The organism is Pseudomonas sp. Irchel 3H7, assembly GCF_900187605.1.
Lineage (GTDB): Bacteria > Pseudomonadota > Gammaproteobacteria > Pseudomonadales > Pseudomonadaceae > Aquipseudomonas.
The window spans coordinates 55,574-112,600 of record NZ_FYEA01000007.1; the positions used below are offsets into that span (position 1 = coordinate 55,574).

At 59.8% G+C, this 57,027-nt stretch carries 54 protein-coding genes (2 of these 54 only partly in view); 28 read left to right on the top strand and 26 right to left on the bottom strand.

Annotated elements, in window-relative coordinates; all coding sequences use genetic code 11:
• Together CKW38_RS14595 and CKW38_RS14600 are read right to left on the bottom strand one after the other, a co-directional pair.
• A protein-coding gene (locus CKW38_RS14595) for a homoserine kinase (RefSeq protein WP_095113106.1) crosses the window boundary here: on the bottom strand, positions 1-108 show its 5' portion. It extends 846 nt beyond the left edge of the window; 108 of the gene's 954 nt are visible here — the first part of the coding sequence; the start codon lies at positions 106-108; the stop codon falls past the left edge of the window.
• Positions 109-169: 61 nt separating this feature from the next.
• Positions 170-466 (bottom strand): DUF2782 domain-containing protein, encoded by a 297-nt coding sequence (locus tag CKW38_RS14600; RefSeq protein ID WP_008081231.1) that lies wholly within the window; start codon positions 464-466, stop codon positions 170-172.
• 74 nt (positions 467-540) lie between these two features.
• Here CKW38_RS14600 and polA point away from each other — a divergent pair, with 74 nt between their 5' ends.
• Positions 541-3,345 carry a DNA polymerase I gene (gene polA / locus CKW38_RS14605; protein WP_007911765.1) on the top strand — a complete coding sequence of 935 codons (2,805 nt, stop codon included), beginning with the start codon at positions 541-543 and terminating at the stop codon, positions 3,343-3,345.
• Between the two features lie 425 nt (positions 3,346-3,770).
• On the opposite strand, the gene yihA is transcribed toward polA, so the two are convergent.
• A complete protein-coding gene (gene yihA, locus CKW38_RS14610) occupies positions 3,771-4,412 on the bottom strand; it encodes a ribosome biogenesis GTP-binding protein YihA/YsxC (RefSeq protein WP_007911767.1) in 642 nt (213 codons plus the stop codon).
• 191 nt (positions 4,413-4,603) lie between these two features.
• Between yihA and CKW38_RS14615 the strand changes: the two genes are divergently transcribed.
• From CKW38_RS14615 to CKW38_RS14645, 7 genes are all read left to right on the top strand, one after another.
• A complete protein-coding gene (locus tag CKW38_RS14615) occupies positions 4,604-4,894 on the top strand; it encodes a cytochrome c5 family protein (protein WP_038365005.1) in 291 nt (96 codons plus the stop codon).
• Between the two features lie 43 nt (positions 4,895-4,937).
• On the top strand, positions 4,938-5,549 hold the full coding sequence (locus tag CKW38_RS14620; RefSeq protein WP_095113107.1) for a cytochrome c: 612 nt from the start codon (positions 4,938-4,940) through the stop codon (positions 5,547-5,549).
• Positions 5,550-5,749: 200 nt separating this feature from the next.
• The gene (locus CKW38_RS14625) at positions 5,750-6,391 is read left to right on the top strand and encodes a thiol:disulfide interchange protein DsbA/DsbL (protein ID WP_007911777.1); all 642 of its coding nucleotides are present in this window, start codon (positions 5,750-5,752) and stop codon (positions 6,389-6,391) included.
• Positions 6,392-6,405: 14 nt separating this feature from the next.
• On the top strand, positions 6,406-7,284 hold the full coding sequence (locus tag CKW38_RS14630; protein WP_007911779.1) for an endonuclease/exonuclease/phosphatase family protein: 879 nt from the start codon (positions 6,406-6,408) through the stop codon (positions 7,282-7,284).
• Positions 7,281-9,350: a GGDEF domain-containing protein gene (locus CKW38_RS14635; protein ID WP_095113108.1), complete on the top strand. Its 2,070-nt coding sequence runs from the start codon at positions 7,281-7,283 to the stop codon at positions 9,348-9,350. Before CKW38_RS14630 ends, CKW38_RS14635 begins: the two co-directional genes overlap by 4 nt.
• Before the next feature lie 101 nt (positions 9,351-9,451).
• Positions 9,452-10,234, top strand: a complete 783-nt coding sequence (locus CKW38_RS14640; RefSeq protein WP_007911785.1) for an N-acetylmuramoyl-L-alanine amidase — start codon at positions 9,452-9,454, stop codon at positions 10,232-10,234.
• Between the two features lie 76 nt (positions 10,235-10,310).
• Positions 10,311-11,924 (top strand): EAL domain-containing protein, encoded by a 1,614-nt coding sequence (locus CKW38_RS14645; RefSeq protein ID WP_095113109.1) that lies wholly within the window; start codon positions 10,311-10,313, stop codon positions 11,922-11,924.
• Here CKW38_RS14645 and CKW38_RS14650 read toward each other — a convergent pair.
• The gene (locus tag CKW38_RS14650) at positions 11,921-13,711 is read right to left on the bottom strand and encodes an ATP-binding protein (RefSeq protein WP_007911788.1); all 1,791 of its coding nucleotides are present in this window, start codon (positions 13,709-13,711) and stop codon (positions 11,921-11,923) included. The genes CKW38_RS14645 and CKW38_RS14650 overlap by 4 nt on opposite strands.
• A 10-nt stretch (positions 13,712-13,721) precedes the next feature.
• Positions 13,722-15,068 (bottom strand): sigma-54-dependent response regulator transcription factor AlgB, encoded by a 1,347-nt coding sequence (gene algB / locus CKW38_RS14655; RefSeq protein WP_007911789.1) that lies wholly within the window; start codon positions 15,066-15,068, stop codon positions 13,722-13,724.
• A 428-nt stretch (positions 15,069-15,496) separates the two neighbouring features.
• Here algB and CKW38_RS14660 point away from each other — a divergent pair, with 428 nt between their 5' ends.
• The 5 genes from CKW38_RS14660 (at position 15,497) to CKW38_RS14685 (ending at position 19,885) form a co-directional block, all read left to right on the top strand.
• Positions 15,497-15,781 (top strand): hypothetical protein, encoded by a 285-nt coding sequence (locus tag CKW38_RS14660; protein WP_007911790.1) that lies wholly within the window; start codon positions 15,497-15,499, stop codon positions 15,779-15,781.
• A gap of 72 nt (positions 15,782-15,853) precedes the next feature.
• On the top strand, positions 15,854-16,018 hold the full coding sequence (locus CKW38_RS14665) for a DUF1328 domain-containing protein (RefSeq protein WP_003177151.1): 165 nt from the start codon (positions 15,854-15,856) through the stop codon (positions 16,016-16,018).
• Positions 16,019-16,020: 2 nt separating this feature from the next.
• Positions 16,021-16,485, top strand: coding sequence for an inhibitor of vertebrate lysozyme family protein (locus tag CKW38_RS14670; RefSeq protein WP_095113110.1), 465 nt, complete (start codon positions 16,021-16,023; stop codon positions 16,483-16,485).
• A gap of 702 nt (positions 16,486-17,187) precedes the next feature.
• A complete protein-coding gene (gene gltP, locus CKW38_RS14680) occupies positions 17,188-18,519 on the top strand; it encodes a glutamate/aspartate:proton symporter GltP (protein WP_007911792.1) in 1,332 nt (443 codons plus the stop codon).
• A 136-nt stretch (positions 18,520-18,655) separates the two neighbouring features.
• Positions 18,656-19,885: a nucleoside recognition domain-containing protein gene (locus tag CKW38_RS14685; protein WP_007911793.1), complete on the top strand. Its 1,230-nt coding sequence runs from the start codon at positions 18,656-18,658 to the stop codon at positions 19,883-19,885.
• 118 nt (positions 19,886-20,003) lie between these two features.
• On the opposite strand, the gene CKW38_RS14690 is transcribed toward CKW38_RS14685, so the two are convergent.
• The 9 genes from CKW38_RS14690 to CKW38_RS14730 all read right to left on the bottom strand — a co-directional run bounded on the left by CKW38_RS14690 (position 20,004) and on the right by CKW38_RS14730 (position 30,457).
• Positions 20,004-20,630, bottom strand: coding sequence for an ABC-type transport auxiliary lipoprotein family protein (locus tag CKW38_RS14690; protein WP_095113111.1), 627 nt, complete (start codon positions 20,628-20,630; stop codon positions 20,004-20,006).
• Positions 20,627-21,565 (bottom strand): MlaD family protein, encoded by a 939-nt coding sequence (locus CKW38_RS14695; RefSeq protein WP_016986431.1) that lies wholly within the window; start codon positions 21,563-21,565, stop codon positions 20,627-20,629. The genes CKW38_RS14690 and CKW38_RS14695 overlap by 4 nt, the downstream gene beginning before the upstream one ends.
• Before the next feature lies 1 nt (position 21,566).
• On the bottom strand, positions 21,567-22,370 hold the full coding sequence (locus tag CKW38_RS14700; protein WP_095113112.1) for an ABC transporter ATP-binding protein: 804 nt from the start codon (positions 22,368-22,370) through the stop codon (positions 21,567-21,569).
• Positions 22,367-23,515 (bottom strand): ABC transporter permease, encoded by a 1,149-nt coding sequence (locus CKW38_RS14705; RefSeq protein ID WP_095113113.1) that lies wholly within the window; start codon positions 23,513-23,515, stop codon positions 22,367-22,369. The genes CKW38_RS14700 and CKW38_RS14705 overlap by 4 nt, the downstream gene beginning before the upstream one ends.
• 54 nt (positions 23,516-23,569) lie before the next feature.
• Positions 23,570-24,598, bottom strand: coding sequence for a DUF5924 family protein (locus CKW38_RS14710; RefSeq protein ID WP_007911799.1), 1,029 nt, complete (start codon positions 24,596-24,598; stop codon positions 23,570-23,572).
• A 185-nt stretch (positions 24,599-24,783) separates the two neighbouring features.
• On the bottom strand, positions 24,784-26,163 hold the full coding sequence (locus tag CKW38_RS14715; RefSeq protein WP_095113114.1) for a pitrilysin family protein: 1,380 nt from the start codon (positions 26,161-26,163) through the stop codon (positions 24,784-24,786).
• A gap of 169 nt (positions 26,164-26,332) precedes the next feature.
• On the bottom strand, positions 26,333-27,991 hold the full coding sequence (locus CKW38_RS14720; protein ID WP_007911815.1) for a Na/Pi cotransporter family protein: 1,659 nt from the start codon (positions 27,989-27,991) through the stop codon (positions 26,333-26,335).
• A gap of 305 nt (positions 27,992-28,296) precedes the next feature.
• Positions 28,297-29,064 carry a TerC family protein gene (locus tag CKW38_RS14725; RefSeq protein ID WP_007911817.1) on the bottom strand — a complete coding sequence of 256 codons (768 nt, stop codon included), beginning with the start codon at positions 29,062-29,064 and terminating at the stop codon, positions 28,297-28,299.
• An 85-nt stretch (positions 29,065-29,149) separates the two neighbouring features.
• Positions 29,150-30,457, bottom strand: a complete 1,308-nt coding sequence (locus CKW38_RS14730; RefSeq protein ID WP_007911819.1) for a CitMHS family transporter — start codon at positions 30,455-30,457, stop codon at positions 29,150-29,152.
• A gap of 323 nt (positions 30,458-30,780) precedes the next feature.
• Here CKW38_RS14730 and CKW38_RS14735 point away from each other — a divergent pair, with 323 nt between their 5' ends.
• Entirely contained in the window at positions 30,781-31,182 is a 402-nt protein-coding gene (locus tag CKW38_RS14735) for a GFA family protein (RefSeq protein WP_095113115.1), read from the top strand.
• Here CKW38_RS14735 and CKW38_RS14740 read toward each other — a convergent pair whose 3' ends face one another.
• Entirely contained in the window at positions 31,183-31,509 is a 327-nt protein-coding gene (locus CKW38_RS14740; protein WP_007911836.1) for a DOPA 4,5-dioxygenase family protein, read from the bottom strand.
• 83 nt (positions 31,510-31,592) lie between these two features.
• On the opposite strand from CKW38_RS14740, the gene CKW38_RS14745 reads away from it, so the two are divergent.
• Positions 31,593-32,258 carry an NAD(P)-dependent oxidoreductase gene (locus CKW38_RS14745; RefSeq protein ID WP_095113116.1) on the top strand — a complete coding sequence of 222 codons (666 nt, stop codon included), beginning with the start codon at positions 31,593-31,595 and terminating at the stop codon, positions 32,256-32,258.
• Between the two features lie 80 nt (positions 32,259-32,338).
• Here CKW38_RS14745 and CKW38_RS14750 read toward each other — a convergent pair whose 3' ends face one another.
• On the bottom strand, positions 32,339-33,289 hold the full coding sequence (locus CKW38_RS14750; protein ID WP_007911840.1) for a LysR family transcriptional regulator: 951 nt from the start codon (positions 33,287-33,289) through the stop codon (positions 32,339-32,341).
• 114 nt (positions 33,290-33,403) lie between these two features.
• On the opposite strand from CKW38_RS14750, the gene betC reads away from it, so the two are divergent.
• From betC to CKW38_RS14765, 3 genes are all read left to right on the top strand, one after another.
• Positions 33,404-34,918: a choline-sulfatase gene (gene betC, locus CKW38_RS14755; RefSeq protein WP_095113117.1), complete on the top strand. Its 1,515-nt coding sequence runs from the start codon at positions 33,404-33,406 to the stop codon at positions 34,916-34,918.
• Between the two features lie 16 nt (positions 34,919-34,934).
• Positions 34,935-35,855, top strand: coding sequence for a choline ABC transporter substrate-binding protein (gene choX, locus CKW38_RS14760; RefSeq protein WP_095113118.1), 921 nt, complete (start codon positions 34,935-34,937; stop codon positions 35,853-35,855).
• A 257-nt stretch (positions 35,856-36,112) separates the two neighbouring features.
• Positions 36,113-37,681 (top strand): SulP family inorganic anion transporter, encoded by a 1,569-nt coding sequence (locus CKW38_RS14765; protein ID WP_095113119.1) that lies wholly within the window; start codon positions 36,113-36,115, stop codon positions 37,679-37,681.
• A 116-nt stretch (positions 37,682-37,797) separates the two neighbouring features.
• On the opposite strand, the gene aroE is transcribed toward CKW38_RS14765, so the two are convergent.
• Both aroE and hemF read right to left on the bottom strand, forming a co-directional pair.
• Positions 37,798-38,619 (bottom strand): shikimate dehydrogenase, encoded by an 822-nt coding sequence (aroE, locus tag CKW38_RS14770; protein WP_095113120.1) that lies wholly within the window; start codon positions 38,617-38,619, stop codon positions 37,798-37,800.
• A gap of 9 nt (positions 38,620-38,628) precedes the next feature.
• Positions 38,629-39,543 carry an oxygen-dependent coproporphyrinogen oxidase gene (hemF, locus tag CKW38_RS14775; RefSeq protein WP_095113121.1) on the bottom strand — a complete coding sequence of 305 codons (915 nt, stop codon included), beginning with the start codon at positions 39,541-39,543 and terminating at the stop codon, positions 38,629-38,631.
• 149 nt (positions 39,544-39,692) lie between these two features.
• Between hemF and CKW38_RS14780 the strand changes: the two genes are divergently transcribed.
• Positions 39,693-40,670 (top strand): quinone oxidoreductase, encoded by a 978-nt coding sequence (locus CKW38_RS14780; protein WP_007911852.1) that lies wholly within the window; start codon positions 39,693-39,695, stop codon positions 40,668-40,670.
• Positions 40,671-40,734: 64 nt separating this feature from the next.
• Here CKW38_RS14780 and CKW38_RS14785 read toward each other — a convergent pair whose 3' ends face one another.
• The 4 genes from CKW38_RS14785 to CKW38_RS14800 all read right to left on the bottom strand — a co-directional run bounded on the left by CKW38_RS14785 (position 40,735) and on the right by CKW38_RS14800 (position 44,469).
• On the bottom strand, positions 40,735-41,409 hold the full coding sequence (locus tag CKW38_RS14785; protein WP_007911853.1) for a hypothetical protein: 675 nt from the start codon (positions 41,407-41,409) through the stop codon (positions 40,735-40,737).
• Positions 41,410-41,649: 240 nt separating this feature from the next.
• Positions 41,650-42,207: an L-threonylcarbamoyladenylate synthase gene (locus CKW38_RS14790; RefSeq protein WP_007911854.1), complete on the bottom strand. Its 558-nt coding sequence runs from the start codon at positions 42,205-42,207 to the stop codon at positions 41,650-41,652.
• Between the two features lie 55 nt (positions 42,208-42,262).
• On the bottom strand, positions 42,263-43,363 hold the full coding sequence (gene dprA / locus CKW38_RS14795; protein ID WP_007911856.1) for a DNA-processing protein DprA: 1,101 nt from the start codon (positions 43,361-43,363) through the stop codon (positions 42,263-42,265).
• 80 nt (positions 43,364-43,443) lie between these two features.
• The gene (locus tag CKW38_RS14800; protein ID WP_095113122.1) at positions 43,444-44,469 is read right to left on the bottom strand and encodes a LysM peptidoglycan-binding domain-containing protein; all 1,026 of its coding nucleotides are present in this window, start codon (positions 44,467-44,469) and stop codon (positions 43,444-43,446) included.
• A 160-nt stretch (positions 44,470-44,629) separates the two neighbouring features.
• On the opposite strand from CKW38_RS14800, the gene def reads away from it, so the two are divergent.
• The 5 genes from def (at position 44,630) to CKW38_RS14825 (ending at position 49,343) form a co-directional block, all read left to right on the top strand.
• Entirely contained in the window at positions 44,630-45,136 is a 507-nt protein-coding gene (gene def, locus CKW38_RS14805) for a peptide deformylase (RefSeq protein WP_007911858.1), read from the top strand.
• A gap of 58 nt (positions 45,137-45,194) precedes the next feature.
• Complete coding sequence (fmt, locus tag CKW38_RS14810) at positions 45,195-46,154, top strand: methionyl-tRNA formyltransferase (protein WP_095113123.1); 960 nt, start codon at positions 45,195-45,197, stop codon at positions 46,152-46,154.
• Positions 46,151-47,461: a 16S rRNA (cytosine(967)-C(5))-methyltransferase RsmB gene (rsmB, locus tag CKW38_RS14815; protein WP_095113124.1), complete on the top strand. Its 1,311-nt coding sequence runs from the start codon at positions 46,151-46,153 to the stop codon at positions 47,459-47,461. The genes fmt and rsmB overlap by 4 nt, the downstream gene beginning before the upstream one ends.
• Positions 47,462-47,483: 22 nt before the next feature.
• On the top strand, positions 47,484-48,860 hold the full coding sequence (trkA, locus tag CKW38_RS14820) for a Trk system potassium transporter TrkA (RefSeq protein ID WP_007911861.1): 1,377 nt from the start codon (positions 47,484-47,486) through the stop codon (positions 48,858-48,860).
• Between the two features lie 168 nt (positions 48,861-49,028).
• The gene (locus tag CKW38_RS14825) at positions 49,029-49,343 is read left to right on the top strand and encodes a tetratricopeptide repeat protein (RefSeq protein ID WP_095113125.1); all 315 of its coding nucleotides are present in this window, start codon (positions 49,029-49,031) and stop codon (positions 49,341-49,343) included.
• 1 nt (position 49,344) lies between these two features.
• Here the strand turns inward: CKW38_RS14825 and CKW38_RS14830 are convergent, their stop codons facing one another.
• The 3 genes from CKW38_RS14830 to CKW38_RS14840 form a co-directional block, all read right to left on the bottom strand.
• Positions 49,345-49,584 (bottom strand): PilZ domain-containing protein, encoded by a 240-nt coding sequence (locus tag CKW38_RS14830; protein WP_007911864.1) that lies wholly within the window; start codon positions 49,582-49,584, stop codon positions 49,345-49,347.
• A 73-nt stretch (positions 49,585-49,657) separates the two neighbouring features.
• On the bottom strand, positions 49,658-50,545 hold the full coding sequence (locus tag CKW38_RS14835; protein WP_008084359.1) for a lysophospholipid acyltransferase: 888 nt from the start codon (positions 50,543-50,545) through the stop codon (positions 49,658-49,660).
• Between the two features lie 40 nt (positions 50,546-50,585).
• Positions 50,586-51,143 carry a DNA-3-methyladenine glycosylase I gene (locus tag CKW38_RS14840; RefSeq protein ID WP_095113126.1) on the bottom strand — a complete coding sequence of 186 codons (558 nt, stop codon included), beginning with the start codon at positions 51,141-51,143 and terminating at the stop codon, positions 50,586-50,588.
• A gap of 81 nt (positions 51,144-51,224) precedes the next feature.
• Between CKW38_RS14840 and glyQ the strand changes: the two genes are divergently transcribed.
• The 4 genes from glyQ to CKW38_RS14860 all read left to right on the top strand — a co-directional run bounded on the left by glyQ (position 51,225) and on the right by CKW38_RS14860 (position 55,636).
• Positions 51,225-52,178: a glycine--tRNA ligase subunit alpha gene (glyQ, locus tag CKW38_RS14845; RefSeq protein WP_025112261.1), complete on the top strand. Its 954-nt coding sequence runs from the start codon at positions 51,225-51,227 to the stop codon at positions 52,176-52,178.
• Positions 52,175-54,229 (top strand): glycine--tRNA ligase subunit beta, encoded by a 2,055-nt coding sequence (gene glyS, locus CKW38_RS14850; RefSeq protein WP_095113127.1) that lies wholly within the window; start codon positions 52,175-52,177, stop codon positions 54,227-54,229. Before glyQ ends, glyS begins: the two co-directional genes overlap by 4 nt.
• Positions 54,230-54,233: 4 nt before the next feature.
• Positions 54,234-54,773, top strand: coding sequence for a D-glycero-beta-D-manno-heptose 1,7-bisphosphate 7-phosphatase (gene gmhB, locus CKW38_RS14855; RefSeq protein WP_176472334.1), 540 nt, complete (start codon positions 54,234-54,236; stop codon positions 54,771-54,773).
• A gap of 83 nt (positions 54,774-54,856) precedes the next feature.
• A complete protein-coding gene (locus CKW38_RS14860) occupies positions 54,857-55,636 on the top strand; it encodes a 1-acyl-sn-glycerol-3-phosphate acyltransferase (RefSeq protein WP_095113128.1) in 780 nt (259 codons plus the stop codon).
• A 167-nt stretch (positions 55,637-55,803) separates the two neighbouring features.
• Here CKW38_RS14860 and CKW38_RS14865 read toward each other — a convergent pair whose 3' ends face one another.
• Positions 55,804-57,027: the 3' portion of a HAMP domain-containing sensor histidine kinase gene (locus CKW38_RS14865; protein ID WP_095113129.1), read on the bottom strand. The gene runs 309 nt beyond the window's last position; the window shows 1,224 of its 1,533 coding nt (coding positions 310-1,533); its start codon lies beyond the right edge, outside the window; its stop codon occupies positions 55,804-55,806.

Below are 57,027 nucleotides of genomic sequence, written 5' to 3' on the forward strand. Positions count from 1 at the left end.
GTTTTCGCTGCCGGCGGCGATCCCCTGGAAATCAAGCAGACGGCCAAGCCCGTAAGGGGCGAGAAAGGTTTCCAGCTCGGGCCGAGCCAGGGGAGTGAACACAGACATGGTTAAAAACTGCTCAGTTCAGGCGTCGCGGTCAGGCGACGCCGATTAAAAGTCGGGAATCTTACTTCCAGGTAAAGATTTCCCACGACGGAATCAGCATATCCGGCTGGTCGGAGCGGATGTAATTCGCGTCCGTGCCATCGGCGCGCACCAGGAAATAAGGTTTGCCACCCTTTGGCGTGACCTTGATCGCATAGACGAAGCCACTGCGACTGTATTCCTGGATGACCTTGTCACCTTCAGTGTGCGTGTTGATCGTAACTTCCGGCTCCGAAGCGGGCGCATCATCCGCCGCCATCGCGGCCAACGGTGAGGCAGCAATCAGACCGACCAGCAGCAAGCGATTTAACGTACGCATGATAACCTTGTCCCTTTGTCGTCAACGGTCCCGCTATTCTAGCGCCGGACCCGCCGAAAAGGTTGATCCTGCTCATGAGCCAAGCCCCCCTCGTCCTGGTGGACGGTTCGTCTTACCTGTATCGCGCGTTTCACGCGCTGCCACCACTGACCACCTCCAAAGGCCTGCCGACCGGTGCGGTCAAAGGCGTGTTGAACATGCTCAAGAGTCTGCGCAAGCAGTACCCGGACAGCCCGTTCGCCGTGGTGTTCGACGCCAAGGGTGGGACATTTCGCGATGAGATGTACGCCGAATACAAAGCCAACCGCCCAAGCATGCCCGATGATATGCGCGTGCAGATCGAGCCGCTGCACCAGAGCGTGATCGCCCTCGGTTTCCCGCTGCTGTGCGTGGAAGGCGTCGAGGCCGACGACGTGATCGGCACCCTTGCCCGCAGCAGCGCGGCGGCGGATCGTCCGGTGATCATCTCCACCGGCGACAAGGACATGGCGCAATTGGTCGACGGCCACATTACCTTGGTCAACACCATGTCCGGTAGTTCGATGGACGTGGAAGGCGTGAAGGAGAAATTCGGCGTCGCACCGGAGCAGATCATCGATTATCTGGCGCTGATGGGCGATTCGTCCGACAACATTCCGGGTGTGCCGGGCATTGGCCCGAAGACCGCTTCCGGCTTGCTGGTCGGGGTCAACGGCGGCCTTACCGAGCTGTACGCCAATCTCGACATCGTTCCGAGCCTGCCGATTCGCGGCGCGAAAACCCTGCCGGCCAAGCTCGAAGAGCACAAGGAGATGGCGTTCCTCTCCTATCAACTGGCGACCATCAAGGTCGACGTGCCGCTGGACGTCGAACTCGACGATCTGCAAATGGGCGCGGAAGACCCGGCCAAGCTCTACGAGCTGTACTCGCTGCTGGAATTCAAGAGCTGGATCAACGATCTGGATCGCGACGCCAAGCGTCTGGAGCTGAGCGCGGCCAGCGAGCCTGCACCGGCCGGCGATCTGTTCAGCGCGCCAGCAGCAGAAGCGCCTGCTGCTCCGACCGAAGCCGCGTATGAAACCATCCTCGATCAGGCGCGTTTCGACGTCTGGCTGGAAAAACTGAAGAACGCCAAACTGTTCGCCTTCGATACTGAAACCACCGGCATCGACGCGCAACAAGCGCAACTGGTCGGCCTGTCGTTCGCCGTGCAGGCCAACGAAGCCGCGTACATTCCGCTGACCCACTCCTACATCGGCGTGCCGGAGCAACTGGATCGCGACACCGTACTGCGCGCACTCAAGCCGATTCTGGAAGATCCGAGCAAGCTGAAGGTCGGCCAGCACGCCAAGTTCGATATGAATATTCTGGCCAACTGCGCCATCGGTGGTGATCAGAGCCAAGGCATCACCGTGCGCGGCATCGCCTTCGACACGATGCTTGAGTCCTACGTGCTCAATTCCACCGCGACCCGCCACGACATGGACAGCCTCGCGCAGAAGTACCTCGATCACACCACCGTAAGCTTCCAGGACATCGCCGGCAAAGGCGCCAAGCAGCTGACCTTCGACCAGATCGCCCTGGAGCAGGCCGGCCCTTACGCCGCCGAAGACGCCGACATCACCTTGCGTCTGCACCAGACGTTGTTCGAAAAACTCAGCGCGATCCCGAGTCTGGCCAGCGTCCTGACCGACATCGAAATTCCGCTGGTGCCGGTGCTGGCGCGCATCGAACGCCAAGGCGCGTTCGTTGACGCTGAGCTGCTCGGCATCCAGAGCATCGAGCTGGGCAACAAAATGGTTGCGCTGGAGCGCGAAGCGTTCGAAATCGCCGGGGAAGAATTCAACCTTGGCTCGCCGAAACAACTGGGCGTGATTCTCTACGAGAAACTTGGTCTTCCGGTGCTGAAGAAGACCGCCAAGGGTCAGCCGTCCACTGCTGAAGAAGTGTTGGCGAAGCTCGCTGAAGACGATCACCGCTTGCCGAAGGTGCTGATGGAGCACCGCTCGATGAGCAAGCTGAAAAGCACTTACACCGATCGCTTGCCGGAGCAGATCAACCCGCGCACCGGCCGTATTCACACCTCATATCATCAGGCTGTGGCGTCGACCGGGCGCTTGTCCTCCAGCGATCCGAACCTGCAGAACATTCCGGTGCGTACGGCTGAAGGTCGACGCATTCGTCAGGCGTTCGTCGCGCCGAAAGGCTACAAACTGCTGGCGGCAGACTATTCGCAGATCGAGCTGCGAATCATGGCGCACCTGTCCAAGGACGAAGGCCTGATGAATGCCTTCCGCAACAACCTGGACGTGCACACCGCCACCGCTGCCGAAGTGTTCAAGGTCGAACTCAACGAGGTGACCTCCGACCAGCGCCGTGGCGCCAAGGCGATCAACTTCGGTCTGATCTACGGCATGGGCGCACAGAAGCTCGGCAAGGACATCGGCGTCGACACCAAGACTGCCAAGGCTTACATCGACACCTACTTCGCCCGTTATCCGGGGGTTCGCGAGTACATGGAGCGCACCCGCGCGCAGGCGGCGGATCAGGGTTATGTCGAAACCTTCTTCGGTCGTCGCCTGTATCTGCCGGAAATCAACTCGAACAAGCCGCAGGAACGCGCTGCCGCCGAGCGCACGGCGATCAACGCGCCGATGCAGGGCACGGCCGCCGACATCATCAAGAAAGCCATGGTGGCAGTGGATAACTGGCTGGCGACGTCCGGGCTGGACGCCAGAGTCATTCTGCAGGTGCACGATGAACTGGTACTGGAGGTTCGCGAGGATCTGGTCGAACAAGTCAGTGCCGAGATCCGCGTACACATGAGCGAAGCGGCGAAACTGGATGTACCGCTGCTGGTCGAAGTGGGTGTGGGCAACAATTGGGATGAGGCTCACTGAGCCTTTTGAACACGGTTTGCCGCGACCTGTTGTCGCGGCAATGCCAGTAAAACCTGCTTATTTCAAAAAGCGCTTGGGATTATTCCAAAGCTTTTTGAAAAAAATCTGAACTAATCTGGAAGGTCACTACTCAGAGTTACTGAATGGCTGGTGAAGCCCTTCGATGCTCCTATGTTGTGTTAAGTGTTGGCAGATATCTGAACCCCGCCCTAGCGGTTCGGAACTTAAACCCCGGAACTTCTCCCTCCCCAATGAAGTCCGGGGCTTTTTTTGCCCGAAAATTGGCTGTGGCACGCTCAGACTGCGTTGAAAGCACAGCTAAAAATGCTCATTTAGGTACCCTAAAGTCGAGCGCGACCCCGGCCGCTTTTCAGTGTGCTTTCGCCTTGCCTGAGCGCACCACAGCCAGTTTTCTAATCCCTGTTTTACTCAGCCGCCTCGGCGCCTTTGTCTGCCAGTTCCATCCAGCCGGCCAGTACAGTGTAGGCCTCTTCCAGGCCCATGCGTTTTGGCGCGGAGAAAAGCTGGATGGTGACCAGATCGCCCCAACCCTTGCGAATTTCCGACTGCACTTTGAGCAGGGTGTTCTTGGCTGCGCCGTAGGTCAGCTTGTCGGCCTTGGTCAGCAGGATGTGCATCGGCATGCCGGCGGCAACGGCCCAGTCGAGCATCAGCAGGTCGAAGTCGGTCATTGGATGACGGATATCCATCATCAGAATCAAACCCTTCAAACTCTCGCGGCCACCGAGGTAAGCCTCAAGGTGACGCTGCCAGTGCATCTTCAGCGGGATCGGTACTTTTGCGTAACCGTAGCCCGGCAGGTCGACCAGACGGCGATCTTCGTCTAGCTTGAAGAAGTTCAACAGCTGTGTGCGACCCGGAGTTTTCGAGGTGCGCGCCAGGCTGGCGTGAGTCAGGGTGTTCAGTGCGCTGGATTTGCCGGCGTTGGAACGACCGGCGAACGCCACTTCGAAGCCTTCGTCGTCAGGGCATTGATCGACTTTGGCGGCACTGAGCATGAACGTGGACTGTTGGCACAGGCCGAGGATGGGATTCTTGAGTTGCATGGGATTTCCGATGTGGGCGGCGCCGGGATTGGGCGCGGAACGCGGTGTCGCTTCCGTTTCAGTGACGCCAGTATATAATGCCGCAGATTTTGTGTGTGCTTTGTCCCAGCGTAGGATGAAGTTCACGAGAGCGACAGACCTTGATTGCGCATTAGAACGCAGAACGCTCTCAACCCTGAAAAGGTCGTTTTATGACGAAATGGCTGCTGGCTGCCGGAGTCTTGATGCCGCTTTACAGCGCACAGGCTACACAGGATCCGGAAGCTGTGTACAACCGTGTTTGTGGTGCCTGTCATTCCGGCCAACTACCCATGGCGCCCAAAAGAGGCGATCAGGAAGCTTGGACGCCGAGGTTGGCGAAAGGTATGGGGACGCTGGTGCAACACGTGACCCAGGGTTTCAAGGCGATGCCGCCGCGTGGTTTGTGCATGGACTGCAGTGCCGAGGATTACCAAGCCATCATCCTGTGGATGAGCGAGTAAACCCGGTCCATAACTTAACCCTTAGCCGTAGTTGGATTAGCTGATGAACAAATTGATCGTGAGTCTGCTGTTGACCGTGGGAATTTCAGGCTTCGCCCATGCTGCCGGTGATGCCGCAGCGGGCCAGGCAAAAGCCGCTGTATGTGGAGCCTGCCATGGCCCGGACGGTAACAGCATGGCGCCAAACTTTCCGAAACTGGCCGGTCAAGGTGAACGCTACCTGACCAAGCAGCTGCACGACATCAAGTCGGGCAAGCGCACCGTTCTGGAAATGACCGGCCTGCTGACCAATCTGAGTGATCAGGACCTGGCGGACATCGCCGCCTACTTCGCCAGCCAGAAAGGCAGCGTCGGCGCCGCCGATCCGAAGATCGTCGCGCGCGGTGAAGCGCTGTTCCGTGGCGGCAACCTGGCCAAGGGCCTGCCAGCCTGCACCGGCTGCCACTCGCCGAACGGCGCCGGCAACGCCGCTGCCGGCTTCCCGCATCTGGGTGGCCAACACGCTCAATACATCACCAAGCAGCTCACCGACTTCCGCAAGGAAGAAGGCGGCCGCACCAACGACGGCGACACCATGACCATGCAGACCATCGCCAAACGCCTGAGCGACGAAGACATCGCTGCGGTCTCCAGCTACATTCAAGGTCTGCACTAAGGCCTACGGATCGAGCGCTGCAGGCGATGGACATCTCCTGCAACGTTAACGCTCGATTAATCCGTCGCAGCAAGTATAAAAAGGGTGGCTTTGGCCGCCCTTTTTTGTGGCCGCTGCCGTTACACTACAGAACTCATGCCCGCCAGGATCTGTCTGAAAACAGGTCGCGCGAGGCGACCCAAATTGTCCAGGAGTAAAGCATGCGTAATCTGATCATCAGCGCCGCTCTCGTCGCTGCCAGCCTGTTCGGCGTGACCGCTCAAGCCGCCGAAGCCCCAGCCGCCCCTTACGTGGAACTGGCCAACCCGGTACCGGTTGCAGAGCCTGGCAAGATCGAAGTGGTCGAGCTGTTCTGGTACGGCTGCCCGCATTGCTACGCCTTTGAGCCCGTGATCAACCCTTGGGTTGAGAAACTGCCGTCCGACGTCAACTTCGTGCGTATTCCTGCCATGTTCGGCGGCCCATGGGACGCTCACGGCCAGATGTTCCTGACCCTGGAAGCCATGGGTGTCGAGCACAAGGTTCACGCTGCGGTATTCAACGCAATTCAGAAAGAACACAAGAAGCTGACCGATCCACAGGATATGGCTGACTTCCTTGCGACCCAGGGTGTCGACAAGGACAAGTTCCTGGCCACCTTCAACTCGTTCGCTATCAAGGGTCAGATCGTCAAAGCTCGCGAACTGGCCAAGAAGTATGAGATCACTGGCGTACCTACCATGATCGTCAACGGCAAGTACCGTTTCGACATCGGCTCTGCCGGTGGTGCCGAGCAAGCGCTGAAACTGGCTGACCAACTGGTCGCCAAAGAGCGAGCGGCAACCAAGGCTGCTGCCAACTAAGCGCGGCAACCGCCATGCGCCGCTGGAAGTCCGAACGCATCGTTGGCCTGCATGATCCGCAGGTCAATGAGCATCACCTGGAGTCAACGGGCCTGCCCGCAGACCAGCGTCTGCGCCTGCTCAGTTTCAATATCCAGGTGGGCATCAGCACCGAGCGCTATCGGCATTACCTGACCCGTAGCTGGCAGCACCTGCTGCCGCACAACGGCCGCTCAGGCAATCTGCAAAAGATCGGCGACCTGCTGGGCGACTTCGATCTGGTCGCCCTGCAGGAAGCCGATGGCGGCAGCCTGCGTTCGGGCTACGTCAATCAGGTCGAACACCTGGCCCAACTCGGCGCTTTCCCCTACTGGTATCAACAGCTCAATCGCAACCTCGGCCGACTCGCTCAGCACAGCAATGGCGTGCTCAGTCGTCTGAAACCGTCGGCGATTGAAGATCACCCGCTGCCCGGCCCGAAAGGTCGCGGGGCGATTCTGCTGCGTTTCGGCGAAGGCCCGGAAGCGCTGGTGGTAGTGATGATGCACCTGGCTCTTGGCGCGCGAACGCGCAGCCTGCAACTGGCCTATATTCGTGAGCTGATCGGTGGCTACAAACACCAGGTGTTGATGGGTGACATGAACACCCATGCCAGCGATCTGCTACAACATTCTCCGTTACGCGATCTCGGCCTGCTGGCCCCGCAGGTGGAAGCGACATTCCCCAGCTGGCGTCCTCAGCGTTGCCTTGATCATATTTTGCTCAGCCCGACCCTGACCCTGGAAAAGGTCGAAGTGCTGGCACAACCGATTTCCGATCACCTGCCGGTCGCGGTAGAGATTCGTCTGCCGGGTTCGCTCACGGCTGATGCATTGCCCGCGTTGAGTCCTGCCCCTCGCGGAACCCCTGAATGAGCGACGACGCCCAGCGCTGGAAAGAAAAGTACCTCAAAAGCATCGAACAACAGGACAAACTCGAACGCCGTTGGGCCGCGAGGCTCGACTTGCTGCGTCGCGGCCTGGTGCGCAGCACGCTGGCGGCCGAAGGTACCGATAAAGTCGTTGATCAGTGCATGAAAGAGATGCGCGACGTGGTGCGCACTGACGACATGGACGCCGGCCTCGCCGCCCTCCTGCCGCGCCTGGAAAAAGCCGTGCTCGATTCCGAGCAGCGCCGCGAAACCCGTATCGATCAGGTCAGCACCGCCCTGACATCGCTGGTCACCCAGTTGCAGGCGTTGCCGCTGCCGCGTGAAGTCGCTCAGCCCTTGAAGAAGTTCGCCAAACAACTGGATAGCCGCGTCGGTTCGGCGCGGGAAATGCCATTGCTGCTGAGTGAACTCAGCGGCCTGCAGGGCAAGGCACTGAGTCAGTTGGACACCCCGCCAGAGCCGGGGCGACCAGGTCTGCTGCAGCGTTTGTTCGGAAGCCGCGACAGCGAAGAAGCCCCAGCGACAGAATCACCCGCGCCGCTTCAAGCCGCGCCGCCGCTGCAACCGCTTGCCGCACCGTCACCCGCACCAGAAACCGCACAGCCCGCCCCTGTCGCATCGATTGAACCTGTGATGGCAACTGCTGCCATCGAAGCAATTGCGCCTGTCGAAACAACAATGACGGACGCCCAGAATCAACCGGAATCGGCAGAAGTGGTTACCTTCGTGCCACCCTCGGTCGGCAGCGAAGGCAGCAGTGACCCGAGCGAACCTCAAGCAGAGCGCTTTGAACCCGAGCCTGTTTTCACCCAGGCTGCCGCTCAGACTCCAATCACGCCTGCCGCCATCAATCCTGATGAGCTGATTCACCCCGGTGATCCATCGCCACTGATCCTCGACAGCCTGCCGCTGCCCGAACCCATCGCGCAGGCGTTGGCCGCCATTGATCCGGAGCAATCCGAACACGACATCCTGTTCGCCCTGCCTGATACCCCGGAGCCGTCTTACAGCTCCGTGGCCAAGCACATCGAAGACACCCTGATCGGCCTCCTCGACGACCTGACCCTGCCGGAGCGCCACCGCCCGCAAGCCGAAGCCATGCGTGAAAGGCTGAAACATGGCTTGAACTGGTACGAACTGATACCGATCCTCGACGATCTCGCGACGTTGATGCTGGCGATCACCGACAGCGGCCAGCACGAATTCGAAGCCTACCTGCAGCAACTCAACGAACGCCTCGAAGCGTTCCAGAGCAATCTGCAAGCTGCCAGTGAAGGCCATGCCGACAACAGCTCAGCGGCGCGGGCCATGGATACGCAGATCCGCGAGCAAGTCGACGGCTTGCAGACCAGCGTTCAGGAAGCCGCCGATCTGGATGACCTCAAGCAAGTGTTGGAGAACCATCTCGAAGGCTTGATCGGCACCATGGATCAGCACCAGAAGCAGCGCGACGCCCGCGAGCAGGAAGTGGCTGCGCGGCTCAAAGGTCTGTCCGAGCGCGTGGCGCATATGGAGCAGGAAGCCCAGGGATTCCGTGAGCACCTCGAAGAACAGCGCCAGAAAGCCTTGATCGACCCACTCACCGGCTTGCCCAATCGCGCTGCGTGGAGCGAGCGCCTCGAGCATGAAATCAAGCAGTGGCAGCAGCACGGCAACACCCTGAGCCTGGCCATGCTCGACCTTGATCACTTCAAACGGATCAATGACAACTACGGCCATCTGGCCGGCGACAAGGTGCTGAAGATTATTGCCACGGTGCTGCGCAAACGCCTGCGCGGATCTGATTTCATTGCCCGATTCGGTGGTGAGGAGTTCGTCTTGCTGCTGCCGGCCACCCCGCCTGCGGTCGGCGCCAAGCTTCTGGAAACGTTGCGCGCAGCGATCGAAGCCTGCCCTTTCCACTTCAAGGGCGAGCGAGTGACGATCACCATTTCCATGGGGCTGGCAACATTTCGTGCTGGAGAACACAGCGATCTGGTGCTGAAAAGAGCCGATCAGGCGCTTTATCGCGCTAAAAATGCAGGCCGTAATCGGGTCGAGCTGGGCTGAGCAAATTGTTCCATTTTGTTTAAATCCGCCCACTGACCGTCGAGACGCAAGGCAGTACGTTACACTGTTGCATTACTGTCTTGCGTGTACTGCCTTCTGCCATGAAATTCTTTGCCCTCCTCGCTTCGTTGCTCGTTCTGGCCGGTTGTGCCAGTGGCCCGCGCTACAACACCAGCCACCCTTCGGCCAATTACGACAGCCGCATTCAGTTTGTGGTCGTGCATTACACGTCGGCCTCGCTGGAGCGCTCGCTGCAGTTGCTGACCCACGGCGAAGTCAGCAGCCATTACCTGATCGGCGACGACAATAGCGGTACGGTCTACAAACTCATGGATGAGAATCAACGCGCCTGGCACGCCGGCGAAAGCCAATGGCAGGGGCGTACCTGGCTCAACTCCAGCTCGATCGGCATTGAAATCGTCAACCCGGGTTTCAAGGACACGCCGAGCGGGCGTCTGTGGTATCCGTACAGCGAGGCGCAGATCCAATCGTTGATCGCCCTGCTCAAAGACATCAGCAAACGCAACGGCATCAGCCCGCGACACATTATCGGTCACAGCGACATCGCACCCTTGCGCAAACTTGATCCGGGGCCACTGTTCCCGTGGAAACGCCTCGCTGCTGAAGGCTTGGGCGTCTGGCCGAACGAACAGGCGGTAGCGCGCCAGCAAATGCTGTTCAACAGCAGTGAACTGCCGAGTATCAGTTGGTTCCAGGCACAACTGGCGCACCTGGGTTATGACACGCCGCAGACTGGTGAACTGGACGTCGCCACGCGCCACGTCCTTGCAGCGTTCCAGATGCACTTCCGCCCTTCGCGCTTCGACGGCACGCCGGATGCGCAAACGGCGGCACTATTGCTGGTGCTCAATCAGACAAAATAATGACGCCCGCCCGACGGTCAGGGCGAAATTGCAACCAGCAGCTATAACTCATTGGTAATTCTTCGGATATTCCTTGATGGCTGCTACCCGAGAGACGTTGCGTAGCTGGTTTTATCGCCCCTGGTTTTTGGCGATGATCGCGGCTGTCCTCAGTGCCAGCCTGCTGATCGCCGGCGGAATGTTCGTGGCGATGCGTCAGGTCGAGCAAAGCGAAAGCCAGCAAATGAACGCACAAGGCGAGCGGTTCCTCGCCCGCCTCGAACAATTGTTCGGCCAGTTGCGTGAAAGTCTCGATGATCTTGAAGCGCAGCCATTGCGCAGTTGTGACGATGAAATGATCGCCACCCTGCAGCAGGTCACCTTCAACTATCGCTTCGTGTATGAAGCAGCTTATATGGACGCTTCGCGGACCTGCTCGAACCGTCCGCGCCAGGAAGGCCTGTCAGTGGTTCGCGCGCCGGATATCAAAGGCCCGACTTACAGTTATTGGTTGAACACCACCACCGAACCCGATGAAAACCGTGCAGCGCTGATGCTCGGACGCGGCAATTTCCGCGTGGCCACCTCGCGCGGGCATCTGACCGACATGGTCGATCTGTCGCCCGGCAGCAGCCTGCTAGTGGTGCTCGATCACGGCACCCGGGCCATCCCGGTGCTCGGCATGGCGCAAGACTGGCCACCCACGGAACACTGGCCACCAAAGAGTCGCGATGCCCTGCAAGTCACGCAGACCCGGCTGATCTACCGCATGCCCACGGATAATCCGGAGTATCAGTTGGTGCTGATCACACCCAGAACCAGCATGCACATCCCGGCTATCTGGTGGTGGATGATTCCGGCGTGCGTGCTGCTTGGCGCCTTTTCGGGTTTCTTCGTTTTCCTGCTGGTGCGCCAGCGTCAGTCACTGGACGCCGAACTGCACGGCGCGATCCGGCGCGGCGAGTTGCAGGTGCTCTATCAGCCGATCTTCGATCTCGACAGCCGCAACTGCGTCGGCGCCGAGGCGCTGCTACGCTGGCGTCGCCCGGACGGCACGCTGACCAGTCCCGACCTGTTTATCCCCATGGCGGAAAACACCGGACAAATCCGCCAGATGACCGACTTTGTTCTGCAGCGCTTGCTGGAGCAACTGGGCCAGTTGCTGCGCGCCAATCCGCAGCTGTATATCTCGGTCAACCTTGCAGCCTGTGACGTGATGGTGCCGCGCATTGGCCAGGTCATGGCGCGGCTGCTCACGCTCCATCGCGTCGCCGCGCGGCAGATTGCCTTCGAAGTTACCGAGCGCGGTTTGATTGATGTGGTGGTGGCGCGGGAAAACCTGCAAGCCTTGCGCGATGTCGGCCATCAAGTATTGATCGATGACTTCGGCACCGGCTACTGCAGCCTCGCCTATCTGCAGACCTTGCCGGTCGATTGCCTGAAAATCGACAAAGCATTTATCGATGCACTGGGCCATGACGCAGCGAGCAGCGGCGTCGCCCCGCACATCATTCACATGGCCCAGGCGCTGGATCTGAAGGTGATTGCCGAAGGCATCGAGCTGGAATCGCAGGCTGAGTTGCTCAGCAGCGAAGGCGTGAAATTCGGCCAGGGCTGGTTGTTCGCCCATGCGCTCAGCGCGGTGCAGTTCATCGAACTGATCACCCGTGGCCGACGCCTTGCCGGACGGCGAATGGACGATGAAGCCTAGACCGTCAGCGCCATATAAAACTGCGTACCTTGCCCCGGTCGCGAGTAAACGCCCATGCGTCCGCCATGCAGCTGGACGATTTCCTTGCACAGCGCCAAGCCCAGACCGGCACCACCCTTCTTGCGCCCTACCTGTACGAACGGTTCGAAGATCCGTCCTTGCTGACCGTAGGCAATGCCTTCGCCGTTGTCTTCAACACTGATGATCACTCGCTCGCCGTGCCGGCGTGCCTGCAAGCGGATCTGACCGTTGCGGGCGGTATGGCGCAGGGCGTTGTCGATCAGGTTATCCAGCACGCGATCGAGTTGCGCCTGATCGGCCTGCAAACGTGGCAACGGCCCCTGCACCTCGACATTCAGGGCGATGCCCTTGGCCGCCGCCGAATCGGCAAAGCGTAGTTGCGCCTGCTCCAGCAAGTCTTCGATGGAGCATGGTGCCAGGGTGAGTTTCTGCAGGCCATTCTGATAACGCGAGAAGTTGAGCAAGTCATTGATCAACTGCATCAGGCGCTGCATTTCCTCATTCACGGTGTCGAGCAGATCGGCCTCTCGCGACTCCGCGGGATACTTCGCCCGTTCGCGGAACAGGCCGAACGCCATGTGCATGCCGGTGACGGGGGTGCGCAGCTCATGGGAAGCGCGCAAGACGAACTCGCTGCGCACCCGTTCGAAGGCGCGTTGCTCGGTGACATCGTGCAGCACCATCACCGCGCCGAGGATATGTCCCTGGGTGTGGCTGACCGGGGTCAGGCTGTAGGTCAGCAGGCGGGATTCGCCGTCGACCTCGATGCTCAAGTCTTCCGGCGCGCGCTCCAGGGAGCCGCCGCGCAGCACCAGTTGCAGCTGCGCATCCAGCTCTGGTCGCTCCAGCGCCGTGCCCAACCCTTGGCCGAGACGATCATCTTCCCAGCCCAATTGTCGCTGGGCCACTGGGTTGAGGTGCTCCAGATGCCCTTGGCGGTCGATCATCAGCAAGCCGTCATCGATGCTGTCGAGCACCGCTTGCAAGCGTTGCTGACCGGCGAGCAGTTCATCAACGTTGGTCGCCTGGTGCTCGCGAAGCGCCTCGGCCATCAGGCCAAAGCGTTTGGTCAGCAGGTTCATTTCCATCGCCGAGGAAATCGGCAGGGTCACTTCAAAATTGCCCTGGCCGATATTGTCTGCGGCTTTCGCCAGCGCCTCGATCGGCGCGCCGAAACGCCGAGCAATGCCGTGGGCCGTGATAAAACCGATGATCAGCACCGCCAGCCCGACAAAGCCAAGCAGACCCGCAATCAACAAGGCACGGTCGCGCGCCTCACGCTGTACCGCGTTGATGTTGTCCAGTGCATGCTTGTGTTCGGTGATCAGTCCGTTGCGCAGTGTGTTGAAGCGCTCTCGAAAGTCGGCGCTGCTGCTCATCGAGCTGGCCGGGTCACGCGACAAATCGAACGCTTCCAGAAAGCTCAGATAATCCGCTTTTGCCCGACTGAAGCCATATAGCCGGCCATCGCCCTCTTGCTCTTGGGCGATGCCTTGGTCCAGTAACTCGAAGTAATGCTGTTTCGACGCTTCGAACGCCACCGGATCAGGCTTTTCCGCCAGCATGATGATCAGTTGATCACCCAGCGTCTGGCGCAGCTTGAGACCCAGATCGAGGGTGACGAAGTTGCTGCGCACCAACGCCTCTTGCGTTCCCGCCATCTGCATCACGCTGACCAGCCCGAGCAGCAGCCCGAGCAAGGCCACGGTGATGAGCGCGGAAATACTCAAGAACAAACGGGTCCGCAACTTCATCGCCAGTTTCATCGCCGGGCGCTCACAGGTTGTACTGCTTGCGCTTGCGATACAGGGTCGAAGCGTCGATGCCGAGGGTTTTTGCCGCTTGATCCAGCGTGCCGGCGGTGGCGAGGACCGCGCCGATGTGGGCTTTCTCCAATTCGTCGAGGCTCAATGCCGCACCGACTCGAGGGGCGTTGTTGACCGGTTGTTCGGCCATGCCGAGGTGGCTGATTTCCACACGCTCCTGCGGGCAGATGATGCTTGCCCGCTCAACCACGTTACGCAGCTCGCGAATGTTGCCCGGCCAACGGTAGCCCAACAGTGCCTCGCGAGCCTCGTCGCTGAAGCCCCGTGCCGGGCGCGCATACTCTTTGACGAAACGCGCGAGAAAGCGATCGGCCAGGGTCAGAATGTCCTCGGCGCGCTCGCGCAAGGGCGGCAGATGCAGGGTGATGACATTCAGACGATAGAGCAGGTCTTCGCGGAAACGCCCGTCTCGGACCATGTCTTCGAGGTTGAGGTTGGTTGCCGCCAGAATACGCACATCGGCGCGACGGGTGACCGGATCGCCCACCCGCTCATATTCCTTGTCCTGAATGAAACGCAGCAACTTGGGTTGCAAAGTGAGCGGAAAATCGCCGATCTCATCGAGAAACAGCGTACCGCCGTCGGCCTGATTGACTCGACCCAAGGTGCTCTCGCTAGCACCGGTAAACGCGCCGCGACTGTGACCGAACAGCTCGCTTTCCATCAATTCCGCCGTCAGCGACGGGCAGTTGATGGTCACGCAGGATTTCTTCTCGCGCTTGCTCCAGCCATGAATCGCTCGGGCCAGTTCACCTTTACCGGTGCCGGACTCGCCGAGGATAAGAATGTTGGCGTCGGTGCCGGCGACCTGGCGTGCTGTTTCCAGTACCACTTTCATTGCCGGGCTGTGGGAGTCGAGACCGTCCTTCGGTTTGCGAATCTCGCCTTCGAGAGCTTCGAGGCGCGCTGACAGTTGGCGCACTTCCAGCTGTTTGGCGGTGGCCAGACGCAACTGATCCGGGCTGCACGGTTTCACCAGATAGTCGGCCGCGCCTGCCTGGATCGCATCGACGGCGGTATCGACAGCCGAATGCGCGGTGACGATGACCACACGCATCCACGGCGCCTGAATGCGCATCTGCGCCAGTACGTCGAGACCGTTGTCTTCGCCCAGACGTAAATCAAGGAAGCACAGGTCGAAGACCTGGCGTTGCAGCAGCGCGTCGGCCTGAGCCGCGCTGTTGGCTGTGGCAACCGTATAGCCTTCGTCTTCGAGGCAATAACGGAAGGTACGCAGGATGGCAGATTCGTCGTCCACCAGCAGAATGCGGCCTTGATGCTCAGTGGCAGATTCCATTTTTCCTACGCTCCATAGTGATTGGTCTTGGGTTAGTCCCGGAAAAATCGGGCAAGTTGCATGGTTGATTCTGAACGATGCCAGCCATAGGAGGGTAGCTCTCTCCTGCCATTACGGCCAAGTTGTTGGTTTTGCTGGTTTTTTAAACAATCACCGATTTGCAGGGCATTCCCTGCGTACTTTTCTGACATCTGCGCCCTGCTCTCAATTCCATAAGAATGAAATCTCCTACGAAAAAATCGTGCATTGCGCACGATCTCAGATGCCCCATCGTGCAGGATGCGTCGCAAACGTTTTTTATCACGTGCATAACTCATTGATTTTATTGAATATTTTTCAATTAAAAAACTGGCATGCAGGCTGCAATACCTCACTTAGCCCGGGCAGAACATGAACTGCCCTAACCGAATAAGAGTGAGGAACCCAGGATGACTCGCCAACGTGCCGCCCAAGTGCGTATCTCGCCACTGCACATCCAGCAAGGTCTGTTTGGCGTATTGGCGCTGTTGATCACCCTGATCGCTTGCCAGCAATACCTGAGCTGGGAAAACAGCCAGAAAGTTGAGCCGCTGATCTCGATCCAGCACAGCACGCAAACGCACTTCAGCGCCGTCAGCAGCAGTCAGGCCGAAAGCGCCTCGATGCGCATGATGGACGTCGATCAGGCGCAGCCGCTGGATCAACTGCCACGTGAAGAGCGTTGGGTTTTCTAAAGAGCAAACGAATTCGGGCGCACAGCGCCGGGACATGCAACACCCCTAAATAGAGAAGTAAGGAGAATCACCATGTTGAGCTGGGCAATTACATTCTTGATCATTGCCATCATCGCTGCAGTACTGGGCTTCGGTGGTATCGCGGGCACCGCCACGGGTATCGCCAAGATTCTCTTTGTCGTGTTCCTGGTGATGTTCATCGCTTCCTTCTTCTTTGGCCGTCGCGGCCGAGGTTAACGATGAGTGCGTTAAAGACACTGGCAGCCGCCCTGCTTCTGGGCGGTAGTGCCATGGCGATGGCGGCCAATGACGGCCAGGCGCGGGTCAACGAACTGTTCGCCTCTGACGAGCAGTACCGTGAGACCTGGGAAGGCGTGATAAAGAAAGAAGAGCGCGTACCGGAATGGGTGATCAACCTGTCCGGGGCCTCCGAACAACAGATGAACGCGGTTACTGAAGACGGCAACAAGTACTTGGTGGGCCCGCTCTGCGAGAATCAGGACAAGTGCCTGAACCACCGTTTGATCGTCGCATTCAGTTTCGACAAGGATGACGCCTACGCCATGCTGGTTGATGTGCCTGAAGGCCTGCCGCAAGACAAGTCGCCGACGCGACATGCGACCTATCGCTTCTTCGGCAAACCCGATCAAGGCATGCAGGATCTACTGATGGAAACCCTGAAGAAAGATCCGAAGTGGTACTGACTTGAACATGAAGGCAGCAGCCCTGCTGCCTTCCATTGCGCCCACCTGAGGAAGGCAGGCGCATGACCAAGGGGCCGGGACGTTCTGACTGTTGCAGGGTCGGAGTGACCTACGGGTACAGGGAGTGCCTGCGAGAGGGCCGGGTCAGGGTAAAAGCTGCGCCGCAGGTTCGCCGACCCACAGTGGCTCGACGGACTTGCGCTGAGCTTTCAAAAAGACAAAACATTGATCCAGAGCGTCCAGCTCGCTGTTTTTATCGCTGACACTGCGCGCGAAAACATTACGCGGTGTTTCCTGGCGACCGTATATCGACAAAAAAACCGCTTAAACAGTAGGACTTCTAGTCTTGCCACGTAGGCATTTTCCCAAAATTTTTGTCGATTTTTCTCGTTCAAAAAATAATCAACCTGCTCTGTGATGGCCGGTTCACGGCACTTATGCCGGCCGAAATGTCACAATCGAACCGGTTGGGACGCCAGTTTCAATTAAAAAAGCTCATGCCGATTCGGCATAGGGTAGGCGTTTACGGCATTAGACGGCGCAACCTTGCATCGGAATAGTTGCGCCTTTTTTCGCCTGCCGAAGAGCCGTAAATACGCGCTTCGGGGCACCTTATACGGAGGCAGATGCACAGACTTTTCCGCTAAAGAGCGTTCCAGTTCCTGCATGTGCCTGAGTCAAACGCAAGTAAGGGTAAAGATAATGAAGAAGGCAAAACTTAGCCTCGCCTGGCAGATCCTCATCGGTCTGGTATTGGGTATTGCAATTGGTGCGTTGCTCAACCACTTCAGTGCCGAGAAAGCCTGGTGGATCAGCAACGTCCTGCAACCGGCAGGCGATATCTTTATCCGTCTGATCAAGATGATCGTGATCCCGATCGTCATCTCTTCCCTGATTGTCGGTATCGCCGGCGTGGGTGACGCCAAGAAACTCGGGCGCATCGGCCTGAAGACGATCATCTATTTCGAAATCGTCACCACCATTGCCATCCTCGTTGGTCTGGTATTGGCAAACGTGTTCCATCCGGGTGCCGGCATCGACATGAGCACCCTGGGCACGGTGGATATCTCCAAGTACCAGGCGACCGCCGCCGAAGTGCAGCATGAACACGCGTTCATCGAGACCATCCTCAACCTGATCCCGTCGAACATCTTCGCGGCCATGGCTCGCGGCGAAATGCTGCCGATCATCTTCTTCTCCGTGCTGTTCGGTCTCGGTCTGTCGAGCCTGCAGTCGGACCTGCGCGAGCCGCTGGTGAAGATGTTCCAGGGCGTCTCGGAAAGCATGTTCAAAGTCACCCACATGATCATGAACTATGCGCCGATCGGCGTATTCGCACTGATCGCGGTGACGGTGGCCAACTTCGGCTTCGCCTCGCTGGTGCCGCTGGCCAAACTGGTCATCCTGGTTTACTTCGCCATCGCCTTCTTCGCTTTCGTGGTGTTGGGCCTGATCGCCAAGATGTTCGGTTTCTCGGTGTTCAAGCTGATGCGCATCTTCAAGGATGAGCTGGTGCTGGCCTACTCCACCGCTTCTTCGGAAACCGTGCTGCCACGCGTGATCGAGAAGATGGAAGCCTACGGCGCGCCGAAAGCCATCTGCAGCTTCGTCGTGCCGACCGGTTACTCGTTCAACCTCGACGGTTCGACCCTGTACCAGTCGATCGCGGCAATCTTCATTGCGCAGCTGTACGGCATCGACCTGTCGATCAGCCAGCAACTGCTGCTGGTCCTGACCCTGATGGTCACCTCCAAAGGCATCGCCGGTGTACCGGGCGTGTCCTTCGTGGTGCTGCTGGCAACTCTGGGCAGCGTCGGTATTCCGCTGGAAGGCCTGGCGTTTATCGCCGGTGTCGACCGCGTCATGGACATGGCCCGTACCGCACTGAACGTGATTGGTAACGCGCTGGCCGTGCTGGTTATCGCACGCTGGGAAGGCATGTACGACGACGCCAAGGGCGAGCGCTACTGGAACTCCCTGCCGCACTGGCGCAGCAAGGAAAAACTGCCAGCAGGCGAAATCTCCAAGAACTGACACACCCCTGCAGGAGATTGAGGTCAACCCGGTAAATGGGGTGGCAGCAGGTACACACTAACCCCGGAGAAATCCGGGGTTTGTCGTTTCTGGCGACCCCGCTATCATTCGCCGCATTCTTCGGGGGATTTGACTGATGCTTAATGGCCTGTGGCTTGGCTTCTTCATCGTGGCAGCCGTATCGGCGCTGGCGCAGTGGCTGATCGGCGGTAACGCCGGGATCTTTGCGGCGATGGTGGAAAGCATTTTCGCCATGGCCAAGCTCTCGGTCGAAGTCATGGTGCTGCTGTTCGGCACCCTCACCCTGTGGCTGGGCTTCCTGCGCATTGCCGAGAAGGCCGGGATCGTCGAGTGGCTGGCGAAAGTGCTCGGCCCGCTGTTTCTGCGGCTGATGCCGGAAGTCCCGGCCGGTCACCCTGCCCTTGGCCTGATCACCCTGAACTTCGCCGCCAACGGTCTCGGCCTCGACAACGCGGCCACGCCGATAGGCCTGAAAGCCATGAAGGCGCTGCAGGAGCTCAATCCCAGTGCCACCATCGCCAGTAACGCGCAAATCCTCTTCCTGGTGCTCAACGCCTCTTCCCTGACCCTGCTGCCGGTAACGATCTTCATGTACCGCGCCCAGCAAGGCGCACCCGACCCGACGCTGGTGTTCCTGCCAATTCTGCTGGCGACCAGCTGCTCGACGATTGTCGGCTTCCTCTCGGTGGCGTTCATGCAGCGTTTGCGGATCTGGGATCCGGTGGTGTTGGCTTATCTAATTCCGGGCGCGCTGATTCTCGGTGGATTCATGGCGCTGTTGGGTACTCTTTCAGCAACGGCCTTGGCGGGATTGTCGTCGATCCTCGGCAATCTCACGCTGTTTGGGTTGATCATGCTGTTTTTGCTGATCGGCGCGTTGAAGAAGGTCAAGGTCTACGAGGCGTTTGTTGAGGGCGCCAAAGAAGGCTTCGACGTAGCGAAGAACCTGCTGCCGTATCTGGTCGCGATGCTCTGTGCGGTCGGCGTGCTGCGCGCCTCCGGGGCACTGGACTTTGGTCTGGACGGCATTCGGCATCTCGTCGAGTGGGCCGGTTGGGACACGCGGTTTGTCGATGCGCTGCCGACGGCGATGGTCAAACCGTTCTCCGGCAGTGCGGCGCGTGCGATGTTGATCGAGACGATGAAAACGTCCGGTGTCGACAGCTTCCCGGCGCTGGTCGCGGCGACGATTCAGGGCAGTACCGAAACCACGTTCTATGTGCTGGCGGTGTATTTCGGTGCGGTGGGGATTCAACGCGCGCGGCATGCGGTGGGGTGTGCGTTGTTGGCGGAGTTTGCTGGTGTGGTCGGGGCTATCTTCGTCTGCTACTGGTTCTTCGGCTGAACAAAAATCCAAACTGTAGGAGTGAGCCTGCTCGCGATAGCTGGGTGACAATCACCGATGATGGTGGCTCATAGACCGCTATCGCGAGCAGGCTCACTCCTACATGGATTGTGGTGAATCAGGGCTTTGGGGGAGCGAGTTTCTGGCCTTGCTCTACGGCCCAGGCGACTACTTTGGCGGTGAGACGATCACTGGCCTGACCAAACCCGGCGACCACTGCCGGCACCTGCACATCGTTCAATGGCTGACGCTCCTCAAACCGCCGACTGGCCAGAATCCGCTGGTCATAACCGCGCACCAGCAACGCATCAACCCGCACCACGACGCTGGCCTGCGTGCCCTGATACTCGGTCTGAAACGCCTGCAAATTCCCGCCCAATTCCAGATCCGCCGCAAAGTTGCTGTCATCGGTACTCAGCAGCGTCACCCGGCCATCACGCGCAAAACCGTCGAGCAAGCGATTACGCACCAGCACCGGCGCCGGATCGCTCCAGCGCGAGCCTTTGTAGCTGCTGATCACGTCACCCTGCGGAATCACCGCAATCGTCGGCCGGTTCAACGCTTCACTGGCTTGCAGCTTGTTCAACCGCAGCGACCACGACTGAGTCGCCGCCGAACGGGCCGAGGCGGGCGCCTGGGCAGTCGGCAGGCGATAGACATCCGACGGCTCGGACTCGGGCAGAATCGAACAGGCGCTGATCAAGGAAAAACCGGCAGCGAAGAGGGCGAGGCGAGTCAGCTTCATGGCGTGAATTCCTTGTTCTTGTCACGGCCCAGCAGGTAACCGCTGGGGTTGGCCTCAAGGCGTTGGGAAATAGCTCGCAGCGAGGTCAGCGTCTCACGCAGTTCGCGGATCGCCGGCGCCAGGCCATTGAGGCCCTGCATGCCGTTGTCGAGGGAGTTTTCGTTTTTGCTGAGCAAGGTGCTGATGGTGGTGGTGCTTTGTTCCAGCGACTTCATCGCCTGCTCGGCGCTGCCCAGTGCCTGTTTGCCCTGATCGTTGATCAAACCATTGGCGTTGCGCATCAGCAGCGAGGTCTGTTCAAGCATGCTGCCGGCCTGTTTGCCGACGGTCGCCAGTTGCTGCATGGCTTGTTTGATGTCGCCGCGCTGATCGTTGATGGTGCCGGTGGTTTGCTCCAGATGGGCGAGGGTTTTGCTCACGCGTTCGACGTTCTCGGCGGAGAACATCTGGTTGGCGTTCTGCAGCAGCGCGGTAATCCCGGTCATCAAATCGTTGGAGTCATTGAGCAGGCGTGAAATAGGCGAGGGCGATGCAACGATGGTCGGCAGATTACCGTCATGCCCACGCAGTTTCGGGCTCTCGGGCGTGCCGCCGCTGAGCTGGATGATCGACGTCCCCGTAATCCCGGCCAGCGCCAGTTTGGCCTGGGTGTCTTCCTTGACCGGTGTGTCACCGGCCAGGCGAATCCGCGCCAGCACCCGCCGCGGATCCTTTGGATCAAGGCGCAGGTTGATCACATCACCGACCTTGATCCCGCTGTACTGCACCGGGCTGCCCTTGGACAAACCGCTGACCGCTTCGCTGAAGACAATCTCGTAGTCCTTGAACTCGGTATCGACACTGGACTTGGCCAGGAACAGACCGAAGAGCAGGGCGCCTGCCACCACAATCACGGTGAACAGGCCGATCAACACATGATGCGCTCGGGTTTCCATGTCAGACCTCGTTGAGCAATTTGGCGGCGTCCAGCGCCGAGCGGCCGCGCGGGCCGTGGAAGTATTCGTGAATCCACGCGTCGTCGGTTTCCGAGACCACGTCGATGGGACCGGCGACCAGTACTTTCTTCTGCGCCAGCACCGCCACGCGGTCGGTAATGGTGTAGAGCGTGTCGAGGTCGTGGGTCACCAGAAACACACTGAGGCCGAGCGCATCGCGCAGGGTCAGGATCAATTGATCGAACTGCGCTGCGCCAATCGGATCGAGGCCGGCAGTGGGTTCATCGAGAAACAGAATGTCCGGATCCAGCGCCAGCGCCCGCGCCAATGCCGCGCGTTTGATCATGCCGCCGGACAGCGACGCCGGGTATTTGTCCGCCGCCGACAACGGCAACCCGGCCAGCGCCAGCTTCACCGCCGCCAAGTGCTCGGCGTCGTTGCGGCTAAGGCCGGCGTGTTCGATAAGGGGCAGGGCGACGTTCTCGGTGACGGTCAGCGAGGAGAACAACGCGCCTTTCTGAAACAGCACGCCAAAACGCCGTTCGACCAGCGAACGCTCATGCTCGGACAGGCTCGGCAGGTTCTTGCCGAACACGGTGACCATGCCTTCGCTGGGCCGGCGCAGACCGACAATGCTGCGCAACAGCACCGATTTGCCGCTGCCGGAACCACCGACCACGGCGAGGATTTCGCCCTTGTACAAATCCAGATCGAGGTTCTCGTGCACGCTCTGGCTGCCAAAGCGATTGCACAGGCCGCGGACTTCGATCACCGCCTCCGAGGGCGCGCGGGGTAGACGACTCACCAGCCCATCTCCATGAAGAACAGCGCGGCCACCGCATCGAGCACGATCACCACGAAAATCGATTGCACCACAGCGGAGGTGGTGTGGGCGCCGACCGACTCGGCGCTGCCGCTGACCTTGAAGCCTTCCAGACAACCAATCGCGGCAATGATGAAGGCAAAGATCGGCGCCTTCACCAAGCCTACGAGAAAGTGCTGAACGCCGATGTCCGACTGCAACAGCGTCAGGAACATCGCTGGCGAAATATCCAGCGACACCGCGCAAACCACGCCGCCACCGATGATCCCGCAAAGCATCGCCAGAAACGTCAGCATCGGCAGCGCCACCAGCATCGCCAGCACCCGCGGCACGACCAGCAACTCCATCGGGTCGAGGCCGAGGGTGCGGATCGCGTCGATTTCTTCGTTGGCCTTCATCGAGCCGATCTGCGCGGTGAAGGCACTGGCGGTGCGCCCGGCCATCAGGATCGCCGTGAGCAGCACGCCGAATTCACGCAGGAACGAGAACCCGACCAGGTCCACGGTAAAAATCGTCGCGCCGAAACTGGCCAGTACTGTGGCGCCGAGAAACGCCACCACCGCGCCGACCAGAAAGGTCAGCAACGCCACGATCGGCGCGGCGTCGAGGCCGGTCTGTTCGATGTGCGCGATCATCGGCGTGATCCGCCAGCGCTTGGGCCGGAACAGGCTGCGCGCGATGGTTTCCATGATCAGGCCGACGAAGCCGAGCAATTGCAGGGTGTCTTGCCAGACGGTATCGACGGCGCGACCGATGCGCGTGAGCAATTGCACGCTGACGCTGATTTCCGGCTCTTTGATCGGCACGCAGAAATCGGTCATCGAGCAATACACGGTTTGCAGCAACGCGCGGTCGGCGGAGGTCAGGGTGCAATCGGGGTGTTCGGCGGATTGGCCGAGGCGTTCGGAGCCGAGCAGTTCGACCAGCAACGAAGCGCCAGCGGTGTCGAGGGCGCCGAGGCTGTTGAGGTCGATCGGGGTGTTGACGTCGTATTGGCCGTGGAGCTTTTCGCTCAGTTGCTTGAGCTCGGCGTAATGGGCAAGCGTCCAGTCCCCCGTGACCCGCAGGCGGGCAGGGGTTATCGACGTGTCCAGTTGGGCATTTCCGCTGATCGAGCTGCTGGTCATAAGCTCCGTGCTTGTTCGGCCTTTATGCGAACTAACGTAATAGCACGAACCGGATTACTTTTCTTTGATCGCTGTGCTGTCCGTGACTTCGAAGCGCAGCACGCCGATCACCTGGCCATCCTCGGTCAGCACGCGCACCTGCCATTTGCCCGCCGGGTTGCCGGGGAAGTTCTGCTTGTGCGTCCACGCCCGGTAGCCTTCCTTGCGCCCGCCGTGGATGTCGAGGGCGATACGGTCGACCTCTTTGCCGTTGAATTGCCAGACGTGATAAATCCGCTCATCCAGCCCGCGCGGTGCATTGATCGCGGTGTAGGCGTAGAGGCCATCGCCACGAATCTGCTCGGCGCTGACCGTGTCGAGGCTGGCACCTGGGGTGCGGTCCTGCATTTGCGTGCTGATCGCCACATCCGTCATCCATAGCGTCGCCGGCGGCACCCACGAACGCAGCGCCCAACCCACGCCACCAATGCCGACGGTGATGCACAGGATCGCCAGCGCGTTGCGCAACGTGCGGATCGGGAAGATCGACGCCAGACTCGGGAACGACAACAGCACGGCAATGCCCAGCGCCCACTTGAAACTCTGCGCCGTGGTCAGGTGCATGATCACCGGCAACGCAGTGAGCAGGGCGGCGAACAGGGTCAGCGTGTGCAGTGCGAGAAACGCCCAGCGCCGGGGCGCCAGCCATTTGTAATAGAGCGGGTCGACGATCGAGATCAACGCGGCGACGCTGAGCAGGCCGGTGAAAAACAGCTGGCCACTGTTCCAGGTCGTGGTGATAAAGAAGAACGGCAGGACGAAAAACAGGCTTTCCTGATGGATCATCTGCGTCGCGTAACGCAGCAGCGGCTGGGGAATCTCGCGTTTGAAGATCCGAGTGAAAAGGCCGGTAAGGGTGTTTTCCAGCATCAGCCAGATCCAGCTGAGCAGCATGATCACGGTGATCCAGCTCGCCAGCCCTTGCTGACGATCGACCATGATGAAACTGCCGACACCGGAGATGAACCCGCCAAGCGCAATGACCCCGGGATAGCGCTTCATCAGTTCGAGAATGCGCTGGATCAGGAGCTGTATTTTTGGCATTTGGGCGGTTCACGACTTGAGGGGAAAAAACCTCGACAGAGTAGCGCCCGCCGGGCGTTGTGGCGAGGCTGCCGGTCACTTATTCGGTGCATTTCAGGGCCTCAAAAGATCGCAGCCTTCGGCAACTCCTACATTTGGAACGCAATCCCCTGTAGGAGCTGCCGCAGGCTGCGATCTTTTGATCTTCAACCCCGCTTGCGGTGCAAACGCCAGCCGATCAGGATCAACAACACCAGGCCCAAGCCACCCGCACTCAACCACAACACCTGATCATCACTGAGCAACGGCTTCTCGATCCGCAGATACCCCGGTTGCAGCAACAACTCGCGCATCGCCTTGTTCGCCGCTTCCAGCGTCACCCCTTGCAGCTCGCGCGCCGGATTGGCAAAGCGTCCGTCCTGGTAATCAGCGAGCGCGCTCCAGTAGTAATCCGCCATCGCGCTGTTGCCCTGCACCGCCCACGCCTGATGGGCGATCGAGGCCTGTTTGATCCGCGCAAAGGTGTCCGGGTCGAGACCGTTTTTCAGTAGGTCGGCCTTGAGGTCTTCCAGCACTTGAATGGCCTCGTCGACATCATCGCGATCGAGATCGGCATTCAGGCTCATAAAGCCGACACCGCCAAACACTTCACGCTCGGCCCATGGCCCGTAAGACAAGCCGTGGTTGAGGCGGATCTGTCGGTACAGCGCCCAGTCGAGGTAATCCTTCAGAATGTCGAACGTCTGGTCGTACTGATCATCGATCACCGGCTCCGGCACCAGCCAGTGCAGTTTGGCGCTGTCACCGATAAAGCCAAGGGTGAGGGTGCGTTCATGGGCGGCACTGGTACGGATGTCCGGTAGCGGGCGGTGTTCGCTCGGCTCGACCGCTTCGAGTGCGCCCCAGGTGCGTTCCAGATAGGCCGGCAGCAGCTTGTCGAGTTCGCCGACGACGATCAGGGTCATGTTGTTCGGTGCGTACCAGGCCTTGCGAACCTTCTCCAGTTGTTCCTGAGTCAGGTGACCGACCTCGGCGCGCTGCGGGCATTTCAAGCCCAGTTCGACGGCGAGCTGATTGCTCGCGGTGTGGCCGAGATCCTGCCGATCGAGAAAGCGTTGCAGACGCGTGTAATGGCCGCCGTCCTCGCGCTCGACCACACGTTTGGCGGCGTTGATGGCGTTGTCGTCGATGCGCGTTTGCGTAAGCAGAGCGAGCAGCAGGTCGAGCACTTTGCGTTGGTTTTTCGCCGGGGCCTCGATGACAAACGTGGTGTCGGCATTGCTGGTGAACGCGTTCCAGTCACCGCCCAGCGCCTGCATGCGTTCCTCTAAACCACCTTCGCCGGTCGCATCGATGCCGCTGAAGAGCAGGTGTTCGAGCAGGTGCGGCAACTCCTTTTCGTCACAGTCGAAATCATCGAGGCCGACACCGACCACCAGCCGGATCGCCACGTGCCCACGCTCGGTGCCGGGTTTGAGCATCAGTTGCAAACCGTTGGGCAGCGCATAGCCTTCGACCTGAAAACGATCCAGGGCAAAGGCGGGCAGGGAACCGAGCAACAGACAGGCGAACAACAGGCAACGCATAACAGGCTTCCGTACGGCTGATTTGGAGATCCGTGTCGTCAGTCAGGCCCCCATCGCGAGCAGGCTCACTCCTGCATTTGGAATGCATCCCCCCTGTAGGAGTGAGCCTGCTCGCGATAGCGGCCTGAAGGCTGAATCAATGTAACTGACTAAACCCAGCCCCAGTCGTTCAAGGCGAATGCGTAATGTCGGCAATATCATCCGCCGCCAGCGCCCCGGTATCCGCCGTTTCCAGCACCACATACGCACTGCCGCAAAACAGCGAATTCAAGCGTTTCATGTCGGCAATCAACTCCAGGTGCAGCGAACTGGTCTCGATACTCTGCACGATCTTGCGTTGCAAACGGCTGACATGCGCATGGGCCAAACGCCGCTCCTGGGCGCGGAAACGGCGTTTCTCGCGCAGCAATTGCCGGGCACTTTCGCGGTCACCACTGAGGAACACCGAAAGGCCCAAACGCAGGTTGGAAATCAGTTGCTGCTGCAATCCGGCCAGATCCTCCAGACCTTCTTCGGAAAACGAACGCCGCTGCGAGGTCTTCTGCTGCTGGATCTTGCGCAGCATGCGTTCGATCAGGTCGGCGGCCAGTTTCAGGTTGATCGAAAGCTCAATGATCTCGGCCCAGCGCCGACTGTCCTGCTCGCCGAGGTCTTCGCGGGGCATCTGCGCCAGGTATAACTTGATCGCGCTGTAGAGCGCTTCGACGTCGTCGGTCAATCGGCGCATTTCCTGGGTGACGGCGGTCTGCTTGCCGCGCAGCACATCGAGGGTCGCGTCGAGCATGTTGTCGAGCAGATCGCCCATGCGCAGGGTTTCCCGCGCGGCGTTGGCCAGCGCCAGGCTCGGTGTAACCAGCGCCGTCGCGTCGAGATGGCGCGGTTTGGCGGTGCCGTTGACCTCCGGCCGCTCTGGCAGCAGCCAGGCGCAGAGGCGTGCCATCGGCCCGACGCTTGGCAGCAGAATCAGGCAACGCGCGGTGTTGTAGAGCAGGTGGAAGCCGATGACCATTTCCTGCGGGCTGAAATCGAGGCTGTCGATCCAGTGCACCAGCGGATCGAGCACCGGGATGATCAGCAGCAGGCCAATGAGTTTGTACAACAGACTGCCCAACGCCACTTGCCGCCCGGCGGCGTTCTGCATGCTGGTGCTCATGAACGCGAGAATGCCGCTGCCGATGTTGGCGCCGATCACCAGACCGATCGCCACTGGCAGGCTGATCACACTGGCCCCGGCCAAGGTCGCCGTGAGCAGTACGGCGGCGAGACTGGAGTAGGAAATCATCGCGAACAACGCGCCGACCAGGGCGTCGAGGAGAATGTCACCGGTCAACGAGGCGAAAATCACCTTCACCCCTTGCGCGTGGGTGATTGGCGCAGCAGCCTCAACGATCAATTGCAGCGCGAGAATGATCAGCCCGAGGCCGATCGACACCCGGCCCATTTGCCCGAGCCGCGTCTGTTTGCGCGACAGAAAGAAAATCACCCCGAGAAAGATCAGCAGCGGCGACAGCCATGACAGGTCAAACGTCAGCACCCGCGCCATCAGCGCGGTACCGACGTCGGCGCCGAGCATGGTCGCCAGCGCCGGGGTCAGCGCCATCAGACCCTGACCCACGAAGGAGGTGACGAGCATGGCCGTGGCATTGCTGCTCTGCACCATGGCGGTAACGACAATGCCGGCAACGAACGCGAGCCAGCGCTTGGACATGTTCTGGCCAATCACATGGCGCAGGTTGGTGCCATACACCCGCAGGATGCCGGTTCTGACGATGTGCGTGCCCCAGATCAGCAGGGCGACGGCGGAAAGCAGATTGAGCAGGGTGAGCATGCAGACCCCCTGTAATAGCAGTGCCTCAGAGAGGCAAGTTGACGGTACCGCGCGGTTTCTACGTTTTTGATACTTAAGCTGTAGTTGGCTAACGGTCTGGGCGCCAGCATTGCACAGCTAAAGTGTCGATTGAAACAAAAGTGTCATGAAAAGCGCTTCATACACTCACCTGAATCCACCACAAACAAATGTAGGAGTGAGCCTGCTCGCGATAGGGCCATCAGCCTCAACATTGATGTTGACTGAAAGACCGCTATCGCGAGCAGGCTCACTCCTACAAGGGGTGTTGCCTGAAGACTACCGGGTTACTGGCCCGGGATGTCCTTGCGCAGTTTCACCGGATCTTGCTGCTGTCGCTTCTTGGCCATTGCGCCGCGCAGCTTGATGTTGATCGCCTCAACCGCCAGCGAGAACGCCATGGCGAAGTAGACGTAGCCTTTCGGCACATGCACGTCGAACGACTCGGCAATCAGCACGGTACCGACCACCAACAGGAACGACAGCGCCAGCATCTTCAGCGACGGGTGCTTGTCGATGAACTCGCTGATCTTGCCCGAGGCCAGCATCATCACCAGTACCGCCACAACGATCGCCGCGACCATCACCGGCACGTGGGAAACCATACCCACTGCGGTGATCACCGAATCCAGCGAGAAGACGATGTCGATGATCGCGATCTGGATGATGGTGTAAAGGAAGTTGCCACCCTTGCCACCCGGGGTTTCGTCGCTTTCGTCTTCGCCTTCCAGCGCGTGATACATCTCTTGCGAGCTCTTCCACAGCAGGAACAGACCACCGAAGAACAGAATCAGGTCTCGGCCGGAAATGCCCTGACCGAACACTTCGAACAGGTCGGCGGTGAGGCGCATGACCCAGGTGATCGACAGCAGCAACAGGATGCGGGTGATCATGGCCAGGCCAAGACCGAAGATCCGGGTGCGCTGCTGCATGTGTTTCGGCATGCGGCTGACCAGGATCGAAATCATGATGATGTTATCGATGCCGAGGACGATTTCCAGGGCGGTCAGGGTGAAGAAGGCAACCCAGATTTCGGGGTTGGTCAGCCATTCCATGTGTATTCCTTTGAGCGATTGTTAAACCGAAAAAGGTCCGGGCTTCAAACCGCGAAGCCAGGACCCGAAACGGTGAGTCTTGGGCTTATAGAGTGCTGAACACCGGGAAAGTCCCCAACAGCAGTGCAGCAATCAGGATGCAGATACAAACCAGGATCGCCCATTTCAGGGTGAAACGCTGGTGGTCACCGAAATCAATGCCGGCCAGGGCTACCAACAGATACGTCGATGGCACCAACGGGCTCAGCAAGTGGACGGGCTGACCGACGATCGAGGCACGGGCCATTTCCACTGCGGTGATCCCGTAGTGGCTGGCGGCTTCGGCCAACACCGGCAACACGCCATAGTAAAACGCATCGTTGGACATGAAGAAGGTGAACGGCATGCTCACCAGCGCCGTGATCACCGCCAGGTACGGGCCGAGGAAATCCGGAATCACCGCCAACAGGCTCTTCGACATCGCATCGACCATGCCGGTGCCGCTCAGGATACCGGTGAAGATACCCGCCGCAAAGATCAGACCGACCACTGCCAGCACGCTACCGGCGTGAGCGGCGACACGATCCTTCTGCATCTGCAGGCAAGGGTAGTTGACGATCATGGCAATACTGAACGCAACCATGAACAGCACCGGCAATGGCAGCAGGCCGGCGATCAGGGTGCACATCAGGCCGAAAGTCAGGGCGCCGTTGAACCAGATCAGTTTTGGACGGCGGGCATCCGGGAACTGCGACACGCTGATTTCGCTGTGATCGATATCATCGCCAACCAGATGCAGCTCACCCAGACGCGCACGCTCACGTTTACCGTAGAAATAAGCGATAACCAGAATCGCCACTACACCAGCGGCCATGGCCGGAATCATCGGCACGAAAATGTCCGACGGATCGACATGCAGCGCACTCGCCGCACGCGCGGTCGGGCCGCCCCACGGCGTCATGTTCATCACGCCACCGGCGAGGATGATCAGACCGGCCATGATCCGCGGGCTCATGCCGATGCGGCTGTACAGCGGCAGCATGGCGGCCACGCAGATCATATAAGTGGTCGCGCCGTCACCATCGAGGGAAACGACGAGCGCCAGTACGGCGGTGCCGACCGAAACCTTCAGCGGGTCACCCTTGACCAGTTTGAGAATCTTGCGCACGGCCGGGTCAAACAGGCCGGAGTCGATCATCAGGGCGAAATAGAGAATCGCGAACATCAGCATCACGCCAGTCGGCGCGAGCTTGGTGATGCCTTCGAGCATCATCGGGCCGATCTTCGGTGCAAAACCGCCGAACAGGGCGAAGACGATCGGGATGATGATCAGAGCGATCAGCGCGGACAGGCGCTTGGTCATGATCAGGAACATGAACGTGATGACCATGGCGAAGCCAAGGAAAGTCAGCATGGGAATACTCCAGGCGTAGCGCGGCTAGTTAAATGAGCAGATCGGACGGGATCAGCGCAGAACGGGAAGCACGAGACGTACGGGCGGAGTGACAGCGAAAAGGCGGGCTACAGAGGACATCAGAATCACCATTGTTGTTGTTAATTGGGCCGTTCGTGCGAGGTATCACACGCGTTGGCCAACCGGTCTGTTGCCGGAAGTGGAGGCGATCCTAATCGGGGAAGCTTTCAGCTACCTTTCGCTTGAGAAAGCTTTGAATGAACGGTCAACCGGCCGTCGGATGCGAACTAGAGTCAATAAACACGGGAAGGGGAGCTTTCGAGATGAGCGAATTGCACAGCGGCGGCTGCCATTGCGGACACATTCGTTATCAGTTCAGCGGGGCCTTGCAGGATATCGCCCATTGCCATTGTTCGATTTGCCGCCGAGTCAGCGGCGGAATCGTCACGACCTGGATCACCGTGCCGGCAGCGAATTTTCAATGGCTGGCCGGCGTGCCTTCGCGATATGACTCGTCGGCCAGTTGCGCGCGGTTCTTCTGCCCGCACTGCGGCGCGCAACTGGCGCTGGTGACATTACTCAGCCCCGAGAGCATCGACGTGACCATCGCCACCCTTGATCACCCAGAGCAGGCACCCGCCGAGCGACACATCTGGACGAACAGCCAATTGCCCTGGCTGCATCTGGACGAGCATCTGCCAGGCGAGGCAGCAGAAACGATTTGATCAAAAAATAGACAGATCCAGCGTTCGGATCGCGCCCATCCAGATCGCGTGCTCCGTATGGTCGAGCAAGTCATCGCCAGTGTCCGGGTGCAGAAACACCACCAAGCCTTTACGGTTCAGCGCCAGCCATGGCAGCACATCGCCAATCAGCTCGGGGCCGAAGGCCAATTGGCAACTCCAGTCCGGATGCGGCCCGACCGGGCGCTCGTGGACGCGGCCCATCTTCAATGAAAACAATTGCGCGGCCTGCTCGCACAAGGCCCGCGCCTGTTCAATGGTGTCGGCGTCAAAATAGACGTGGGCGTGGTAGCCCTTGATCGCTTGCATCGCAAACCCTCGGAAATCGGTTCGAACCCTCGGCGTTGCCCGTATGTCACACGCCATACAAGGGATAAGAAAAGGGATCAGCCATGAAAAATGCCGAAACCCCGGCGGTAAAAGTGGTGCTCTATGGTGCCATGAGTAGCCTGGGCAGCGCGTTGATGGCTGAATTGCTGCGTCGTCAGCACGAAGTCATCGCCATCCTCGACGATTTGACCGCACTCGCGCCGCGTCCTGGATTGCGCACCAAAACGGGCGATTTGTTCGACTCGGAACGGGTCAATCAGAGTGTGGCCGGCAGTTCGGCGGTCATCTGTCTACTGGATGCGCCGGGGTTACCGTTCAGCAGCGATCAGGTTGAACGCTCCGTAGTGCTCGGACCGGTCGAGCAAGTCTTGGCCGTCGACGCACTGGTTGATGGCCTGCAAGCGGCCAATGTGTCGCGGCTGTTTCTGGTGGGCGACTTTGCCGTACTTGATGAGCCGGATGTTGATGATCGCCTGCAACGTCATGCTGCCGAAGAAATTCGCGAAGCCGTGCAAAGCAGCCCGCTGCACTGGACGCTGGTCAATGCACCGCACGGCGTGGCCGGGCTGACCATCGAACATTTCAGTCAAGTCGGCGGCAACCTGGAACCGGGTCTGGCCGAACCGCTGGAGCGGCTGAATCGCGTGGCGGTGGGCATAGCCGATGAGCTAAGGCTGAATTTGCATGTGGGTGAACATGTGAATTTTGTGGCGGCTTCAGATTCGTAAAAGATCGCAGCCTTCGGCAGCTCCTACAGGGGACCGCGTTCCAGATGCAGGAGCTGCCGAAGGCTGCGATCTTTTGATCTTCAAACCGCAATCGAAGGCAATGCCAACCCATTGAGCGATTCAGCGCTACTCGCCTGCTCCACCATCAACCAATCGACAAACTGCTGAATCAGAGTGCCCCGGCGTTTGCGTTGCGGCAGCACCACGTAATAACCCAACCGCGACAGCGTCGTTTCAGCAATCGGCCGGCACAACAAACCCTGACTCAGCAAGTTATCCACAAGGTGCCGCCAGCCAATCGCCACGCCTTGCCCGCCAATCGCCGCTTGAATCAACAGCGTGTAATTGTCGAAGCGCAATTGCCCCGGCGCTGGCGGTGTATTGATACCCAGTTCACGGAACAGACCACTCCAGTCAAACCAGTTGCTGCTGTTTTCCCCGCGCAGGTGCAACAACGGAAACTCCAGCAACGCCTGAGCAGGCAAGGGCGGGGCGCGGTCCTTGAGCAATTGCGGACTGCACACGGGGAACACTTCTTCGCTGAACAGCCAATGGCTTTCACCCTGTTTAAAGCGCCCATCGCCAAACAGGATCGCCACATCGATATCGGTGCGCAGCATGTTGTGGTTGCGTTCGCTGGTCACGAGGCTGACGTCGACCTGCGGATTGGCTTCGTGAAAGCGATGCAGGCGCGGCATCAGCCAATACGCAGCGAAGGCAAAATCAGTGGCAACCTGCAGGACTTCATGTTGCTGCTGTGCGCTGATCGCACTCAATCCTGCATCGATATTCTGCAAACCGAGGTTAACTTGCTCAAACAGTATCGCGCCGACTTCGGTCAGCTCGATGCCACGGTAGATGCGATCAAACAACCGCGTACCAAGTTTTTCTTCCAGCCGTTTGATTTGCTGGCTGATCGCCGGTTGTGTGGTGCCCAGCTCGACCGCCGCCGCGGTAAAACTGCGATGCCTGGCTGCGGCCTCGAAGGCGCGCAGCAGGTCGAGGGACAGATCCCCCAGAGCTTCATACATAAGCTGTGCTTATCCTAGTCATTGTCCGGCGCGGGCTTTACCGAATACAGCATGGACTCCATGCTCGATCGCAGCAATGTCGCATAAATATTCACTATGGAATGCCGCGATCACATGAAGCGCAAGAATATTCTTTTCATCATGGCCGATCAGATGGCCGCGCCAATGTTGCCGATCTACGGCCCGTCGCCGATCAAACTGCCGAATCTTTCCCGCCTCGCCGCCCAAGGCGTGGTGTTCGATGCCGCTTACTGCAACAGCCCGTTATGCGCGCCGTCGCGTTTCACCCTGGTCAGCGGCCAGTTGCCGAGCAAGATTGGCGCCTATGACAACGCGGCGGATTTCCCCGCCGACATTCCGACCTACGCCCACTACCTGCGCCGCCTCGGCTACCGCACCGCGCTGTCGGGCAAGATGCATTTTTGCGGTCCGGACCAGTTGCATGGTTATGAAGAACGTCTGACCAGTGATATCTACCCAGCCGACTATGGCTGGGCCGTGAACTGGGATGAGCCGGACGTGCGGCCGAGCTGGTATCACAATATGTCTTCGGTGCTGCAGGCCGGGCCGTGTGTGCGCACCAACCAGCTCGATTTCGATGAAGAGGTGGTGTTCAAGGCGCAGCAATACCTGTTCGATCACATTCGCGAGGATGGCGATCGCCCGTTCTGCCTGACCGTATCGATGACTCACCCACACGATCCCTACACCATTCCCAAGGCGTTCTGGGATTTGTACAACGATGCCGATATCCCGCTTCCGATCACGCCGGATCAACACGAACTCGATCCGCACTCGCAACGTCTGCTCAAGGTTTACGACCTGTGGGACAAGCCGCTGCCTGTGGATAAGATCCGCGATGCACGCCGGGCCTACTTCGGCGCCTGCAGCTATATCGACGCCAACGTCGGCAAACTTCTGCAAACCCTCGAAGAAACCGGACTAATTGACGACACCATCATTGTGTTCTCCGGTGACCACGGCGACATGCTCGGCGAGAAAGGCCTCTGGTACAAAATGCACTGGTACGAGATGGCGGCCCGTGTGCCCCTGTTGATAAGTGCCCCAGGCCAGTTCGATGCCGGGCGGGTTAGCGCAGCCGTGTCGACCGCTGACCTGTTGCCGACCTTCGTTGAACTGGCCGGCGGAACGCTGGAACCGGGCTTGCCGCTCGACGGCCGCTCACTGGTTTCACACCTGCAAGGGCAGGGCGGCCATGACCAAGTGTTTGGCGAATACATGGCCGAAGGCACCATCAGCCCGTTGATGATGATCCGTCGCGGCGCCTACAAATTTATCTACAGTGAAAGCGACCCTTGCCTACTTTTCAACGTAGACAACGATCCGCGTGAACTGGAAGAACTCAGCCAATCGCCGCAACATCGCCAGCTGTTCGACGATTTTCTCGCCGAGGCGCGGGCCAAGTGGGACATCCCGGCAATACACCACGACGTCCTCGCCAGCCAGCGCCGTCGCCGATTTGTTGCCGACGCATTAACCATCGGCAAGCTGAAGAGCTGGGATCACCAGCCGCTGGTGGACGCCAGTCAGCAGTACATGCGCAACCACATCGACCTCGATGATCTGGAACGCAAAGCACGTTATCCACAACCCTGCCAAAACCAATAATGTTAAGGGGAAGTCCATGCGCAAGTTATCCACAGTAGTGACGGTTGGCCTGATCGCGTTGAGCAGCACTTCGGCCTTCGCCGAGCAGAGCTGCGACACGGTGAAAATGGCTGATCCGGGCTGGAGCGACATCGCCGCGACCAACGCCATCACCGGGTTTCTGCTGGACGGCATGGGCTACAAGGCCAAGGTCGACACCCTCGCGGTGCCGATTACTTTTGGCGGGTTGAAGGATGGCCAAGTGGATGTGTTCCTCGGCAACTGGATGCCGGCGCAGCAGGGCTTCTACGACAAGTTCGTCGCCACCGGCGATGTCACGCAACTGGCGAAAAACCTCGACGGCACCGAGTTCACCCTGGCTGTACCGGATTACGTGTGGGACGCCGGTGTGCATAACTTTGCCGACCTGAACAAATACGCCGACAAGTTCGAGCGCAAGATCTACGGCATCGGCTCGGGCGCGCCGGCAAACATCTCGCTGCAGGAGATCATCAAGAAGAACGACTTCGACATGGGCCAGTGGAAGCTGATCGAGTCCAGCGAACAGGCGATGCTGGCTGAAGTGTCGCGGGCGGTGAAGAAACAGAAATTCGTCACCTTCCTCGGCTGGACGCCGCACCCGATGAACGTGCAGTTGAAGATGCATTACCTGAAGGGTGGCGAGAAGTACTTTGGCGAGACTGGCAGCGTGTTTACGTTGACACGCAAGGGCTACGCCGAGGCGTGTCCGAATGTGGGTAAATTGCTGACCAATCTTTCGTTCACTCAGGAGATGGAGAACAGCATCATGGCTGAGGTGGTGAACAAGAAGGTCACTAATGCCGAGGCGGCGAAGGCGTGGATCAAGGCGAACCCGGCGGTGCTGGACAAGTGGCTGGATGGGGTGAAGACCGTAGATGGCAAGGATGCGTTGGTGGCGGTGAAGGCGAAGCTCTGATCGTGGGATTGCTGGAATTGTGCACTGCTTGAGATTTTTACCCCCTCACCCCAGCCCTCTCCCCCAGAGGGGGCGAGGGGGAAAGGGAGCCGATATTTGTTGCATTCAAAACTTGCGTTCAACTTTGAAATCGCAGGTTGATGAATCTCTGACAGACACCTCGGTCAGTCCCCTCTCCCTCTGGGAGAGGGCTAGGGTGAGGGGCCTTTCCCCTGACACCCTGATAACCTTGAATAAAACCCCAACCGCGAGGACCCATGGCCTTCCCCAGCCGCCACTCTCTCTTGCCCTTCCTCACCTGGCTACCGCGGCAAACCCGCGCCAGCGTCGGACGGGATCTGATCGTCGGCCTCAGCGGTGCGATTCTCGCGTTACCCCAGTCGATTGCCTACGCGCTGATCGCCGGCCTCCCACCTGAATACGGCCTCTACGCCGCGATCATTCCGGTGTTGATCGCCTGCCTGTGGGGCTCATCCTGGCACTTGATCTGCGGCCCGACGGCGGCGATTTCGATTGTGCTGTACGCCAGCGTCAGTCCCTTGGCCGTGCCAGCCTCGCAGGACTACATCACCTTGATCCTGCTGCTGACGTTCCTGGCCGGGATTTTCCAGTGGCTGCTCGGCCTGCTGCGCTTCGGTGCGCTGGTGAATTTCGTCTCGCATTCGGTGGTACTCGGTTTCACTCTCGGCGCGGCGGTGGTGATCGCCATTGGGCAATTGCCGAATCTGTTGGGACTGGAATTACCGGCGAAAGCCACGGCGCTGGCGAGTCTGATGGATCTGCTGCAGCACCTCAGGGCTGTGGATAAACCGTCGTTAGTTCTGGGCATAGCCACGGTGGTGGTCGGCGTGGTGCTGAAACAACTGCTGCCACGCTGGCCAACGCTGTTGATCACATTGGTGCTGGCCAGTCTGCTGGTGTGGCTGTGGCCGGCGATGTTCGGGCATGTGCATCTGGTCAGCGCGTTTGTCGGGCGCCTGCCGCCGTTCAGTGGCTTGCCGCTGGATCTGGATTTGATCCTGCGTTTGCTGCCGAGCGCCGTGGCGGTGGGCATGCTCGGGCTGGTCACCAGCCTGTCGATCGCGCGCTCGATTTCCGCTCGGTCGCAACAGTTGCTCGATGCCAATCAGGAAGTTCGCGCGCAGGGTTTATCGAACATCGTCGGGGCGTTTTTTTCCGGGTCGCTGTCAGCCGGATCGTTTACCCGTTCGGGGTTGAGCTACGAGGCGGGCGCCTGTTCGCCATTGGCCGGGATCTTTTCAGCGATCTGGGTGGCGTTGTTTGCGATTTTCGGCGCCGGTCTGATTTCGCACATTCCCATTCCGGCAATGGCGGGCAGCATTCTGCTGATCGCCTGGGGCCTGGTCGATCATCGCGGCATTCGCGCGTTGCTGCGAGTCAGCCGTGCCGAGTTCGTGGTCATGGCGCTGACTTGCCTGGCGACATTGCTGCTGGAATTGCAGACGGCGATTTATGCCGGGGTGCTGGCATCACTGTTCTTCTACCTCAAGCGCACCTCGCAACCGCGTGTGCAGCATTGGCGCGACGGTGAGGATGATGTTTTGCGCGTCGGCGGCTCGATCTTTTTCGGCGCCAGCCATTACCTGCAAGTGCGCCTGCAGCGCCTGCACGGCGCGCGGGTGGTGATCGAGGCGCAGCAAATCAACTTCATCGACTATTCGGGGGTGGAGATGCTGCATCAGGAGGCGCGGCGTTTATTGCGCCAGAATCGCAGCCTGACCTTGCGCCGGGCGCGGCCGCAGGTGGTGGAGGAATTAAGGAAGCTTGAGGGGCCGGAGAAATGTCCGATCCGGTTTGAGGATTGATTGGCGATCGAGGTAATCCTTGTGGGAGCGAGCCTGCTCGCGAAGACTGCGGCACATCCAACATTGATGTGTCAGACAGACCGCTTTCGCGAGCAGGCTCGCTCCCACATGGGTACTTATTGGGCCAGTTGTCGACGCAACTCGGCGAGTACTGGCGCCGTATCAGGGCGTACACCGCGCCACAGGAAAAACGCCTCGGCCGCCTGCTCCGCCAACATCCCCAAGCCATCCATCGATACCGCCGCGCCATGCTCAGTGGCCCAACGGCAGAACGCTGTCGGCTCCTTGCCGTACATCATGTCGTAGCACAGGGTCTTGCCCGGCTCGATCAGGCTCGGCGCAATCGGCGGCACATCACCGGTCAGGCTGGCAGATGTAGCGTTGATGATCACGTCCACCGGCTCGCGCAACCAGTCGAAACCACTGGCTGACACCGGCCCGAGGTCGCAGAACAACTCGGCCAGCAATTCAGCCTTGTCCACCGTGCGATTGGCGATGATCACCGACGCGGGCTTCTCCGCCAGCAACGGCTCCAGCGCACCGCGCACCGCGCCACCGGCACCCAGCAGCAGAATACGTTTGCCGGTCAGGCTGAACCCGGCGTTCACCGTCAGATCACGCACCAGTCCGGCGCCGTCGGTGTTGTCACCCAGCAGCGAGCCGTCCGCCAGTTTGCTCAAGGTATTCACCGCACCGGCCCGCTGCGCACGAGCAGTCAGGCTATTGGCCAAACGGTAAGCGTCTTCCTTGAACGGCACGGTAACGTTGGCACCGCGACCGTCCTGGAAAAACGCCGTGGCGCAGCCGGCGAAATCATCAAGCGGCGCCAGCAGCGTGCAGTAGTCGAGGCTCTGACCGGTCTGCGCAGCGAACAGTTTGTGAATCATCGGCGATTTGCTGTGGCCGATCGGGTTACCGAAAACGACGTAACGATCCATCAGAAATCCTCAGGCTTCGCCTAACCAGTCGCGGTCTTGCAGGAAGTACTCGGTCAGGCGCGCTTCTTCGCTGCCAGGTGCAGCCTTCCAGTCATAGCCCCAGCGCACTTGCGGCGGCAGCGACATCAGGATCGATTCGGTTCGCCCGCCCGATTGCAGGCCGAACAGCGTGCCACGGTCGTACACCAGGTTGAACTCGACGTAACGGCCACGGCGGAATTCCTGGAATTCACGCTGCTGCGCGGTGAAAGCATCGTTTTTACGGCGCTGCATGATCGGCAGATAGGCGTCGATGTAAGCGTCGCCGATGGCGCGCATGAAGGCGAAGCTGGTGTCGAAGTCCCACTCGTTCAGGTCATCGAAGAACAGACCGCCGATGCCGCGCGGTTCGTGGCGATGCTTGATGTGGAAGTAGGTGTCGCACCAGGCTTTATAGCGCGGGTAGACATCCGCCCCGAACGGCACGCAAGCCTGCTCGGCGACGCGGTGCCAGTGGATGCAGTCTTCTTCGTTGCCGTAATACGGGGTCAGGTCGAAGCCGCCGCCGAACCACCAGACCGGCTCTTCACCTTCCTTCTCGGCAATGAAAAAACGCACGTTGGCGTGGGAAGTCGGCACATGCGGGTTGTGCGGGTGGATCACCAGCGACACGCCAAGCGCTTCGAAACCGCGACCGGCCAATTCCGGGCGATGGGCGCTGGCTGAAGGCGGCAGGCCGCTGCCAAAGACGTGGGAGAAGTTGACGCCGCCCTTTTCGATCACCGTACCGTTCTCGATCACGCGGGTGCGACCGCCACCGCCGGCGGGCCGGGTCCAGGCGTCTTCGACGAAGCGCGTGCCGCCGTCCTCGGTTTCGAGAGCCGCGCAGATGCGGTCTTGCAGGTCGAGCAGATAGGCCTTTACGGCGTCGGTGCGGGTCGTCATGGCTTCACCTTGAATCGGGCGGCGCCCCGCAGGCGGGCGACGCAAATGGGCGCGTAGCATACCACCGCACAACGACCCGCCGCAGTTGACGAAGATCAAGCATGGGAGTTGGATAGGGGGCTCACAAAAGACCCAAGGAGAGCAGGCAAATGGCAAAGCGTATCCAGTTCCGCGCCCACGGCGGCCCCGAAGTGCTCGAATATGTTGACTATCAACCCGCCACCCCCGGCCCGAATCAGGTACGCGTTGCCAACAAGGCCATCGGCCTGAACTTCATCGATACCTATTTCCGTAGCGGCCTGTATGCGCCGCCAGCCTTGCCGTCCGGCCTGGGCGCTGAAGGTGCGGGCATCGTCGAGGCCGTGGGCAGCGACGTCACCCGCTTCAAGGTCGGTGATCGCGTGGCCTACGGCAGCGGCCCGTTGGGGGCCTACAGCGAATTGCATGTGCTGCCCCAGGACAATCTGGTGCACCTGCCCGACGAAATCAGCTTCGAAACGGCTGCCGGGGTCATGCTCAAAGGCCTGACCGTGCAGTATCTGTTGCGTCAGACTTATGAGCTCAAGGGTGGTGAAACCATTCTGTTCCACGCTGCGGCAGGGGGTGTCGGTTCGCTCGCCTGCCAATGGGCCAAGGCCTTGGGCGTGAAGCTGATCGGCACCGTCAGCTCCAAAGAGAAGGCCGAGCTGGCCAAGGCCAATGGCGCCTGGGCGACCATCGATTACAGCCACGAAAACGTTGCGCAACGCGTGCTGGAGTTGACCGATGGCAAGAAAGTCCCGGTGGTCTATGACGGCGTCGGCAAGGACACCTGGCTGACCTCTCTCGACAGTGTGTCGCCGCGCGGTCTGGTCGTAAGCTTCGGTAATGCTTCCGGCGCGGTGGACGGGGTCAATCTGGGCATTCTTGCCGCCAAAGGCTCGCTCTACGTAACCCGGCCGACACTGGCAACTTATGCCAACAATGCCGAAAACCTGCAGCGGATGGCCGATGAATTGTTCGAGATGATCATCAGCGGCAAGTTGAAGGTGGACATCAGCCAGCGTTATCCACTGGCTGATGCGGCGAAGGCGCAAACCGAACTGTCGGCACGCCGCACCACCGGTTCCACCGTCCTGCTGCCTTGATACCTCCCGGCGTCCTGCCAGTCAGGGTTTCAGATCCATGACTGGCAGGACGCTTCGAGCGTGTTCAGTACTTCTGTGGATGAGCCGCCGACGGTCTTGGCGTCCGATGACCGACAGTCGCGGAATCAGGCTGTTGCAACGCTGCGAGGATTTGCCGCCACTCGGCTGACAGCACCCAGTAATCCCCGCGTGCGCGCTGTTCGATATGCATGGGATTGGAGGCAACCGGCATCAGACCGAAACGCTGGTACAGGCGCAGCTGCGATGCCCTGCACAACGCAGTGACACCTTGATAGCCCTGTTTTATGGCCCACTCGGCAGCGGCCGCCATCAGACTGTCGACGGCAATAGGCTGTTCGCTGGGCGCGTACGAGATCAAGCGACTGAGTTCGACATGGCGTGACAACGCCACCGTGGGCGAAACATGCTGCTGCGCCAGTGATGCCCACTCGAACGGCGCCGGAGTGGCCCTCAATACCGCCAGCAACTGATCGTGCCGATACAACAGAAAGTGGGTACTTCGCGGCCGTGTCGCCAGTCGGGTTTCGAGCATCCGCGCCCTGGACGTCAGCATGTAATGCTGCAGCCGAAGCCGAAATTGCCGTTCGATAAACCGATCGAACACTTGGGTATCCGACCCCGCTTCAAGCATCACGATCCGGCATCCCTCCTGATGACTGTTTAACGTCACCTGAAGCGTCTGCAAGTATTCCGTGAGTTGCAAATCCGTAGTGTCCATTCTTTCTCCGCAGACCTTAACTTATCGAAGTGTTTCGAGTGCAGGGAAAGGATGGTTGCTTTTGGCGATACCGCCACGAAACGCGGTCTGATAATCAGGTGGGAAAATTCAGTTAATTCAGATAGTTGATGATTTTTCCGACGCAACAACAAGCATCATTGCAGGATAAATCGCAGGCACGCGTAGTACTCCTCGCCGTCAAGGCGAGGAGTACTCACGTTACTAATGTTAGAGGCTGGATCAGTCGGGACGGATGACTTTGCCGGTCGCCAGATCACGAATCACGCTGGGGTTCTTGCGCCCACCCAGTTGCCCGCCCAGTATCAGATCGATCTGCCCACGGAAATATTGCTCAACCCGCAAGCGAGTGCGCGCTGCCGGGCGCCCCTGTGGGTTGGCAGAGGTCGAAATCAACGGCCCGACCATCGAGCACAGATCGCGCACCTGCGGGTGATCACTGACCCGTAGCGCCACGGTGTCGTGCATACCGGTCACCCATTCGGGCAACAAACCTTGATGCGGCACCAGCCAAGTGTTCGGCCCCGGCCAGGTGCTGGCCATGCGGTCAATCCACTCTGGCGGGAAGTCTTCGAACAGAAAATCGAACTGGCGAATATTGTCGGCAACCAGAATCAGCCCTTTGACCACCGATCGATTCTTGATCGCCAGCAACCGATCCACGGCCTCTTCGTTCCATGGGTCGCAACCCAGCCCCCAGACGGCTTCGGTTGGATAGGCAATCACCGCCCCGGCGCGAATCTCTCGTGCGGCTTGTTGCACACGCCAACTGTTGACCATGAAAAAACTCTCCGCAATCAGGTTTCGCGCAGTTTACCGATCTTCCTTGTAAAACCTAGCTTGTCCTGGCCAACCAGCGACCGTTTTCGCATACCGCGCGGCCGTCCATTTCCAGTTCGGTGAGTGCCGCCAGCACTTTCGGTAACGCCCAGCCGCTGCTGTCGGCCAAACCTTCGCTGGTGTGCGGCGCGGCGTGCAGCAATATGAGCAATGGATGATCGACTTTCGCGGTGTCTGCGGACAATGGCAAATGCTGCCAGCCACGCAGGGCTTCGAGGATGTGCTCGATGGTTTCCACCAACACCGCGCCGTCGCGAATCAATTGGTGACAACCGCGCGCGCCTGGGTGATGAATCGAGCCGGGAATCGCATACACCTCGCGCCCCTGTTCGGCTGCCAGCCGCGCAGTGATCAATGAACCGCTGGCAACGCTGGCCTCGACCACCAGCACTCCCAGAGACAATCCGCTGATGATCCGGTTACGACGCGGGAAGTTGCTCGCCGTCGGCCCGGCATCCAGCGGGAACTCCGAAAGCACTGCGCTGCCGGACGCGATCATCGCGTCAGCCAGGCGCCGATTGCGCTGTGGATAAAAATTTTCCAGCCCGGTACCCAACACACCGACGGTCAAGCCACCGACATCCAGTGCCGCCTGATGCGCAGCGGCATCAATGCCCAGTGCCAGACCGCTGGTGATGACAAAACCGGCCCCGGCGAGGCTGCGGGAAAACGCCGCTGCCGTGTCCATTCCCGGACGCGAAGCGCGTCGGCTACCCACCATTGCCAGTTGCGGTTTTTCCAGAATCAGTGGATCCCCGGCGACAAACAGCAACGGCGGTGGATCCGGAATCTGTGCCAGCAGCGCCGGATAATCCGCCTGATCCCACATCAGCAAATGATGATCCGACCGCTCTAGCCAGCGCATTGCATGGCTCGCGCCATCGCGCACCTCAGGACAGCGTCGCGCTTCGGCGCAGGCCGCCGGCATTCCCAGCGAGCGCCAGGCACTCGCTGGCGCGCTGATGGCTTTGGACGCCGAGCCGAAAGCTTCGAGCAATTTGGCAAACCGCTTCGGACCGATGTCCGGCAAGCGGTGCAGGCGCAGACGCGCTTCCAGTTCCGCTGGCGAAACCGGCGTGCAGACAGACAGCATCATGGATCATCCTTGATCGTTATAAGTCCCGAACCATTCGGAACAAGCTGTGGATAACTCTGTTGGTAACTTGTGAAGCAAGCTTACGGATTTCGCACCCTGTCGAGCACCGCCAGCGAGCGCGATGCGTTGAGCACGAGGCCATAGCTGAGTTTGTCGTAGGTGCGGAACACCATCAGCAAACCGGCGCGCTCATCGGGAATTTTCAGCGGCTGACCGGTGATGCGATCACGCACGGTTTCGCCGGTTTTCATCACCACCAGCACGTTGCCTTCGGCCAGACCGTCGCGCTTGCCCTTGTTCAACGTGACTACGTCCATCACGCCAATCTGGGTAACACCGCGCGGCACATCGATGATCACTCCGTTGATGTTGGTCGTTGGTGCGCTGGGCATGAAGGTCGAGTTGATCGAGCGCTCTTCGCCGCTGAACAAACGATCGCCGAGGCGTACTTCCTGAGTGGTGCGTTGCAGGGCGAGAGTGGCGACGTCGCCTTCGGTCGCGACAATCTCACCGCCACCGATGTCGTCGGCATTGATCCCGAGGAACTCCTTGGTCTGCGGATCGGTGTAGACCTTGCCCTGACGGAAGATGCCGTAGACCGGTTGATCGGGGTCGAAATGGCCGCGAGCGAAGATGCGGTCACCGGTACCGCTGAGCACGCGTTCGGCATCGCCGGCGACGATGTACGGCGCCTTGTCGAAGTCCTCGGCCTTGTCGACGATGCGATTGCTCAGCAGAAAGCTGTTGATGGATTTCAGCGGAATGCTCGGAATCGCCTCGGCCACCGGGCTGGTACGGATCCGTGGCGAGAGCTTGATGGTGCCGCGCGACTCGCCGCGATTGACGGTCAGACGCGGCTGACCGTCGACATAACTGAGGGTCAGCGTGTCGCCGGGATAGATCAGGTTGGGGTTTTCAATTTGCGGATTGGCCCGCCACAGTTGTGGCCACTGCCAGGGCTCGCGCAGGTATTTGCCGGATATGTCCCAGAGTGTGTCCCCCGAAACCACCGTGTATTGCTGTGGAAAACCATCCCTGAGTTGCACTTGCCCTTGCACCACGCCGGCCGAAGCCAACAGCAGCAGGGCGAGTAGTGTTTTCCTCATGCAGTGAATCCCTTTATCATGTGCATTCGCGTGAACCGTCAGAGCCCCCGTGGCTCGCTTGTGCAAAATGCACAAGCTACGCTTCACAACGGTAGCCTGCATCTTCGGACCTGCCAGGCCATCGCCCGACTTTACTCAACGTGTGCAGCAATCAAAGCCTATGGCCATTTTAAACATCCTCGAATTCCCGGACCCGCGTCTGCGCACTATCGCCAAGCCTGTGGCTGTAGTGGACGACGAAGTGCGTCAGTTGGTCGATGACATGTTTGAAACAATGTATGAAGCGCCGGGCATCGGCCTTGCCGCGACCCAGGTCAACGTGCACAAACGTATCGTCGTGATGGACCTTTCCGAAGACCGCACCGAACCGCGGGTGTTCATCAACCCCGAGTTCGAATCGCTGACCGAAGAAATGGACCAATACCAGGAAGGCTGCCTGTCGGTACCGGGTTTTTACGAAAACGTCGACCGCCCGCAAAAGGTCAGGATCAAGGCGCTGGACCGCGACGGCAAGCCTTATGAGCTGATCGCCGAAGGCCTGCTCGCGGTGTGCATTCAGCACGAATGCGACCACCTCAACGGCAAATTGTTCGTCGATTACCTGTCCACGCTCAAACGCGACCGGATCAAGAAGAAACTGGAAAAGCAGCACCGCCAGAACGCTTGATGCCCCTCCTTCAAAGGCTTGCTGCGGCAAGCCTTTTTCTTTTTATGAGACGCCCTTCATGACTGAGCCACTGCGCATCGTTTTTGCCGGCACCCCGGAATTCGCCGCCGAACACCTCAAGGCCCTGCTGAACAGCCCCTACGAGATCGTTGCGGTCTACACCCAACCGGATCGCCCGGCCGGTCGCGGGCAAAAACTGATGCCGAGCCCGGTCAAGCAGCTCGCCCTGGAAAATAATATCCAGGTGTTGCAGCCGCCGACTTTGCGCAACGCCGATGCACAGGCTGAACTGGCCGCGCTGAAACCGGACTTGCTGGTGGTGGTCGCCTATGGCCTGATCCTGCCGCAAGTGGTGCTGGATGTTCCGCGTCTGGGTTGCATCAACAGTCATGCCTCGTTGCTGCCACGCTGGCGCGGTGCGGCGCCGATTCAACGCGCAGTCGAACACGGTGATGCCGAGAGCGGCGTTACCGTAATGCGCATGGAGGCCGGCCTCGACACCGGGCCGATGTTGCTCAAGGTCGTCACGCCGATCACCGGTGAAGACACTGGCGGCTCCTTGCATGATCGTCTCGCCGAGATGGGTCCGCCGGCCGTGGTGCAAGCGATTGCCGGTCTGGCTGCTGGCACGCTGGAAGGCGAAGTGCAAAACGACGAGCTCGCCACCTACGCGCACAAGCTCAACAAGGACGAAGCACGCATCGACTGGAGCCGCCCGGCGGTTGAGCTGGAGCGACTGGTGCGCGCCTTCAACCCATGGCCGATCACCCACAGCACCCTTAACGGTGAAGCACTGAAAGTGCTGGCGGCGACGCTTGCCGAGGGCAATGGCGCGCCGGGTGAAATCCTCAGCGCCAGCAAGGACGGCCTGGTCGTCGCTTGCGGCGAACAAGCGCTGTGCCTGACCCGTCTGCAATTGCCTGGCGGCAAGGCACTGAACTTCAGCGACCTGTTCAACAGCCGCCGTGAGAAATTTGCTCTCGGCACCGTACTCGGCGCAGCGGTGGACGCGCAATGAACCCGCGTCTGGCCGCCGCCAAGGCACTCGCCGCCGTGCTCAGCGGCAAAGCCTCGCTGAACAGCTCCCTGCCCACGCAACTGGACAAAGTCGAGGATCGCGATCGCGGTTTCACTCAGGATCTGGCGTTCGGCACTGCGCGATGGCAGCCACGCCTGTCGGCGCTGGCGGAAAAACTGCTGCAGAAACCGTTCAAGGCCGCCGACGCCGATGTCGAAGCGCTGCTGCTGGTCGGTCTCTACCAATTGCTCTACACCCGCGTGCCGGCCCACGCCGCCATCGGCGAAACCGTCGGTTGCGCCGACAAGTTGAAAAAGCCGTGGGCCAAAGGCCTGCTCAACGCCGTGTTGCGCAACGCCCAGCGCGAAAGCGAAACAATTTTCGCCGAACTGGAACGTGATCCGGTGGTGCGCACTGCTCACCCGCGCTGGCTGCAAAAATCCCTCAAGGCCTTCTGGCCTGAGCAGTGGGAAGCCATTTGCGAAGCGAACAATGCGCATCCGCCGATGATTCTGCGGGTCAACCGCCGCCATCACAGCCGCGACGCCTACCTTGGTCTGCTGACCGAGGCGGGCATTGCTGCGACGCCATGCGTTTACAGCCGCGACGGCATCATTCTCGAAGCCGCTGCCGACGTGCGCAGCCTGCCGGGTTTCGCCGAAGGCTGGATCAGCGTGCAGGACGAGGCCGCGCAACTGGCTGCCGACCTGCTTGATCTGGCGCCGGGCCAACGCGTGCTCGACGCTTGCTGCGCTCCCGGCGGCAAGACCTGCCACATCCTCGAAGCCGAACCGGCGCTGGCCGGCGTAGTCGCGGTGGATCTGGAAGCCAAACGACTGGTGCGGGTTAAGGAAAACCTTGAACGCCTTGGTCTGAATGCCGAACTGATCGCCGCCGACGGTCGCGACACCGAGAAATGGTGGGACGGCAAACCGTTCCAGCGCATTCTGCTCGACGCACCATGCTCGGCCACCGGCGTGATCCGCCGCCATCCGGACATCAAGCTGACCCGTCAGCCGGACGACATCGTTGCCCTCGCACAACTGCAAGGCGAGCTGCTCGATGCGATGTGGAAAACCCTCGAAGTCGGCGGCATCCTGCTCTACGCCACCTGCTCGACCCTGCCGACCGAGAACACCGAAGTCATCGCCGCGTTCCTCGAGCGCACCCCGGGTGCCCGCGAACTCGATCTGGCCACCCCGGCCGGAATCAAACAGCCCCATGGTCGCCAATTGCTGGCCCAGCAGGGCGGGCATGACGGGTTCTACTACGCCAAGCTGATCAAGATCGCTGCCGCGCGCGGCTAAACGGATTCAACGGAGTGACTGGATGAAAATCATCATCCTCGGTGCGGGACAGGTCGGCGGTTCGCTGGCCGAGCATTTGGCCAGTGAAGCCAACGACATTACGGTGGTCGACACCGACGGCGAACGCCTGCGCGACCTCGGCGACCGCCTCGACATCCGCACCGTGCAGGGCCGTGGCTCGCTGCCGTCGGTGCTGCGTCAGGCCGGTGCCGACGACGCCGACATGCTGGTGGCGGTGACCAACAGCGACGAGACCAACATGGTCGCCTGCCAGGTGGCCCACACCCTGTTCCACACCCCGACCAAAATCGCCCGGGTGCGCGAAGCGTCTTACCTCAATCGCGAGGAACAGCTGTTCCAGAACGAAGCGATTCCGGTCGACGTGTTGATCAGCCCCGAGCAAGTGGTGACCAACTACATCAAGCGCCTGATCCAGCATCCCGGCGCGTTGCAGGTGATCGATTTCGCCGAAGGCGCTGCGCAATTGGTGGCGGTGCGCGCCTATTACGGCGGCCCGCTGGTAGGTCAGCAACTACGGCAGTTGCGCGAACACATGCCGAATGTCGAGACGCGCGTGGCAGCGATTTTCCGCCGTGACCGACCGATTCTGCCGCAGGGCGATACGGTGATCGAGGCCGATGACGAAGTCTTCTTCATCGCTGCCCGTGAGAATATTCGTGCGGTGATGAGCGAAATGCGCCGCCTCGACGAAACCTACAAACGCATTGTCATTGCCGGTGGCGGGCAGATCGGCGAGCGTCTGGCCGAGGCCATCGAAAGCCGGTATCAGGTGAAAATCATCGAGATGAGCCCGGCGCGTTGCCGTTATCTCTCCGACACCCTCGACAGCACCGTGGTGTTGCAGGGCAGCGCTTCTGACCGTGATTTGCTGCTGGAAGAGAACATCGCCGACGCCGACATTTTTCTCGCGCTGACCAACGATGACGAAGCCAACATCATGTCGTCGCTGCTGGCCAAACGGCTGGGGGCGAAAAAGGTCATGACGATCATCAACAACCCGGCCTACGTTGATCTGATCCAGGGCGGCGACATCGACATCGCCATCAGCCCGCAGCTGGCGACCATCGGCACGCTGCTGGCCCACGTGCGTCGTGGCGATATCGTCAGCGTGCATTCATTGCGTCGCGGTGCCGCAGAAGCGATCGAGGCGATTGCTCACGGTGATGCGAAGTCGAGCAAGGTCATCGGCAAACCGATCGAGAAGATCGGCCTGCCGCCCGGCACTACGATTGGTGCGGTGATCCGCAATGAACAAGTGATCATTGCCCACGACGACACGGTGATCGAAGCGGGCGACCATGTGATTCTATTCCTTGTGGATAAAAAGCATATTCGCGATGTGGAGAAGCTGTTTCATGTGGGGTTGAGCTTCTTCTGATCCTGAATGAGCGGTGCCTTCATTGGCCCCATCGCTGGCAAGCCAGCTCCCACAGGGTTTTTCGGTTGTTCACAAATGTGATGTGCACCCGAGATCCTTGTGGGAGCTGGCTTGCCAGCGATGGCGGTATCGCAGATCTTTCTGACGCGCTAGAAAAGGAACCCACCGATGCTCGAATCCCTGGAAAAAATGCTCGCCAAGGGTGTGGATAACTCCCTGCTTCGCTTCGGCTTGGGCAAGGGTCATCTGGATCTTGGGGAAAACGCCAAGGCCGCGGAGCATTTCCAGCGCTGTGTCGGTTTCGATCCGAAGTATTCAGCAGCGTGGAAACTGTTAGGCAAGGCGCATCTGGCGCTGGGCGATCACGCCGCCGCGCGGCAAGCGTGGGAACAAGGTCTGGAAGCGGCCCGCGCCCATGGCGACAAGCAGGCCGAAAAGGAAATGACGGTGTTTCTGAAGAAACTGGATCGTCAGGCGCAGTAAATCAAAGGTAGCGAAGTCCGATACCGTCGGCATCTACCGTCACCACTTCCATACGCACCCGCGGCGCGCCTGTGGGTAACCCCTGCACCTGGCCGTAAACCACTGCACCTTTGGGCAAAGAAGCCAAAACCGGATGCTGCACAAACACCCCGGTGGGCGACAGATTGCGCGTCTGCCCGAGGCATTCGCCAAAGCTGTCGTGGGTAATCTTGATGCGGAAAGATTTGCGGTGTTCGGACATCTTGTTGCGCCCTTTGATGAACGGTTGTGGATAACCTCACCAGAGAAGTTATCCACAGATCATGCCAATCAGCTCAATACCAGCGCTCTTCGCCCGGCGGGCGTTTCTTGAAGCGCTTCATACTCCACATATACTGGCTCGGATACGCCGCGACATAACGCTCAACCACCTTGCTCATCGCTGCGCAGGATTCGGCGGTATCGGTGCTGTACATGGCTTCTGGCGCGGCTTCGAGGATCACTTTGTAGCCAGATCCATCGGGCAGGCGCAACGCATGCAGGAACACGCCGACGGCTTTGCCACCGGCCAACATGTTCGGCACGAATTTGCTGGTCAGCGCTTGCGTGGCGAAGAACGGCACGAAGATCCCGGCGGATTCGGCCGGTTCCGGGTCAGCGGGAATGCCCACTGCACCACCTTTGCGCACTTCCTTGATGACGCTGAGGATGCCTTCCTTGGTCGACGCGGCGACTTTGTTGCCCAGTTGCACGCGCTGTTTGCGCAGCAATTCATCCACAGCCTTGAGCTTCGGCGGACGGTAGAAAATGATCGGCTTGCACTGGCTGCAATAGAAGTGATTGAGCACTTCCCAGTTACCAAGGTGGCTGGTGATGCCGACTACGCCTTTGCCCGAGGCCAGAGCGTCTTTCAGCACGTCGAGGCCTTCGACTTCGCGCACCAGGTCGATCGAGCGCTGCGCTGGCCAGATCCACGCGCAGGCGCTTTCGGTCAGCGACTTGCCGATGTCTTTCAGGCTCTGCCCGACCAGACGCTCACGTTCGGCCGGATCCATCTGTGGAAAACATTTCGCTAGGTTGATCCGCACCACGTCGCGGGAGCGGTTGGGGGTTTTCCACATGATCCAGCCGATCGCCGAACCCACGGCCTGCACGGCCCGCCATGGCAGCAGGGCAAACAGCCGCAGAGCGCCTACCAGCAAGGCGCCTTTAAACTTTTCCACAGGTCACTCCTGATCTTGTGCGGTGCGCGAGGCGGCCATTCTAACCGCCGTTGGCGAGCTGCGCGTAGCGGTCGCAATCCTGAGTGTGATCCATGACCATGCCCGAGGCTTGCATCAATGCGTAGCAAATGGTCGGGCCGACGAACGTGAACCCGGCCTTTTTCAAGGCTTTGCTCATCGCCAGCGCTTCGGGGGTGATCGCCGGGACTTCGCTGCGATCCTTGAAATGATTGATGATCGGTTGGTCGTTAACAAACGACCAGAGGAACCCCACCGGATCCTCCAGCGCCAGCCAGGCCTGGGCATTACGGCGAGCGGCGTTGAGTTTGAGGCGGTTGCGGATGATCCCCGGATCGAGCATCAATTCGTCGATTTCGGCGTCGCTCATCTGCGCCACGCGCTGTACGTCAAAGCCGAACAACACCTCGCGATAACGCTCGCGTTTGCGCAACACGGTGATCCACGACAGCCCGGCCTGGAACCCTTCGAGCAAAAGCAACTCGAACAAACCCTGCGCATCGCGTAGCGGCGTGCCCCACTCCTGGTCGTGATAAGCCATGTACAGCGGATCTTCGGTACACCAAAAGCAGCGTGGCATAAGGCTCCAGGGGGCGTGCGCAGCAATGAATCGGGTATACTCCCGCTCTTTAAATCGCAGCCCAAGAAACAGGTGAATTTCGTGAGCCAGCCTACGCCAGCCGTGCGTACCTTCCAAGACTTGATCCTCGCGCTCCAGCAATACTGGGCCGAGCAAGGTTGCGTGGTACTTCAGCCCTACGATATGGAAGTAGGCGCCGGCACTTTCCACACCGCGACCTTCCTCCGCGCCATCGGCCCGGAAACCTGGAACGCCGCTTACGTGCAGCCAAGCCGCCGTCCGACTGACGGCCGTTACGGTGAAAACCCGAACCGTCTGCAGCACTACTATCAGTTCCAGGTCGTCCTGAAACCGAACCCGGACAACTTCCAGGAACTGTACCTGGGCTCGCTCAAGCATGTCGGCCTGGACCCGCTGGTCCACGACATTCGCTTCGTCGAAGACAACTGGGAATCGCCGACCCTCGGCGCCTGGGGTCTGGGCTGGGAAGTCTGGCTCAACGGCATGGAAGTGACGCAGTTCACTTACTTCCAGCAGGCGGGCGGCATCGAGTGCTACCCGGTGACCGGCGAGATCACCTACGGTCTCGAGCGTCTGGCCATGTACCTGCAAGGCGTGGATTCGGTCTACGACCTGGTCTGGGCTGACGGCCCGATGGGCAAAGTCACCTACGGCGACGTGTTCCACCAGAACGAAGTGGAGCAGTCCACTTACAACTTCGAGCACGCCAACGTCGACAAACTGTTCGAACTGTTCGACTTCTATGAAAGCGAAGCCAAGCGCCTGATCGAACTCGACCAGCCGCTGCCGTTGCCGAGCTACGAAATGGTCCTGAAGGCCTCGCACACCTTCAACCTGCTGGATGCGCGCCGGGCGATCTCGGTGACCGCGCGTCAGCAATACATTCTGCGCGTACGCACCCTGGCGCGTTCCGTTGCGCAAGCCTACCTGCTGGCACGCGCCAAGCTGGGCTTCCCGATGGCGACCCCGGACCTGCGTGACGAAGTACTGGCCAAGCTGGAGGCAGCACAATGAGTGCGCAAGATTTTCTGGTTGAACTGGGCACCGAAGAACTGCCACCGAAAGCCCTGAACACCTTGGCTGAAGCGTTCCTCGCCGGTATCGACAAGGGCCTGCAAGCCGCTGGCCTGAGCTACGAGACTAAAACCGTCTACGCCGCGCCGCGTCGTCTGGCTGTGCTGATCACCGCGCTGGCGACTCAGCAACCGGATCGCAGCATCAACCTCGATGGCCCGCCACGTCAGGCGGCGTTCGACGCTGAAGGCAATCCAACGCAAGCAGCCTTGGGTTTTGCCAAGAAGTGCGGCGTCGATCTGAGCGAAATCGATCAGAGCGGCCCGAAACTGCGCTACAGCCAGAGCATCGCCGGCAAGCCGACCGCAAGCCTGCTGCCGACCATCGTCGAAGATTCGCTGAACGACCTGCCAATCCCGAAACGCATGCGTTGGGGTGCGCGCAAGGAAGAGTTCGTGCGTCCGACCCAATGGCTGGTGATGCTGCTCGGTGACCAGGTCATCGACTGCACCATCCTCGCGCAAAAGGCTGGCCGTGATTCCCGTGGTCACCGTTTCCATCACCCGCAAAGCGTGCGCATCGGTTCGCCGTCGAGCTACCTCGCCGACCTGCGTGCCGCTTACGTGCTGGCCGATGCCAACGAACGTCGCGAGATCATCAGCAAGCGCACCGAAGAGCTGGCCACCCGTCAGGAAGGCACGGCAATCGTTCCGCCAGCGCTGCTCGACGAAGTGACCGCGCTGGTTGAATGGCCGGTGCCGCTGGTGTGCTCATTCGAGGAACGTTTCCTCGACGTGCCGCAAGAAGCGCTGATCACCACCATGCAGGACAACCAGAAGTACTTCTGCCTGCTGGATGCCGACGGCAAGTTGCTGCCACGTTTCATTACTGTGGCCAACATCGAAAGCAAAGACCCTCAGCAGATCATCGCCGGTAACGAGAAAGTGGTTCGCCCACGTCTGACCGACGCCGAGTTCTTCTTCAAGCAAGACAAGAAGCAGAAACTCGAAGCCTTCAATGATCGCCTGAAGAACGTGGTGTTCCAGGAAAAACTCGGCAGCGTCTACGACAAGGCCGAGCGCGTATCGAAACTGGCTGCGTACATCGCCGCACGCATTGGCGGCAACGCCTCGTGGGCTGCTCGTGCGGGCCTGCTGTCGAAGTGCGACCTGGCCACCGAAATGGTCGGCGAGTTCCCGGAGATGCAAGGTGTCGCCGGTTACTACTACGCCCTCAATGACGGCGAGCCGGAAGACGTCGCGCTGGCGCTCAACGAGCAGTACATGCCACGCGGTGCCGGTGCAGAACTGCCAGCGACCCTGACCGGTGCAGCCGTTGCCATCGCCGACAAGCTCGACACCCTGGTCGGTATCTTCGGTATCGGCATGCTCCCCACCGGTAGCAAAGACCCGTATGCCCTGCGCCGTGCGGCACTCGGTGTGCTGCGTATCCTGATCGAGAAGAAACTCGACCTGGATCTGAACGACGCCGTGGCCTTCGCCGTGGCCGCGTTCGGTGCCAAGGTGAAGGCAGCCGGTCTCAACGAAGCCGTGCTGGAATTCATCTTCGACCGTCTGCGTGCGCGTTACGAAGATGAAGGCGTCGAAGTAGCCACTTACCTGTCGGTACGTGCCCTGAAGCCGGGTTCGGCGCTGGACTTCGACCAACGTGTGCAAGCGGTGCAAGCCTTCCGCAAACTGCCGGAAGCGGCAGCGCTGGCGGCGGTGAACAAGCGTGTATCGAACCTGTTGAGCAAACTCGAAGGCGCGGTACCGACCGAGGTGCAAGCCAAGTACTTCGACAACGCCAACGAGTTCTCGCTGTACTCGGCGATCCAGCAAGCGGATCAGGCTGTACAGCCAATGGCCGCTGCCCGTCAGTACAACGAATCGCTGGCACGCCTGGCGGCATTGCGTGAGCCGGTCGATGCGTTCTTCGACGCGGTGATGGTCAATGCCGACGACGCCAATGTGCGGGCCAACCGTTACGCGCTGTTGGCGCGTTTGCGTGGTCTGTTCCTCGGTGTTGCCGACATTTCGCTGCTGGGTTGAGGGATTGCTGTTGAAACTGCTGATTCTCGATCGGGACGGAGTAATCAATTACGACTCCGACGCTTACATCAAGTCAGTGGCGGAGTGGATTCCGTTGCCCGGCTCGATCGAAGCGATTGCGCAGTTGAGCAAGGCCGGCTGGACGGTGGCAGTGGCCACCAACCAGTCGGGCATTGCGCGCGGCTATTACGACCTCGCCACCCTGGATGCCATGCACGCGCGCTTGCGCGAACTGGTCGCGGAGCAGGGCGGTGAAGTCGGGCTGATCGTGTATTGCCCGCATGGGCCGGACGAAGGCTGCGATTGCCGCAAGCCGAAACCGGGGATGTTGAAAACCATCGCGGCGCATTACAACGTCGAACTGAACAATGTCTGGTTCGTCGGCGACAGCCTTGGTGACCTGGAGGCCGCCAAAGCCGTCGATTCACAGCCAGTTTTGGTAAAGACCGGAAAAGGCGCAAAGACTCAGGGCAAAACCCTGCCGGTTGGCACTCTGATTTTTGACGATCTGGCGGCGATTGCCGCAGAACTTATCCACAACTAGAGTACTTCTGAATTTCCTGACCAGGGATTGATCGGGAGTGCGCTTGAACACTCGGGCATTGCCCCGTAACGGTAAACGTCACTATGTCGATACTGCGGGCCATCAGGATTTTTCTCTTTTACCTGCTGCTGGGCACCACCTCCCTGCTGTGGTGCAGCTTGAGTTTTTTTATCGCGCCGTTTCTGCCGTTCAAGGCGCGCTATCGTTTTATCAACGTGTACTGGTGCCGTTGCGCCTTGTGGTTGACCAAGGTGTTCCTCGGTATTCGTTACGAAATCAAAGGTGCGGAAAACGTGCCTGACCGGCCCTGCGTGATTCAGTCGAACCATCAGAGCACCTGGGAGACGTTCTTTCTCTCCGCCTATTTTTCGCCATTGAGCCAAGTGCTCAAACGCGAATTGCTTTACGTGCCATTCTTCGGCTGGGCCATGGCCATGTTGCGGCCGATCGCGATTGATCGCGACAACCCGAAAGCTGCTTTGAAACAGGTCGCCGCCAAAGGTGATGAACTGCTCAAGGACAACGTTTGGGTGCTGATCTTCCCGGAAGGTACGCGTGTTCCTTACGGCACTGTCGGCAAATTCTCCCGCAGTGGTAGCGCTTTGGCGGTGAATGCGGCGCTTCCGGTCCTGCCGATTGCACACAATGCCGGCAAGTTCTGGCCGAAAATCGGTTGGGGCAAGAAGTCTGGCGTGATCACTGTAGTCATCGGCGAGCCGATGTACGCCGAAGGTACTGGCCCTCGCGCCATCGCCGAGCTGAACGACCGGGTGCAAGCCTGGAACGAGAAGACTCAGCGGGAAATGGGTTCGCTGCCACCCACCCCGCAGGCACCGGCGACAAGCGATCAGATCGCTGTCTGAGATTTTGTGGATAACCTGTGTACGGTTTTGTTGAAAACGCTTGAATATTGAAATTAAGTGATTGATTTACTTATATATTTCTCAAGCTCATAAAACACCGTAAAAGGTGCATAAGTTTTTTTCGGAAGTAAAAAAACCGGCTGATATAGCCGGTTTTTTGTGCCTGATCATTCGGGGATCAACGGTAACTCAAGCAGGAACGTGGTGCCTTGATCGACCATGCTGCGGCATTCGATTCTGCCGCCATGGTGATCGACCACCGCTTTGACCATCGACAGGCCGAGGCCCACGCCGTCGATGCCCTGGGCCGAGGAAAAGCGTCGGTACTGACTGAACAGATCAGGCAACTCTTGTTCGGCGATGCCTTTGCCTTGATCGGTCAGTTCGCAACATAGCCACTCTCCGTGGCAACTGACTCGTAGTTCAATCGTGGTGTCTGCCGGGCTGTACTTGATCGCGTTTTCCAGCAAGTTGAACAGCGCACGCGTCAGTAGTCCCTGGTCAGCCATGATCAGGCGCTCCTGGGATTGCTCATCCATGTCGTGCAGCAGTTCGATACGTTTCTGCTGGGCGATGGGCAAAGCCTGATCCAGCACGTCCAGCACCAACATCGCGAACAGGCTCGGCTGGAACTGATAGGCCTCGGACTCGGCCCGCGCCAGCAAGACGAAACCATCGGTCAGATCCAGCGCGCGACGCACCTGGCGCTCGATCTGGTCGAACAACGGCGAATCCACCTGGGCCTGATGGCGATGAACATCGAGCAGGGCGAGGATGGCCGAATGCGGGGCACGCAGATCATGGGAAAGAAAGCGCAGTAATACTCCACGTTGTTCCTCGGCAGCACGTTCGGCGCTGAGATCGGTAAGGCTCAGCAGCCAACCGATTGGCGTGTCTCCGTCCACCGGCAGCAGTGCGGCACGCTCCAGGCGCAGGCTGCGTTCCTTGTGATCGCGAAACTCCAACAACGGCATGGCCGACAGCGACGGGCGCGGCTCTGTGGACAACTCCGGATAACCGAGGCTGGCCAGTTGATCGAGGACGTCGTCCCCCACCAGATTGTGATCGAATAGCTGACGAGCCTTGCGATTGCCCAACAGGATCTGGCCTCTGGGATCGCTGATCAGTGTGGCGACGGGCAAGTACTCCAGACCGTCGGCAATAAAGCGACGGGTATCTCGGGTGCGACTCATGGCCTGTTCAAGCGCCATGATCTGGCCCTGCAAGCGATCAGTCCCGGTAAATTGCGTACGACGACGTTCGGGGAACACTTTCGGCTCGCTGTCCAGCCGCGCCAGCTCCCAGCCGAAATACGTCAGCACCACACTCAGACGCCGCCAGTTCCAGATCAAATAGCCGAACAACATACCCAGCACCGCCGGTGTCGGCGA

Coding starts and splice junctions, on each gene's coding strand:
- CKW38_RS14735 (WP_095113115.1), top strand. CDS start 30,781: ATGAGCGAATTGCACAGCGGCGGCTGCCATTGCGGACACATTCGTTAT.
- CKW38_RS14860 (WP_095113128.1), top strand. CDS start 54,857: ATGTCGATACTGCGGGCCATCAGGATTTTTCTCTTTTACCTGCTGCTG.
- CKW38_RS14840 (WP_095113126.1), bottom strand. CDS start 51,143: ATGCCACGCTGCTTTTGGTGTACCGAAGATCCGCTGTACATGGCTTAT.
- CKW38_RS14785 (WP_007911853.1), bottom strand. CDS start 41,409: ATGGACACTACGGATTTGCAACTCACGGAATACTTGCAGACGCTTCAG.
- CKW38_RS14670 (WP_095113110.1), top strand. CDS start 16,021: ATGAGTGCGTTAAAGACACTGGCAGCCGCCCTGCTTCTGGGCGGTAGT.
- gltP (WP_007911792.1), top strand. CDS start 17,188: ATGAAGAAGGCAAAACTTAGCCTCGCCTGGCAGATCCTCATCGGTCTG.
- CKW38_RS14765 (WP_095113119.1), top strand. CDS start 36,113: ATGGCCTTCCCCAGCCGCCACTCTCTCTTGCCCTTCCTCACCTGGCTA.
- CKW38_RS14620 (WP_095113107.1), top strand. CDS start 4,938: ATGAACAAATTGATCGTGAGTCTGCTGTTGACCGTGGGAATTTCAGGC.
- polA (WP_007911765.1), top strand. CDS start 541: ATGAGCCAAGCCCCCCTCGTCCTGGTGGACGGTTCGTCTTACCTGTAT.
- CKW38_RS14790 (WP_007911854.1), bottom strand. CDS start 42,207: ATGGTCAACAGTTGGCGTGTGCAACAAGCCGCACGAGAGATTCGCGCC.
- CKW38_RS14825 (WP_095113125.1), top strand. CDS start 49,029: ATGCTCGAATCCCTGGAAAAAATGCTCGCCAAGGGTGTGGATAACTCC.
- CKW38_RS14615 (WP_038365005.1), top strand. CDS start 4,604: ATGACGAAATGGCTGCTGGCTGCCGGAGTCTTGATGCCGCTTTACAGC.
- CKW38_RS14650 (WP_007911788.1), bottom strand. CDS start 13,711: ATGAAACTGGCGATGAAGTTGCGGACCCGTTTGTTCTTGAGTATTTCC.
- CKW38_RS14640 (WP_007911785.1), top strand. CDS start 9,452: ATGAAATTCTTTGCCCTCCTCGCTTCGTTGCTCGTTCTGGCCGGTTGT.
- aroE (WP_095113120.1), bottom strand. CDS start 38,619: ATGGATCGTTACGTCGTTTTCGGTAACCCGATCGGCCACAGCAAATCG.
- dprA (WP_007911856.1), bottom strand. CDS start 43,363: ATGATGCTGTCTGTCTGCACGCCGGTTTCGCCAGCGGAACTGGAAGCG.
- rsmB (WP_095113124.1), top strand. CDS start 46,151: ATGAACCCGCGTCTGGCCGCCGCCAAGGCACTCGCCGCCGTGCTCAGC.
- CKW38_RS14685 (WP_007911793.1), top strand. CDS start 18,656: ATGCTTAATGGCCTGTGGCTTGGCTTCTTCATCGTGGCAGCCGTATCG.
- fmt (WP_095113123.1), top strand. CDS start 45,195: ATGACTGAGCCACTGCGCATCGTTTTTGCCGGCACCCCGGAATTCGCC.
- CKW38_RS14710 (WP_007911799.1), bottom strand. CDS start 24,598: ATGCCAAAAATACAGCTCCTGATCCAGCGCATTCTCGAACTGATGAAG.
- yihA (WP_007911767.1), bottom strand. CDS start 4,412: ATGCAACTCAAGAATCCCATCCTCGGCCTGTGCCAACAGTCCACGTTC.
- CKW38_RS14600 (WP_008081231.1), bottom strand. CDS start 466: ATGCGTACGTTAAATCGCTTGCTGCTGGTCGGTCTGATTGCTGCCTCA.
- choX (WP_095113118.1), top strand. CDS start 34,935: ATGCGCAAGTTATCCACAGTAGTGACGGTTGGCCTGATCGCGTTGAGC.
- CKW38_RS14705 (WP_095113113.1), bottom strand. CDS start 23,515: ATGACCAGCAGCTCGATCAGCGGAAATGCCCAACTGGACACGTCGATA.
- CKW38_RS14780 (WP_007911852.1), top strand. CDS start 39,693: ATGGCAAAGCGTATCCAGTTCCGCGCCCACGGCGGCCCCGAAGTGCTC.
- glyS (WP_095113127.1), top strand. CDS start 52,175: ATGAGTGCGCAAGATTTTCTGGTTGAACTGGGCACCGAAGAACTGCCA.
- hemF (WP_095113121.1), bottom strand. CDS start 39,543: ATGACGACCCGCACCGACGCCGTAAAGGCCTATCTGCTCGACCTGCAA.
- def (WP_007911858.1), top strand. CDS start 44,630: ATGGCCATTTTAAACATCCTCGAATTCCCGGACCCGCGTCTGCGCACT.
- CKW38_RS14625 (WP_007911777.1), top strand. CDS start 5,750: ATGCGTAATCTGATCATCAGCGCCGCTCTCGTCGCTGCCAGCCTGTTC.
- CKW38_RS14715 (WP_095113114.1), bottom strand. CDS start 26,163: ATGCGTTGCCTGTTGTTCGCCTGTCTGTTGCTCGGTTCCCTGCCCGCC.
- CKW38_RS14690 (WP_095113111.1), bottom strand. CDS start 20,630: ATGAAGCTGACTCGCCTCGCCCTCTTCGCTGCCGGTTTTTCCTTGATC.
- CKW38_RS14730 (WP_007911819.1), bottom strand. CDS start 30,457: ATGCTGACTTTCCTTGGCTTCGCCATGGTCATCACGTTCATGTTCCTG.
- CKW38_RS14720 (WP_007911815.1), bottom strand. CDS start 27,991: ATGCTCACCCTGCTCAATCTGCTTTCCGCCGTCGCCCTGCTGATCTGG.
- CKW38_RS14645 (WP_095113109.1), top strand. CDS start 10,311: ATGGCTGCTACCCGAGAGACGTTGCGTAGCTGGTTTTATCGCCCCTGG.
- CKW38_RS14660 (WP_007911790.1), top strand. CDS start 15,497: ATGACTCGCCAACGTGCCGCCCAAGTGCGTATCTCGCCACTGCACATC.
- CKW38_RS14630 (WP_007911779.1), top strand. CDS start 6,406: ATGCGCCGCTGGAAGTCCGAACGCATCGTTGGCCTGCATGATCCGCAG.
- CKW38_RS14740 (WP_007911836.1), bottom strand. CDS start 31,509: ATGCAAGCGATCAAGGGCTACCACGCCCACGTCTATTTTGACGCCGAC.
- CKW38_RS14665 (WP_003177151.1), top strand. CDS start 15,854: ATGTTGAGCTGGGCAATTACATTCTTGATCATTGCCATCATCGCTGCA.
- CKW38_RS14800 (WP_095113122.1), bottom strand. CDS start 44,469: ATGAGGAAAACACTACTCGCCCTGCTGCTGTTGGCTTCGGCCGGCGTG.
- CKW38_RS14745 (WP_095113116.1), top strand. CDS start 31,593: ATGAAAAATGCCGAAACCCCGGCGGTAAAAGTGGTGCTCTATGGTGCC.
- algB (WP_007911789.1), bottom strand. CDS start 15,068: ATGGAATCTGCCACTGAGCATCAAGGCCGCATTCTGCTGGTGGACGAC.
- CKW38_RS14830 (WP_007911864.1), bottom strand. CDS start 49,584: ATGTCCGAACACCGCAAATCTTTCCGCATCAAGATTACCCACGACAGC.
- betC (WP_095113117.1), top strand. CDS start 33,404: ATGAAGCGCAAGAATATTCTTTTCATCATGGCCGATCAGATGGCCGCG.
- CKW38_RS14635 (WP_095113108.1), top strand. CDS start 7,281: ATGAGCGACGACGCCCAGCGCTGGAAAGAAAAGTACCTCAAAAGCATC.
- CKW38_RS14695 (WP_016986431.1), bottom strand. CDS start 21,565: ATGGAAACCCGAGCGCATCATGTGTTGATCGGCCTGTTCACCGTGATT.
- CKW38_RS14750 (WP_007911840.1), bottom strand. CDS start 33,289: ATGTATGAAGCTCTGGGGGATCTGTCCCTCGACCTGCTGCGCGCCTTC.
- CKW38_RS14725 (WP_007911817.1), bottom strand. CDS start 29,064: ATGGAATGGCTGACCAACCCCGAAATCTGGGTTGCCTTCTTCACCCTG.
- trkA (WP_007911861.1), top strand. CDS start 47,484: ATGAAAATCATCATCCTCGGTGCGGGACAGGTCGGCGGTTCGCTGGCC.